50 protein-coding genes (1 of these 50 only partly in view) are annotated in these 57,429 nt (G+C 69.1%); 26 read left to right on the top strand and 24 right to left on the bottom strand.

Annotation, left to right across the window (positions count from 1 at the left end; genetic code table 11):
- Positions 1-531, bottom strand: the 5' portion of a protein-coding gene (gene poxB / locus ACT535_RS21850) for a ubiquinone-dependent pyruvate dehydrogenase (RefSeq protein WP_476366011.1). The gene continues 1,203 nt to the left of window position 1, outside the view; 531 of the gene's 1,734 nt are visible here — the first part of the coding sequence; its start codon is at positions 529-531; the stop codon falls past the left edge of the window.
- A 449-nt stretch (positions 532-980) separates the two neighbouring features.
- Between poxB and ACT535_RS21845 the strand changes: the two genes are divergently transcribed.
- The 3 genes from ACT535_RS21845 to arr all read left to right on the top strand — a co-directional run bounded on the left by ACT535_RS21845 (position 981) and on the right by arr (position 8,599).
- Positions 981-6,158 (top strand): trifunctional serine/threonine-protein kinase/ATP-binding protein/sensor histidine kinase, encoded by a 5,178-nt coding sequence (locus ACT535_RS21845; protein ID WP_476366010.1) that lies wholly within the window; start codon positions 981-983, stop codon positions 6,156-6,158.
- 142 nt (positions 6,159-6,300) lie between these two features.
- Positions 6,301-7,941, top strand: a complete 1,641-nt coding sequence (locus ACT535_RS21840; protein ID WP_476366143.1) for an FAD-dependent oxidoreductase — start codon at positions 6,301-6,303, stop codon at positions 7,939-7,941.
- A gap of 241 nt (positions 7,942-8,182) precedes the next feature.
- Positions 8,183-8,599, top strand: coding sequence for an NAD(+)--rifampin ADP-ribosyltransferase (gene arr, locus ACT535_RS21835; RefSeq protein WP_168462123.1), 417 nt, complete (start codon positions 8,183-8,185; stop codon positions 8,597-8,599).
- Positions 8,600-8,619: 20 nt separating this feature from the next.
- Here the strand turns inward: arr and ACT535_RS21830 are convergent, their stop codons facing one another.
- Complete coding sequence (locus ACT535_RS21830; protein WP_476366009.1) at positions 8,620-10,818, bottom strand: TonB-dependent siderophore receptor; 2,199 nt, start codon at positions 10,816-10,818, stop codon at positions 8,620-8,622.
- Between the two features lie 466 nt (positions 10,819-11,284).
- Between ACT535_RS21830 and ACT535_RS21825 the strand changes: the two genes are divergently transcribed.
- From ACT535_RS21825 to ACT535_RS21800, 6 genes are all read left to right on the top strand, one after another.
- On the top strand, positions 11,285-12,088 hold the full coding sequence (locus ACT535_RS21825; RefSeq protein ID WP_476366008.1) for an ABC transporter ATP-binding protein: 804 nt from the start codon (positions 11,285-11,287) through the stop codon (positions 12,086-12,088).
- Entirely contained in the window at positions 12,085-13,143 is a 1,059-nt protein-coding gene (locus tag ACT535_RS21820; RefSeq protein WP_476366007.1) for a FecCD family ABC transporter permease, read from the top strand. The genes ACT535_RS21825 and ACT535_RS21820 overlap by 4 nt, the downstream gene beginning before the upstream one ends.
- Positions 13,140-14,189, top strand: coding sequence for a FecCD family ABC transporter permease (locus ACT535_RS21815; protein WP_476366006.1), 1,050 nt, complete (start codon positions 13,140-13,142; stop codon positions 14,187-14,189). The genes ACT535_RS21820 and ACT535_RS21815 overlap by 4 nt, the downstream gene beginning before the upstream one ends.
- Before the next feature lie 13 nt (positions 14,190-14,202).
- Positions 14,203-15,174, top strand: a complete 972-nt coding sequence (locus tag ACT535_RS21810; RefSeq protein ID WP_476366005.1) for an ABC transporter substrate-binding protein — start codon at positions 14,203-14,205, stop codon at positions 15,172-15,174.
- Positions 15,175-15,290: 116 nt separating this feature from the next.
- Positions 15,291-16,178 carry a MurR/RpiR family transcriptional regulator gene (locus ACT535_RS21805; protein ID WP_476366004.1) on the top strand — a complete coding sequence of 296 codons (888 nt, stop codon included), beginning with the start codon at positions 15,291-15,293 and terminating at the stop codon, positions 16,176-16,178.
- A gap of 221 nt (positions 16,179-16,399) precedes the next feature.
- Positions 16,400-18,286: a DEAD/DEAH box helicase gene (locus ACT535_RS21800; protein WP_476366003.1), complete on the top strand. Its 1,887-nt coding sequence runs from the start codon at positions 16,400-16,402 to the stop codon at positions 18,284-18,286.
- A gap of 37 nt (positions 18,287-18,323) precedes the next feature.
- Here ACT535_RS21800 and ACT535_RS21795 read toward each other — a convergent pair whose 3' ends face one another.
- From ACT535_RS21795 to ACT535_RS21775, 5 genes are all read right to left on the bottom strand, one after another.
- Entirely contained in the window at positions 18,324-19,124 is an 801-nt protein-coding gene (locus tag ACT535_RS21795; protein WP_476366002.1) for an SDR family NAD(P)-dependent oxidoreductase, read from the bottom strand.
- Positions 19,125-19,272: 148 nt separating this feature from the next.
- Complete coding sequence (locus tag ACT535_RS21790; protein ID WP_476366001.1) at positions 19,273-20,337, bottom strand: helix-turn-helix transcriptional regulator; 1,065 nt, start codon at positions 20,335-20,337, stop codon at positions 19,273-19,275.
- A gap of 161 nt (positions 20,338-20,498) precedes the next feature.
- Positions 20,499-21,152 (bottom strand): hypothetical protein, encoded by a 654-nt coding sequence (locus ACT535_RS21785; protein WP_476366000.1) that lies wholly within the window; start codon positions 21,150-21,152, stop codon positions 20,499-20,501.
- Between the two features lie 14 nt (positions 21,153-21,166).
- A complete protein-coding gene (locus ACT535_RS21780; RefSeq protein WP_476365999.1) occupies positions 21,167-21,616 on the bottom strand; it encodes a DUF3617 domain-containing protein in 450 nt (149 codons plus the stop codon).
- A gap of 127 nt (positions 21,617-21,743) precedes the next feature.
- Positions 21,744-22,574: an IclR family transcriptional regulator gene (locus ACT535_RS21775; protein ID WP_476365998.1), complete on the bottom strand. Its 831-nt coding sequence runs from the start codon at positions 22,572-22,574 to the stop codon at positions 21,744-21,746.
- Between the two features lie 192 nt (positions 22,575-22,766).
- Between ACT535_RS21775 and ACT535_RS21770 the strand changes: the two genes are divergently transcribed.
- From ACT535_RS21770 to pta, 4 genes are all read left to right on the top strand, one after another.
- Positions 22,767-24,473, top strand: a complete 1,707-nt coding sequence (locus ACT535_RS21770; protein ID WP_168462135.1) for a GMC family oxidoreductase N-terminal domain-containing protein — start codon at positions 22,767-22,769, stop codon at positions 24,471-24,473.
- Entirely contained in the window at positions 24,437-25,777 is a 1,341-nt protein-coding gene (locus tag ACT535_RS21765) for an MFS transporter (protein WP_476365997.1), read from the top strand. The genes ACT535_RS21770 and ACT535_RS21765 overlap by 37 nt, the downstream gene beginning before the upstream one ends.
- 81 nt (positions 25,778-25,858) lie before the next feature.
- Entirely contained in the window at positions 25,859-27,634 is a 1,776-nt protein-coding gene (gene xsc / locus ACT535_RS21760; protein WP_476365996.1) for a sulfoacetaldehyde acetyltransferase, read from the top strand.
- An 80-nt stretch (positions 27,635-27,714) separates the two neighbouring features.
- Entirely contained in the window at positions 27,715-28,788 is a 1,074-nt protein-coding gene (gene pta, locus ACT535_RS21755) for a phosphate acetyltransferase (protein ID WP_476365995.1), read from the top strand.
- Between the two features lie 10 nt (positions 28,789-28,798).
- On the opposite strand, the gene ACT535_RS21750 is transcribed toward pta, so the two are convergent.
- From ACT535_RS21750 to ACT535_RS21720, 7 genes are all read right to left on the bottom strand, one after another.
- The gene (locus ACT535_RS21750; protein ID WP_476365994.1) at positions 28,799-29,011 is read right to left on the bottom strand and encodes a hypothetical protein; all 213 of its coding nucleotides are present in this window, start codon (positions 29,009-29,011) and stop codon (positions 28,799-28,801) included.
- 77 nt (positions 29,012-29,088) lie between these two features.
- Positions 29,089-29,622, bottom strand: coding sequence for a response regulator transcription factor (locus tag ACT535_RS21745; RefSeq protein WP_476365993.1), 534 nt, complete (start codon positions 29,620-29,622; stop codon positions 29,089-29,091).
- Positions 29,612-30,919 carry an ATP-binding protein gene (locus tag ACT535_RS21740; RefSeq protein ID WP_476365992.1) on the bottom strand — a complete coding sequence of 436 codons (1,308 nt, stop codon included), beginning with the start codon at positions 30,917-30,919 and terminating at the stop codon, positions 29,612-29,614. Before ACT535_RS21740 ends, ACT535_RS21745 begins: the two co-directional genes overlap by 11 nt.
- 114 nt (positions 30,920-31,033) lie before the next feature.
- A complete protein-coding gene (locus ACT535_RS21735) occupies positions 31,034-32,101 on the bottom strand; it encodes a hypothetical protein (RefSeq protein ID WP_476365991.1) in 1,068 nt (355 codons plus the stop codon).
- Positions 32,098-33,612, bottom strand: coding sequence for a c-type cytochrome (locus ACT535_RS21730; RefSeq protein WP_476365990.1), 1,515 nt, complete (start codon positions 33,610-33,612; stop codon positions 32,098-32,100). Before ACT535_RS21730 ends, ACT535_RS21735 begins: the two co-directional genes overlap by 4 nt.
- Positions 33,612-34,031, bottom strand: a complete 420-nt coding sequence (locus ACT535_RS21725) for a hypothetical protein (protein ID WP_476365989.1) — start codon at positions 34,029-34,031, stop codon at positions 33,612-33,614. The genes ACT535_RS21730 and ACT535_RS21725 overlap by 1 nt, the downstream gene beginning before the upstream one ends.
- 142 nt (positions 34,032-34,173) lie before the next feature.
- Positions 34,174-35,193 carry an AraC family transcriptional regulator gene (locus ACT535_RS21720; protein WP_168462145.1) on the bottom strand — a complete coding sequence of 340 codons (1,020 nt, stop codon included), beginning with the start codon at positions 35,191-35,193 and terminating at the stop codon, positions 34,174-34,176.
- A 116-nt stretch (positions 35,194-35,309) separates the two neighbouring features.
- On the opposite strand from ACT535_RS21720, the gene ACT535_RS21715 reads away from it, so the two are divergent.
- The 4 genes from ACT535_RS21715 to ACT535_RS21700 are packed head-to-tail and all read left to right on the top strand — an operon-like array spanning position 35,310 to position 37,809.
- Positions 35,310-35,723, top strand: a complete 414-nt coding sequence (locus tag ACT535_RS21715; RefSeq protein WP_476365988.1) for a hypothetical protein — start codon at positions 35,310-35,312, stop codon at positions 35,721-35,723.
- Positions 35,720-36,295 carry a hypothetical protein gene (locus tag ACT535_RS21710; protein ID WP_168462147.1) on the top strand — a complete coding sequence of 192 codons (576 nt, stop codon included), beginning with the start codon at positions 35,720-35,722 and terminating at the stop codon, positions 36,293-36,295. The genes ACT535_RS21715 and ACT535_RS21710 overlap by 4 nt, the downstream gene beginning before the upstream one ends.
- A gap of 51 nt (positions 36,296-36,346) precedes the next feature.
- Positions 36,347-37,267 (top strand): hypothetical protein, encoded by a 921-nt coding sequence (locus tag ACT535_RS21705; protein WP_168462148.1) that lies wholly within the window; start codon positions 36,347-36,349, stop codon positions 37,265-37,267.
- Positions 37,264-37,809: an FUSC family protein gene (locus ACT535_RS21700; RefSeq protein ID WP_476365987.1), complete on the top strand. Its 546-nt coding sequence runs from the start codon at positions 37,264-37,266 to the stop codon at positions 37,807-37,809. The genes ACT535_RS21705 and ACT535_RS21700 overlap by 4 nt, the downstream gene beginning before the upstream one ends.
- Positions 37,810-37,844: 35 nt before the next feature.
- On the opposite strand, the gene budA is transcribed toward ACT535_RS21700, so the two are convergent.
- From budA to ACT535_RS21670, 6 genes are all read right to left on the bottom strand, one after another.
- A complete protein-coding gene (gene budA, locus ACT535_RS21695) occupies positions 37,845-38,678 on the bottom strand; it encodes an acetolactate decarboxylase (protein ID WP_168462150.1) in 834 nt (277 codons plus the stop codon).
- Positions 38,679-38,750: 72 nt separating this feature from the next.
- Positions 38,751-39,452, bottom strand: a complete 702-nt coding sequence (locus tag ACT535_RS21690) for an ABC transporter ATP-binding protein (RefSeq protein ID WP_476365986.1) — start codon at positions 39,450-39,452, stop codon at positions 38,751-38,753.
- The gene (locus ACT535_RS21685) at positions 39,439-40,224 is read right to left on the bottom strand and encodes an ABC transporter ATP-binding protein (protein ID WP_168462152.1); all 786 of its coding nucleotides are present in this window, start codon (positions 40,222-40,224) and stop codon (positions 39,439-39,441) included. Before ACT535_RS21685 ends, ACT535_RS21690 begins: the two co-directional genes overlap by 14 nt.
- Complete coding sequence (locus tag ACT535_RS21680) at positions 40,221-41,177, bottom strand: branched-chain amino acid ABC transporter permease (RefSeq protein ID WP_476365985.1); 957 nt, start codon at positions 41,175-41,177, stop codon at positions 40,221-40,223. The genes ACT535_RS21685 and ACT535_RS21680 overlap by 4 nt, the downstream gene beginning before the upstream one ends.
- A gap of 2 nt (positions 41,178-41,179) precedes the next feature.
- The gene (locus ACT535_RS21675; RefSeq protein ID WP_476365984.1) at positions 41,180-42,052 is read right to left on the bottom strand and encodes a branched-chain amino acid ABC transporter permease; all 873 of its coding nucleotides are present in this window, start codon (positions 42,050-42,052) and stop codon (positions 41,180-41,182) included.
- Between the two features lie 169 nt (positions 42,053-42,221).
- Entirely contained in the window at positions 42,222-43,370 is a 1,149-nt protein-coding gene (locus ACT535_RS21670) for an ABC transporter substrate-binding protein (RefSeq protein ID WP_476365983.1), read from the bottom strand.
- 399 nt (positions 43,371-43,769) lie between these two features.
- Between ACT535_RS21670 and ACT535_RS21665 the strand changes: the two genes are divergently transcribed.
- The 6 genes from ACT535_RS21665 (at position 43,770) to ACT535_RS21640 (ending at position 48,875) form a co-directional block, all read left to right on the top strand.
- Positions 43,770-45,047 (top strand): aromatic ring-hydroxylating dioxygenase subunit alpha, encoded by a 1,278-nt coding sequence (locus ACT535_RS21665; protein ID WP_168462155.1) that lies wholly within the window; start codon positions 43,770-43,772, stop codon positions 45,045-45,047.
- Positions 45,047-45,580, top strand: a complete 534-nt coding sequence (locus ACT535_RS21660; protein ID WP_476365982.1) for an aromatic-ring-hydroxylating dioxygenase subunit beta — start codon at positions 45,047-45,049, stop codon at positions 45,578-45,580. Before ACT535_RS21665 ends, ACT535_RS21660 begins: the two co-directional genes overlap by 1 nt.
- A 241-nt stretch (positions 45,581-45,821) precedes the next feature.
- Positions 45,822-46,649: an enoyl-CoA hydratase/isomerase family protein gene (locus tag ACT535_RS21655; RefSeq protein WP_476365981.1), complete on the top strand. Its 828-nt coding sequence runs from the start codon at positions 45,822-45,824 to the stop codon at positions 46,647-46,649.
- A gap of 20 nt (positions 46,650-46,669) precedes the next feature.
- Positions 46,670-47,395: an SDR family NAD(P)-dependent oxidoreductase gene (locus ACT535_RS21650; protein WP_476365980.1), complete on the top strand. Its 726-nt coding sequence runs from the start codon at positions 46,670-46,672 to the stop codon at positions 47,393-47,395.
- Between the two features lie 35 nt (positions 47,396-47,430).
- Complete coding sequence (locus tag ACT535_RS21645; RefSeq protein ID WP_168462159.1) at positions 47,431-47,751, top strand: 2Fe-2S iron-sulfur cluster-binding protein; 321 nt, start codon at positions 47,431-47,433, stop codon at positions 47,749-47,751.
- A gap of 5 nt (positions 47,752-47,756) precedes the next feature.
- Positions 47,757-48,875: a CaiB/BaiF CoA transferase family protein gene (locus ACT535_RS21640; RefSeq protein ID WP_476365979.1), complete on the top strand. Its 1,119-nt coding sequence runs from the start codon at positions 47,757-47,759 to the stop codon at positions 48,873-48,875.
- A 283-nt stretch (positions 48,876-49,158) separates the two neighbouring features.
- Here ACT535_RS21640 and ACT535_RS21635 read toward each other — a convergent pair whose 3' ends face one another.
- Both ACT535_RS21635 and ACT535_RS21630 read right to left on the bottom strand, forming a co-directional pair.
- Complete coding sequence (locus ACT535_RS21635) at positions 49,159-50,061, bottom strand: alpha/beta hydrolase (protein ID WP_476365978.1); 903 nt, start codon at positions 50,059-50,061, stop codon at positions 49,159-49,161.
- Positions 50,062-50,068: 7 nt separating this feature from the next.
- Positions 50,069-51,394: a phenylacetate--CoA ligase family protein gene (locus tag ACT535_RS21630; RefSeq protein WP_476365977.1), complete on the bottom strand. Its 1,326-nt coding sequence runs from the start codon at positions 51,392-51,394 to the stop codon at positions 50,069-50,071.
- A 486-nt stretch (positions 51,395-51,880) separates the two neighbouring features.
- Between ACT535_RS21630 and ACT535_RS21625 the strand changes: the two genes are divergently transcribed.
- Positions 51,881-52,552 (top strand): TetR/AcrR family transcriptional regulator, encoded by a 672-nt coding sequence (locus ACT535_RS21625; protein WP_476365976.1) that lies wholly within the window; start codon positions 51,881-51,883, stop codon positions 52,550-52,552.
- 219 nt (positions 52,553-52,771) lie between these two features.
- Here the strand turns inward: ACT535_RS21625 and ACT535_RS21620 are convergent, their stop codons facing one another.
- Positions 52,772-54,007 carry an NAD(P)/FAD-dependent oxidoreductase gene (locus tag ACT535_RS21620; protein ID WP_476365975.1) on the bottom strand — a complete coding sequence of 412 codons (1,236 nt, stop codon included), beginning with the start codon at positions 54,005-54,007 and terminating at the stop codon, positions 52,772-52,774.
- 155 nt (positions 54,008-54,162) lie between these two features.
- Between ACT535_RS21620 and ACT535_RS21615 the strand changes: the two genes are divergently transcribed.
- On the top strand, positions 54,163-55,608 hold the full coding sequence (locus tag ACT535_RS21615) for a 3-oxoacyl-[acyl-carrier-protein] synthase III C-terminal domain-containing protein (RefSeq protein WP_476365974.1): 1,446 nt from the start codon (positions 54,163-54,165) through the stop codon (positions 55,606-55,608).
- Between the two features lie 15 nt (positions 55,609-55,623).
- Positions 55,624-56,817 (top strand): acetyl-CoA acetyltransferase, encoded by a 1,194-nt coding sequence (locus ACT535_RS21610; RefSeq protein WP_476365973.1) that lies wholly within the window; start codon positions 55,624-55,626, stop codon positions 56,815-56,817.
- 87 nt (positions 56,818-56,904) lie between these two features.
- Here ACT535_RS21610 and ACT535_RS21605 read toward each other — a convergent pair.
- A partial coding sequence (locus tag ACT535_RS21605) for a 3-hydroxyacyl-CoA dehydrogenase family protein (protein WP_476365972.1) occupies positions 56,905-57,429 on the bottom strand: 525 nt, incomplete at its 5' end.

Here is a 57,429-nt window from a genome sequence, read left to right as displayed (position 1 = left end):
GGCCCGCGGCGCGGGCGCGCGCTCGGGCGCCGGGCGCAGCGCGACATCCCCGGGGATCACCACCACCGCCACGCCGCGCTGCCCGACTGCCGCGCGGATCGCATTCTCAAGCACATAGGGCAGCTGGCGCGGGTCGGAGACCAGCTCGCAATAGACGCTGCATTCCGCGAACAGCGACTGCGGATGCGTCTCCTGGAAATAGCCGCCACCGATCTCCGCCGACGGGATCTGCGCGGCGATGGCCAGAACCGGCGTCCGGCTCCGCTGGGCGTCGAAGAGGCCATTGATGAGATGGAGGTTCCCAGGTCCGCAGGAGCCGGCGCAGACCGAGAGTTGGCCGGTGACCTGCGATGCCCCCGCCGCCGCGAAGGCCGCCGCCTCCTCGTGGCGCACATGGAACCAATCGATGCCGCCATGGCGCCTCAGCGCGTCGGTGATGCCGTTGAGGCTGTCGCCGACCACGCCGTAGATTCGCTCCACGCCGGCCTCGGCGAGGATGTCGACGATCAGATCCGCTACCTTTCGTGCCATCGGCAAACTCCCTGAGGTCTTGTGACAGATTGCCGGCGGGAAGGCGGCGTAGGGGCTTGGCCGCTCGCGCCGGCGTTGGCTTTCGGTCCCGCGCCACGCCCCTGATCCCTGCCCCGAAGGCATAGAACAGAAGCCCGGGAGGCGCCATGGCCCGTCCATGACGAAATCATCCAAAGCCGCAGGCATAATCGACAAGAGAGCGGCCCGGACCATTGGCAATATGGCGACGGTTGACGCTGGGCGTGGAATGCAGGCAGCTTGACTCCACCGGCCGCCGCGGTCATTTTGATCGAATGATAAATAACAGGTTCTGCGGGACTGTCCAGCCGGTTGACCGGCAGCGGCGGGAAGCAGACCGAGGGCTGGATACTGCTGCAGGACCGCATCAAATTTAGGCCCTTCATGTTTCTTGCGCTGATATTTGCAAGAACGAGGTGAAAGACTGCAAAGTGGACAGCGCGCGAGACTTCGACGGCTACAGGCCCATGCCCCGCAATGGGATAGACGCTGCATCATTCGACCGCCTCGTCCTGACGCCCGAGGGCGTCCGCGACGGATTCGAAACCTTCCTCGCCCGGGACGACCTGACGGGCGAACGCTGGCAGGTGAAGTCCGCCCTTCGTGGCAGCCCGGCGGCGGGCCTTCTCGATCGTGAGGCGGCCCTCGCGGACGGCCTGCCCGCCGACATCGCCGACCCGCCCCAGCGCCTGGAGTATCGCAACCGCGTGATCCTCCTCTACCCGGATCGCCCGGCGTCGACCCTCGGCGATCTGGCGCCGGGCACACTCGCCCTTGATGCCTTCCTCGATCTCGGCATGTCCGTCGCCGGCGCGCTCGCGCGCCTGCACGCGCTTGGGGCCGTCCATGGCGGCCTCAGGCCGCCCTGCGTGCTTCTGGAGGAGAACGGCCGGGTCCGGTTCCGGCATTTCGTCGGCCCCCACCCGGCCGCGTCCATCACCACCCAGACGCCGGGCGCGACGCAGCTCGCGGCGGCCGACGCCATCGCCTACGCCGCGCCGGAGCAGGCGCGGATCCACCTGCCGACATGCGACGCGCGCAGCGATCTCTATGCGCTGGGCGTCGTGCTCTACCGTTTGCTGGTCGGCCGGCTGCCGCTCCAGGCCACCAGCATGGCGGAGTGGCTGCACGCCCATGTGGCGGTCGCGCCCGCGCGACCGGGAGCCGCGCGCGATGACGTTCCGCCCATGGTCGACGCCATCCTGATGAAGCTCATCGACAAGGATCCGGAGCAGCGCTACCAGAGCGCGGACGCGCTCCAGATCGACCTGCGCCTCGCACGCGCCGCGCTGGCGGCCGGCGACGGCGCAGAGACGTTCGCCCTGGGCCGGGGCGAGCTTGCGCGCATGGGGATCGAGGCGCGCGGACTGTTCGGCCGGGCCACCGAACTTGCCGACCTCGTGGCGGCCCTGGGGCGCGTGTCCGCGACCGGCCGGAGCGAGCTGATCTTCCTTCGCGGCGAGGCGGGGGCCGGCAAATCCGCTCTGGTCGAGCAATGGTCGAAGGCCTGGCTGCCGGTGGGCGCCCAGTTCGCAGCAGGCAAGAGCGAGCTGCTGCAGGAGCGCATGCCCTACGCCCCGTTTGCCCAGGCGCTGCGCACCCTGGTCATGCGGGCGCTGGGCGAGAGCGCGGAAGAGCTGGACGGCATCAGGGCGCGCCTCGCGACCCATCTGGCGGGCTACAGCAGCCTGTTGATCGATCTCGTCCCCGAGGCCGAATTCATTCTCTCCGACGGCGGCGCGCTGCCGGACGTCGCCGCGAGCCTCGCGCAGGCCCGCGTGGTGCGGGTCGTGCTCCAGTCCTTGAAGGCTTTCGCGACGCCCTCCCGGCCGCTCGTCCTGTTCCTCGACGACCTGCAATGGATGGATGCGGCGAGCCTCGGCGCGCTTCAGGCCCTCTCGCGCGAAACGCCGCCGCACCTGCTGGTGATCGCCAGCTATCGCGAGGAGGAGATCGCGCGGCATCCGGAACTGGCGAGCCTGGTGGAGGACGCGCGCACCGGCCCGCTGCCGACGACCGAGATCCGCGTCGGCCCGCTCACCGACGCACAGACCCTCGAATTCGTCGCGAGCGCGCTGAACGGCGCGCCGGGCGAACTCGACGAACTCGCACGCAGCATTCACCGCAAGACGGGAGGCAACGCCTTCTACGTCCGGCAGCTTCTGCAGAAGCTCTTCGATGACAAGGTGATCGCGTTCGATCCGGAGGCGCAGCGCTGGCGTTGGGACCCGTTGCGCTTCGGCGCCTACAGCTCGGTGTCCGACTTCATGCTTCAGCGGCTCGACGCCTTGCCCCCGAGCCAGCGCGGCTTCCTGCAGCGGCTGGCGAGCGTGGGCGGGCGCCTCTCAGGGGAGAACCTCGCGCCCCTCGTCGGCCAGTCTGAGGCCGAAGTGGAGCGTCTGGCGGCCGGACTTGCGGAAGCCGGCCTGCTCCTGCGGCGGGAGGCCGACTACCTCATCGCCCATGATCGCGTTCTCGAAGCCGCCTATGCCTCGATTCCGGAGCAGGACCGCCCGGCCGAGCATCTTGCCATCGCCCGCCGCCTGATGGCCATCGGGCGCGACGGCGATGCGGACTGGGCCTTCGCCATGGCCGCGCAGATCGAGCGCGCGGACAGAACCACGCTCGACGAGGCGGAGCGACTGGCCTTCGTGAAGGCCTTGAGGACCGCCGCCCGCCGCGCCCGCAATGCCGGCGCCGCCCAACAGGCGGCAGGCCACATCGAGACCGCCCGCAGCCTGATGCCCGCCGACTGGCAGGTGAGCCACCACGCGCTGTTCGTCGAGGTGAAATGGCTTCATTGCGACAGTCTTCTCACCCTGGGGCGGACGGATGAAGCCCTGCCGGCCATCGACAGGCTGCTCGCCATCGCCGTCAATCGGGTCGACCAGGCGGACCTCTACCGCCTGAAGGCCATCGCGCGGACCCTCCGGTCGGACTACGAGGGGGCCATCGACGAGGCTCTGGCGGGGCTCGCCCTCCTCGGTGTCGAGCTTGAGCGGTCCGTGACGGACGAACAGCTCGAGCAGGCCTATCAGGCGTGCAGCGCCCGCCTCAACGCCCTCGACGTATCCCACCTGCGCGACCTGCCGGAGATCACCGATCCCGCGCTCCGGTCCGCGCTCGCCCTGCTCACCGCCTTGAGCGCGGCGTTCTTCGTGCGCGGCGGCCTGCGTGTGCTGCATCTCATCAAGATCGTCGAGCTTACCCTCGATCACGGCATGACGCCGGAGGCGGCCTACGGGTTTGCGTGGTTCGGCGTGTTCAGCGCGGAACTCTACGGCGCCTACGAGGACGGGTTGAACTACGCCATGATGGCGCAGGAGATCGTCCAGCGGGACGGCTACGAGGCGCAGCGGACGGCGACGCTGCTGGCCCTCGACCAGGTGGGGGTCTGGACGCGGCCGCTGCGCTACGCCCTCGACCGGGCGCGCGAGGCCGCGCAGATCGGCCTGACGGCCGGGGATCTCGGCTGGGCCTGCTACGCCCGCAACCACATCGCCTCCAACATGCTGATGCTGGGCGCGCCGCTCTCCGCCGTGCGGGACGACATCGCGGAGGGCCTGGCGTGGACGCGCCAGTACCGGTATCGCGACATCGAGCTTATCCTGGCGGCGCAATCCAGCCTCGTGGAAGTGCTCGCCTCCGGCGACTATGACGGCGCGAAGGCCGTTCCGGACGCGGAAGCCACCTCGCTGGCGACGCTTTTCTGGGTCCGCCATTACGCAGGCGTCACCGCCTTCCTGTTCGGCGATATCGAGCGCGCCGTCCTCGAGCTGGAGCAGGCGGCGGCGCTGAGCTGGGCGGCCCCGGCGCATATCGACACGGCGGCCTCGGCGCTCTTCCTCGCCCTCGCGCTGGCCCGGACCGGTGCGGGCGGGCTCGGCCGGAAGGCGGTGCTCGGACGGATCGGCCCCCTGCGGCAGCGCTTTGCGGATCTCGCGGCGCTCAATCCCGCCACTTTCGAGTGCAAGCACCTGCTGCTGGAGGCCGAGGCGGCCCGGCTGTCCGGCATGCCGGCGGACGCGCAGCGGCTTTATGAGCAGGCGGCGGACGCGGCCGCGGCCAGCGGCTTCGTGCATGAGCAGGCGCTGGCCTACGAACTGGCGGCCTATTGCTGCCGGGAAGCCGGGCTCGACATTCCCACCAGCGGATACATGCAGGCGGCGATCAGCCACTACCGGTACTGGGGCGCCGCGGGCAAGGCGGACCAGTTGCTGCGCAGCTTTCCGTTCCTGGCCGACGGCGGTGCCGGCGCGCGCCAGCAGCGGGCGAGCGATCCGGCGGGCGATGCAGCGGGACAGGGCGGCCTCAACCTCGAGGTCATGACGAGGGCGGCCCAGACGCTGGCCGAGACGGTCGGGCTCGATCAGGTCATCCGCACCCTCATGCGGGAGATGATCGTCCATGCCGGCGCCCAATACGGCCTCCTGATCCTCATGCGCGGCGACGAGCCGGTGATCGAGGCCTCGGCGCACATCGAGAACCAGCAGGTGGAGGTGGATGTCCACTCGGCCGTTCCCACGCCACGGGATCTGCCGCTGGCCATGCTCAATACGGTGATGCGCACGCGCAGGACGGCGGTCTACGCCGATGCCGCCAGCGAGGAACCGGGCCTGCGCCCGACCGGACACGGAGGCGCGCCCGCGCGCTCACTCCTGTTCATGCCGCTCATCAAGCGCGGCAGCCTCGTCGGCATCCTCTATCTGGAGAACAGCCTCGCGGCCGACGTGTTCACGCCGAACCGCACGGCGCTGCTGGAACTGCTGGCGACGCAGGCGGCCATCTCCCTCGATGCCGCCCGCCTCTACAACGATCTGATGGAGGAGAACACGCGGCGGGCCAGCGCGGAGTTCGACCTCCGGGAGACCCGGGCGGAGCTGGGCCGGGCCTCGCGCATGATGGCCATGGGCAATTATGCGGCCTCCATCGCCCACGAGATCAACCAGCCGCTCACCAGCATCGTCGCGAGCGCCGATGCGGCCATGCGCTGGCTGCGCCGCCCCGAGCCGGACCTCGATGAAGCCTTGCAGGGCGTCGAGCAGATCCGCGCCTCGGGCATGCGCGCGGCGGGCATCGTGAAGTCCCTGCGCGCGCTCGCCAAGCGCACCGCGCCGGTGCTGGAGCCGATCCGCCTGGAGGACCTCACCGAGGACGTGCTGCGGCTGGTGGTAAAGGACCTTCAGGCCAACGGCGTCGAACTCGTCGATCTGCTCGCGGTGGACCGGCGCGAAGTGAAGGCGGATCCGGTCCAGCTGCAGCAGGTGGTGTTCAACCTCATCACCAACGCCATTCACGCCATGGAGGCGGTCGCCCCCGGCCGGCGGCGCCTGACCATCGAGACCGTGCGGGAAGAGGGGGCGGTGCGCCTGAGCATCGCCGACACCGGGAGCGGCATGGGCGAAGACGTGCTCGCCCGCATTTTCGAGCCCTTCTTCACCACCAAGCACGCCGGCATGGGTATCGGGCTGTCCATCTGCCGCTCGATCATCGAGGCGCACGGCGGCGTGCTGCGGGCGCGCTCGACCCTGGGAGAGGGAAGCATCTTCCATTTCAGCCTGAAAGCCCTCGATGAGGCCGCCGAGACGGAACCGGACGCGCAAACCTGAGTATAGCTGACGCGGGAGGCCGGCCCGGCGATAAGGAAGGAAGGCCCGCCCCATCGCCGGCCGGCCGCCCGGGAGCCCCGCGGCAGCCGCGGCCGAGCGGGAGCGGAGCACCAACAACGCCGGACAGGAGCACATCGTGACGATGCCCAACGCGCGCGAGCCCCAGATGTATCCCGCGTTCAGCGCGCCTCAGATCGCCGTCGCCCGGCGGTTTGCGGGCGGACCGGAGCAGCGCTTTGCGCCCGGGGAAAGCCTCTACGAGATCGGCGCGGTCGGTGCGCCGGCCTGGCTGGTGATCGCGGGGACCATCGAGGTGGTCCGGCGCGACGGTCTGTCCGGCGAGGCGGCCGTGACCGTCCATCACGCGGGCCAGTTCTCCGGCGAGGTGAGCCAGCTCGACGGCCGCCCCGCCATCGCCGGAGGCCGGGCCGGTCCCGAGGGCTGCACCGCGCTTCCCTTCGACGCCGCCCATCTGCGCGCGCTCGTCATCGGCTCGGCGGAGTTGGGCGAGATCATCATGCGCGCCCTGATCCTGCGCCGCGTGAATCTCATCGCCGAGGGGGGCGCGGGCACCATCCTGATCGGCGTGCCGGACAGCCCGGAGATCCGGGACCTGCAGGTCTTCCTCAACCGCGCCGGCCTGCCGAACCTCGTCCTGGATGTCCGGAGCGACGAGGAAGGAAGGGCCCTCGTCGCCCGCACGGGCGTGCAGCCGGAGGACCTGCCGCTGGTGGTCTGCCCCGCCGGGCCGATCCTGAAGCGGCCCACCGTCGAGGAGATGGCCGCCTGCCTCGGCCTCGTTCCTGAGCTCGATCCCGAAAAGCTCTACGATGTCGCCATCGTCGGCGCCGGCCCCGCGGGCCTCGCGGCGGCGGTCTACGGCGCGTCGGAAGGCCTGTCCGTCGTCGTCCTCGATGCGCACGCCACGGGCGGCCAGGCGGGCGCCTCCGCCCGGATCGAGAACTATCTCGGCTTTCCCACCGGCATCTCCGGCCAGGCGCTGGCCGGGCGCGCCTTCAACCAGGCCCTGAAGTTCGGTGCCGAGATCGCCATCCCGGTGGCGGTGGATCGGCTGGACTGCGACGGCGGCACGCTGACGCTGGCCTGCGCCGGCGACCGCCGCATCCAGGCGCGATCGGTGGTGATCGCATCGGGCGCCCGCTATCGCCGCCCCGACGTTCCCGGCCTCGCCGCGTTCGAGGGCGCCGGCATCTCCTACTGGGTATCGGCCGTGGAGGCGCGCCTGTGCGGCGGGGAGGAGGTGGCCCTCGTCGGCGGCGGCAATTCCGCCGGCCAGGCCATCGTCTATCTCGCGCCCCACGTGAAAAAGCTGCACGTGGTCGTGCGACGGCCGCTCGCCGACACCATGTCGCGCTACCTCATCGACCGCATCGACGCGCTGCCCAACGTGGAGCTGCACGTGGGCAGCGAAGTCGCAAGCCTGGAGGGAGACCGCACCACGGGGCTCACCGCCGCCACCTTCCGCGACCGGCGCGACGGCAGCCTGCACCGGCGGGCGCTTCGGCACATGTTCCTGTTCATCGGTGCCGACCCCAACGCCGACTGGGCGGCATCCTGCGTCGAGACGGACGGGAAGGGCTTCATCACCACGGGCGCCGGGCGCCGCGCGCTGGAGACGAGCACGCCCGGCGTGTTCGCCATCGGCGACGTGCGGGCGGGTTCCGTCAAACGCGTCGCGGCGGCCGTGGGCGAAGGCGCCGCGGTGGTGGCGCAAATCCACGCCATGTTCGCCGAGCAGGCCGCCCAGGAGACGCCCCGATAAGGTGTCCCAAAAGACCACCATCCGCGCGGTGACGCTTGCGCCCGAACAGTTCCTCATAAAGGGCGCGGCGAGCCGGAGGCGCGGAACAAGGCGCCATCCCCGTGCGTTCGCCCGCACTGTGCGGTCGCCATCCGGCGATTGGCGCACGGCGATGGTTGGCCGGCGTGACGTCTTGCCGATCTTGCGGGCGCTGTCGGCCGGCTTCATCGCCCATCGTCATTCTGTCGGGAAGGGGGAAACCATGTCCGGATCGGCGACGGTTTTTTCGCAGGCGTATTTTCACGGCACGCGCGCCGATCTGCGGCCCGGAGACCTGATCGTCGTGGGCTACGCCTCGAACTTCGCCACGCCCCAGCCGCTCTCATGGGTCTACTTTTCGAGCACCCTTGATGCAGCCATCTGGGGCGCCGAGCTCGCGGCAGGCGACAAGCCCGGGCGGATCTATGTCGTCGAGCCGACCGGGCCGGTCTTCGACGACCCCAACCTCACCGACAAGAAATTCCCCGGCAATCCCACGCTCTCTTATCGGTCCCGCGACCCGCTCAGGGTCATCGCGGAAGTCACGAGGTGGGAGGGGCACCCCGCCGAGCAGGTGGAACGGATGAAGGAGGGGCTGGCGCGGCTCGCGGTGGATGGACGCCAGCCCATCATCGACTGAGTTGGACCGGACGACACGCGTCAGAACTTCATCCGGGCTGACAAAACAGCCTCGAACGGCGCCCCCACGGCGACGCCGAGGTTGTTGGTCCCGATGGACGACACGTAATAGGTCGTGTCGAACAGGTTCTTCACGTTGAGCTGGACCGTGAGCGGGGTCACCGCCCAGGGCGTCGGCCTTTCGATGGTGTAGGCGACCATGGCGTCGAACACCACGTAGCCCGGCAGCCAGAAGTCGTTGGCGGCCGAGCCCGGCGCCTCGCTCTGGCCGTGGAAGCCGCCGCCCACCTTCAGGGAGTTCTCGCCCCACACCTTGCCGAAATCATAGGTCGCGAACAGCGAGAAGGTGTGCGCGGCGACGTTCGCCGGCACGTTGCCAACGTATTGGGGATCCTCGACGATTTTCGCGTCGGTGTAGCCGTAGCTGGCGATGAGATTAATCTGGTCCGTCACCGCGCCGGAAATGTCGAACTCGAAGCCGCGCGAGCGCACCCTGCCGGCGGTGCGGGCGAAGGTCTCGCCGTTGATGACCTCGTTGTAGAGCACGTTCTCCTTCTCGATATTGAAGATCGCGACGGTGCCGGTGAGGCCCTTCATCACCTCGAACTTCATGCCGGCCTCGTAGGACACCCCGGTCTCCGGCGGCAGCGAGCCGATCTCGCTGGCGATGGAGATCTGCGGCACGAAGGATGTCGCGTAGTTCGCATAGAAGGAAAGCTTGTCGGTGGCCTTGTAGACGAGGCCCGCCCGCGGCATGAATTCGCCGCCCTCGGCGTCGGTGTTCAGGTTGAAAGGGCGGCCCTTGCCTGCGGTCTGGGTGTACCAGGCATAGCTGCCGCCGGCGACCACGATCCACTGGTCGGTCAGGTAGATCGCATCCTGCGCATAGCCGCTGTAAAGCGTCTGATTGGCTTGCTGGTCGCTGTCGGCGGCGGAGACGGTGGTGCATGCCGGAAGGGTGCCGTACACCGGGTGGTAGATGTTGAAACCCTTCTTGTTCTTGCAGCGGATCATGTCCGTGCGCAGCACGTCGTAGTCGTTCACGTTGGCACCGAACAGAAGCTCGTTCTTCAGGCCCGCGATCATCACGGTGCCGGTGAGGTCCGCGCGCAGATTGTTGTCGTGCTGGGTGGAATCCTGGGTCGCGTCCGCCCGCCGCGTGAGAATGCCGGTCGAGGGATCGTAGGCGATCACGCGGGCCTGGTTGTCCTCGTAAACGTCCTGGCTCCAGGCGTAGTTCACCTTCAGCTTCCAGGCATCGTTGAAGGCATGCTCGACACCGGCGAGCACGAGGTCCGACGTGCCATTGGTGACGTTGTAGGGCTCGTCGAAGCGGATGCGCCGGTCCACCGGCACGGCCTTGCCGGTGGTGAGGTCGAAGATGGTGCCGCGGTCGAACGGCACGGAATATTCGCGGTGGGTATAAGCGAGCGTGGCCGTGGTGTTCTCGCCGTACCAGGCCAGCGAGGGCGCGAGGATGCCCTGCTCGATATCGCCGAAATTGCGCCAGTAGTTCTGGTCCTGCCACTCGCCGATGAAGCGGAAGGCGAGGCCTGTGCCGTTGATCGGACCAGTGACGTCGAAATCGCCATATCCCCCGCCGAAGCTCGACAGTGAGCCGTTGAGATAGGCGTTGAAGGTTTCCTGAGGCTTCTTGGTGATGACGTTGATGATGCCGCCCGGCTCCTGGATGCCATAGAGGGTGGAGGCCGGCCCCTTGAGCACTTCCACCCGGTCGGTGGTGGCGTTGAAGCTGCGCGGCAGCACGGTGCGCAGGCCGTTGGTGAGGACCCCGCCGTCGCGATTGTCACCGAAGCCGCGGCGGATGAAGGCGTCCTGGGTCCCGCCGAGCGTATTGGCCACCGTCACGTTCGAGATGTTCTGCAACACCTGCTCGAGCGTGGTGGCGTTCTGGTCCTGGATGACCTCCTGCGTCACCGTGTTGATGGCCGCCGGAATGTCCAGCACGGGCATCTGGGTGAGGGTGGCGGTGGAGGTGGTGATGGCCTGGTAGCCCACCACGACGGCGTCGCTGCGCTCGGCATTCACCACGATGGTCGGAAGGTCGGCGTCGGAACCGGGGACATCCCAGGCGGGCGGCGCAACGGGCTGGGCGGGCGGCGGCGTCTGGGCCGCGGCCCGGCCGGCGCCGAGCTGAGCCAGCATAAGCAGCGAGACCGAAATGGAAAGGCGCACGCCCAATGGCAAAGGAGAAGTCATCAGTCCCGAAATCCCGGTCCGAGCTCCGCGTCGGCGTGAGCCGATCCGCGTTCGTGTCGGGCCGAGTTCTTCAAACCCAGATGTAGTAGTAAATTCTGGAACCCATCAAAGGGGCCGGAATGAAAGCTTGCGCGCATCCAAGCCGAATCCGCAGACCAATGCAAACCGCGTCAGCTTCGCGACAGAGGATCCCTGGAACGGCCCCACATCAGTGTTTGTCGCGGAGCGGACAAACTACATTCAAATTATTCCAATATAAATATGAGGAGGTCCACGCGACCACCTATTGTTGGCGAGTTCGGATTTCCTCAAATATGCGCACCCCGTGACCCTTTGACTACTACAGGAGCGCGCGGCACTCGGAAGGGGGCGACGAGGCCGGGGCTTGGTTGCCGCGGGGCCTGCGGCGATCAGCGATTGCGAGGACAGTGTGCGGAACACGGCGCGGGCGGAACATCTCACCGGCATGGACACCGTCCGCCTGCGCATCGACACGCTTAAGGCCGGCTACGGCCAGCGACTGGTGGTGGACGGGGTGAGCTTCACCGTCGCGGCCGGCCGCATGACGGCCCTCATCGGCCCCAACGGCTCCGGCAAATCCACCCTGCTCGCGACCATGGCGCGGCTGCTCCAGCCCATGGGCGGATCGGTGCTGCTCGATGGTCGCGCGGTCCACGGGCGAGCGACGCGCGCGCTGGCGCGGGAGCTGGGCCTCCTGCCCCAGAGCCCATCGGTGCCCGAGGGGCTCACCGCCTACGAGCTGGTCTCGCGCGGACGCCACCCGCACCAGGGTTTCCTGAGCCCGTGGAGCGACGCTGACGAAGCCGCCGTGGAGGAGGCCATGCGCCTCACCGGCACGTGCGAATTCGCGGCAACGCCGGTGGCGGCGCTCTCCGGCGGGCAGCGCCAGCGCTGCTGGATCGCCATGGCCATGGCGCAGCAGACCTCGGTGATCCTGCTGGACGAGCCCACCACCTATCTCGACCTGCGCTATCAGGTGGAGGTGCTGGACCTGCTCGCCCGCCTCGCACGCGATCACGGGCGCACCGTGGTGGTGGTGCTGCACGACCTCAACATGGCCCTCGCCTATGCCGACACCGTGCTCTGCCTGAAGGACGGGCGCATCCGCGCCGTCGCCGGGGAGGGCCGGAGCCTTGATGCGGCGGATGTCGCCGACATCTTCGGCGTGGCGGTGGAGGCGCTCGTCCATCCGCGCACCGGCAAGCCGGTGTTCGTTCCCCTCGGCGCGGCGCCGGGAGTGGGCGCGTGAGCCTCGCGGTGGCCGGCCATCCCCTCCCCCGGCCCCGAAGCCGGATCGCGCGCCCCATCCTCGCCGCCTCAGGCCTGGCGCTGCTGCTCGCAGCGCTGGCCGTCGCCTATCTCGGCTTCGGTGCGCGGGCCATCGCGCCGGAGGTGGTGGTGCGTGCGTTGATCGCCTTCGATGCCGACAGCTTCGACCACAACGTCATCGTCGAGCTGCGCCTGCTGCGGCTCCTCGCGGCGCTGGTGGTGGGGGCCGGGCTCGGCCTCACCGGCGCGCTCATCCAGTCCGTCACCCGCAACCCGCTGGGCGAGCCCCACGTGCTGGGCCTGAATGCCGGAGCGGCGCTGGCGGTGGTGACGACGCTCACGCTCTCCTCGGTCCTCGGGCCGCTCCTGCCGGCTCCGGTGCTCGCCGCCGCGCGGCCGTTGGTGGCGGGCTTTGGCGCGATGCTCCTGTGCGCGCTGGTGCTCGGCGCGGCCACGCTGGGGCGCACGGGCATGACGCCGCTGAAGGTGACCCTGTGCGGGGTCGCCTTTTCCGCCTTCGCCGCAGCCCTCAGCTCCGCCCAGCTGCTGCTGGACGACCAGACGCTGGCCACCGTGCGCCTGTGGCTCGCCGGAGACCTCTCCGGCCTCAGCTATGGCGCGCTGTGGGCCGCCGTGCCGCCCGCCATTGCCGGCCTCGCGCTCGCGCTGGTGCTGGCGGGTCGGCTCGATGCCCTGGCCATGGGCGATCAGGTGGCGGCGGGGCTGGGCATTCCCGTGGCGCGCACCCGTCTCCTGGCGCTCGTCGCCGCCGGGCTGCTGTGCGGGGCGGCCGTCTCGCTGGCCGGACCCATAGGCTTCGTGGGGCTGGTGGTGCCCCATGCGGTCAAGGCGCTGGGCGTGCGGGATATGAGGGCCGTTCTGCCCCTGAGCGCGCTGGCCGGCGCGGCGCTGCTGGTGGCGGCGGACCTCGCCGCGCGCAGCCTGTTCGCGCCCCGGGAACTGGCGACGGGCATCGTGACGGCGCTTGTCGGCGTTCCCGTCTTCATCGCCCTCGCGGCACGGCGGCGAGCATGAACACGGTTGCCCGCGCGGCGGGCTACCGGCGGCTCGGCACCGGCCGCCTGAGCCTGCGCCTGCGCCCCCGCGCGGCAGGGGTGGCGGCGGCGCTTGTTGCCTTGATCTGTGCCGGGGCCGCCTTTGCCCTTGCCTCGGGCAGCCTGCCCATACCCCTGCGCACCGTCATCGCCGCCCTCACGGCCGGCGACGTACCGCCGGAGGTGGCCCACGTGGTCACCGGGGTGCGGCTGCCGCGGGTGGTGCTGGCGCTGCTCGCGGGCGCCATGCTGGGCCTCTCCGGCGCCGCCTTGCAGGCCCTCACGCGCAACGGCCTCGCCGATCCCGGCCTCGTGGGGGTGAAGGAGGGGGCGAGCCTTGCCGTCCTCGTACTCATCCTCGTCTTTCCGGCCCTCGGGGCGGCGTGGCGGCTGCCGGTGGGCATGGCGGGCGGGCTCGCGGTGGCGCTCGCCGTGGTGCTGATCGCCCGCGACCTGTCGGGCGTGCGCTTCGTGCTGGTGGGCATCGGCGTATCGTGGCTGCTGGCTTCGGCGCTGCTCGTCTTCATCACCACGGCCGACATCAACGATGTGGAGACGGCCCTCGTCTGGCTCGCCGGCAGCCTTCATGCCGCCGAATGGACGCTCATCCCCGCCCTCGCCATCTGGGGCGCGCTGGGCGCGTTCGCTCTGTTCGCCACCGCCCGGGCCGCCGACGCGGCGCTGCTGGGCGATGCAGCGGCCATCGGGCTCGGCGTGCGGCTGCGGCTCACCGGCGCATTGGGGCTGGCGGCACCGGTTCTGATGACGGCGGCGGCGGTGTCCTGCGTCGGCAGCCTCGGCTTCGTCGGCCTCATCGCCCCGCACATGGCACGGCTGGTGGTGGGGGGTGGGCAGGCTGCCGTGCTCGCCGCCAGCGGGCTCCTCGGCGCGGCGCTGGTGCTGGGCGCGGACACGGCCGGCCGTCTCCTGTTCGCCCCGCTGCAGATCCCCGCCGGCATCGTGATGACGCTGGCCGGCGTGCCGCTCTTCCTGTTCCTGCTGTGGCGGCGGCGCGACCAGATATGACCGGATCCAGCCCATGACCGCCCTGCCCCGCAACCCCCTGCTCCGCCTCGCGACCCTCGCGCTCGCCTTCGCCCTCCATTCGGGGACCGCCCACGCGCAGACGCGCCCGTTCACCGACGATCTCGGCCGAACGGTGGAGGTGCCGGCGCGCCCGCAGCGCATCGTCTCCCTGCACGACCTCGACATCACATTGCCGCTGATCGAACTCGGCGTCGTGCCGGTGGCGAGCCACGGCCGGGTGCGGCCGGACGGCACGCGGTTCCTGCGGGCGGGAAAGCTGCTGACCGGCGTGAATTTCGACACCGCGCCCATCGCCTTCATCGGCGCCAACGCCATCGACATCGAGGCGGTGGCAGCGGCGAAGCCGGACCTCATCATCACCTCGCCTACCCGCGACACGCCCGTCTCGCAGCTGGAGCGCATCGCGCCCACCGTGAGCATCGAGCATCTAAGGGGAGGGCCGGACTCCATCTATGGGAAGCTCGCCGCGCTGACCGGCACCGAGGGCCGGCTCGCCACGCTCAAGGCGCGCTATGCGGCGCAGATCGCGCAGTTGCGCGGCCTCGTCGACACCGCCAGCCTCACGGTGGTCAGCTTCCAGGCGAACCAGGGCAAGATCACCGTCTTTCATACCGACCGCGCCCTCGGCCGCGTGCTGCGCGATGCCGGCTTCCGCTTTCCGAAGATCGTCGAGGGCATTCCCGAGGGGGGCCGCATGGATGTGAGCGCCGAGCGCCTGCCCGACCTCGAGGCCGACCTCGCCTTCGGCACCTTCCGCTCCGACCTTGGCCACGGGCCGGCGGCGGAAATGGCCGACATGGAGAAGGTGATGCCCGGCTGGTGCCGCCTGATGAAGGCGTGCAGGGAGGGCCGATACGTGCTGTTGCCAAGGGATGAGACCATTTCCAATACCTTTGCCGCGCTCAATCTGGTGGCGGCGGTGGTGGAGGCCGAGGTGATCCGGCTCCGGGCCGCGCGCCGCTAACACGGCCCCCTTCACTTCGGACTCGTTCCAAACATTTGCTGACGCATGGAAAACCGCGTTCGCCTGTGCCATCATCCCGGGCCTCGGGACGCAGGCGGGGCAGGGTCGGCAGGGGGATGACGGCACAGGCACGCAAGGCCAGGACGGACCGGTTCGGCGAGCGGCTCCGCAGCCGGGGGGCGAGCCTCTCGCCGCAACTCAAGGTCGTGGCCGACTACATCAACGAGAACCGCCGCACCGTGCTCGGCCAGTCGGCGCTGGAGATCGCGGCGGCGACCGGCACCTCGGACGCCACCGTCATCCGCGCCGTGCAGGCCCTCGGCTTCGATGGACTGAAGGACCTCAAGGGCACGCTCGCCGGCTTCCTGGGCGGCATCGTCTCCTCCGCCGACAAGATGACCTCCACCACCGAGCAGCTGGCCCGCGACCTGGACGCCTCCATCGATTTCGTCCGCGCCGGGCACGTGGCCGGCATCGAAGAGGTCACGCGCCCCGAGAACCGCCGGGCCATCGCCGCGGCCATCGAGCTGATGCGGGCGCGGGAGGGGATCGGCATCTTCGGGATCGGCGCCTCCGCCATCCTCGCCGACTATGTGGCCCGCCTCCTCATCCGGAACGGCCGTCATGCCTATGCGCTGAACCGCACCGGCATCGCGCTCGGCGAGCAGCTGCTCGCCATGCGGCGGGGCGACGTGCTCATCATGATGGGACAGGCGAGCGCCCATCGCGAGGGCGTGGCGGCGCTCGAGGAGGCGCGGCGGCTGGATGTGCCGATGATCCTGCTCACCGGCGCCGCCTCGCCCGCCTTCGGCAAGCAGGCGCAGGTGGTGGTGAAGGTGCCGCGGGGCAAGTCGGAGACCGTTCCGCTTCACGGAGTGGTGCTGGCCTGCCTGGAGATGATCGTGTTCGGCCTCGCCGCGGCGGAGCCGGAACGCTCGCTGCGGTCGCTGGAGCGCCTGCACGTGCTCTACGAAGACATCCGCCGCCCCCCGCGCGGCAATTGACCGGAGCGAAGGCCGAAGCCCGCGGGCATTCGGATGGCGGCAGAAGCGGGCCACCGGCACCATTATGCCGCAGCCTCACGAGAAAAGAGCCATGCGCCGGAGAAGCGCACCCTGGCGGCTGTGGCTTCCGGGCGTCCAGCCTATTAGGAAGGGGAGAACACTTCCTGTCAGACGGCTCCCCTCCGACGCCTGACGATACCGCGAGATAGGCGGACCCAGCCGTGCCCTTCCTGACCACAAATCCGGCGCTCGCCCGCGCCCTCGCCGAACGGGACTACACCAACCCGACGCCGGTGCAGAGCGCCGTGCTGGCGCCCGAGGCCTCCGGCCGTGACCTTCTGGTGTCCGCCCAGACCGGCTCCGGCAAGACCGTCGCCTATGGCCTCGCCATGGCCGAGACGCTGCTGGGGACCGCGGAGCACTTCGAGTTCGCGGGCGCGCCGCAGGCGCTGGTGGTGGCGCCGACGCGCGAGCTGGCGCTGCAGGTCCAGCGCGAGTTCGCCTGGCTCTTTGCGGCGACCGGAGCCCGCATCGTCTCCTGCGTCGGCGGCATGGATCCGCGCCAGGAACAGCGCCTTCTGGCGCGAGGCGCCCACATCGTGGTCGGCACCCCCGGCCGCCTGCGCGATCATCTGGAGCGCGGGCGGCTAGATCTCTCGGCGCTGCGCGTGGCCGTCCTCGACGAGGCCGACGAGATGCTCGACCTCGGCTTTCGCGAGGATCTCGAATTCATTCTCGACGCCACCCCGCCGGAGCGGCAGAGCCTCTTGTTCTCGGCCACCATGCCGCGCGGCATCACGGCTCTCGCCAAGCGCTACCAGCGCGACGCGCTGCGGATCGAGGTGGCAAGCGCGGAAGGCGGTCACGCCGACATCGAGTACCGCACCATGCGCGTCGCGCCGACCGAGGTCGAGCATGCGGTGGTCAACGTGCTGCGCTACTACGATACCCCCAGTGCCATCGTGTTCTGCAACACGCGCGAGACCGTGCGGCGTCTGCACGCCATGCTCCAGGAGCGGCAATTCTCCGCCGTGGCCCTCTCCGGAGAGCTGAGCCAGAACGAGCGCAACCACGCCTTGCAGGCGCTCCGGGACGGACGGGCGCGGGTCTGCGTCGCCACCGACGTCGCGGCGCGCGGCATCGACCTGCCGAACCTCGGCCTCGTCATCCATGCCGAGCTGCCGAACGATGCCGAAAGCCTGCAGCACCGCAGCGGCCGCACCGGCCGGGCGGGCCGCAAGGGCGTGAGCGTGCTGCTGGTGCCGCCGTTCCGCCGGCGCAAGACCGAGGATCTGATGCGGGGGCTGGGCATCCGGCCCGCATGGTCCGGCCCGCCGACCTCCGAGGAAATCCGCAAGCTCGACCACGAGCGCATGCTGCGCGATCCCGTGGTCACCGATGAGCCGAACGAAGAGGATGCCGGCGCCGGACTTGCGCTGCTCGCCGCGCACTCGCCGGAGCATCTGGCCGCCGCGCTGGTGCGCCTCTACCGGGCCGGCCTGCCGGCCCCGGAGGAAGTCGCCGACCCGGGGGAGCCGCGCGCCGCGCGCGACCGGGCGGCCGACCGGGATTTCGGCGGGTCGTCGGGCGCCGGCAGCGTCTGGTTCCGCCTCAATGTCGGGCGCCGCAACAATGCCGACCCCAAATGGCTGCTGCCCCTGATCTGCCGGCGCGGGAACGTGACGCGCAAGGAGATCGGCGTCATCCGCATCTTCGATGAGGAGACCGCCTTCGAGGTCAGCCTCGCCGCCGCAGAGCGCTTCAGCAAGGCTGCCCGCAGGGCGGACGGCGACGATGTGATCATCGAGCCGGCGCAGGGCCAGCCCGCGGGCCAGCCCCAGCGTCCCGCCCGCGGACGGCCATCGGGCGCCCCGCCAGCATCGGAAAAGCCGGCGCGCGGCCGGAAATTCCGCAATGGCCCCCCGCCGGGGAAAGCGGCCGAGGGCAGGGCGGAGCGCGGCAAGACCGGGGTCGAGGGGAAAGCCGCGTTCGACAAGCCGCGCGAGGCCCGTCCGCCGCGTCACGGCAAGAGCGAGCGCCCGCAGAAAGGCCCGCGCCCGAACGCAACCGAGGGACGGCCGAAGGGAAAGCCCCCACGGCGCTCCTGATGGCGCGCCCCGCCCCCGCGGCCGTCAGAGCGAACGCTCAACCGCGGCGGGCGGCGCCGCGCAGGGTTGGCAGGCCGATGCCTGCGGCATCGAAGCCGCCGTCCACGGCAAGCTCCTGTCCGGTGATGTAGCTCGCCTTGTCGCCGCACAGGAAGAGCACCGCCTCGGCCAGTTCCTCCTCCAGCCCGTAGCGGGCGAGCGGGATGGCGTCGTGATAGTCCGCACGGATCGCGGGCGAATGCACCGCCTTGGCCATGGCGGTGTCCACCGGCCCCGGCGCCACCGCGTTGACGCGGATGCCGATGCCGGCGAGTTCCACCGCGAGCTGCTTGGTGAGGTGGGCGAGCGCGGCCTTGCTGGTGCCGTAGGCCGCCCGCAGGGTCGAGGCCCTGAGCCCCGAGATGGAGGTGATGTTGACGACGGCCCCGCCGCCCTGCCGGGCGATCAGCGGCGCGGCGGCCTTGGTGCAGTGGAACGGGCCGGACAGGTTGACGTCGAGCACCCGGCTCCACTCCGCGTCCGAGGTCTCGAGGATCGGCTTGAACACGGCGACGCCGGCATTGTTGACCAGCGCGTCGAGCCGGCCGAACCGGGCGTCGATCGCCTGCACCGCGGCCGAGACCGCCGCCGCATCGGCCACGTCGCACACGAGGGCAAGGGTGCGTTCGGGTTCCGCCAAAGCGGCGACCGCCTCGTGCAGCAGCGCGGACTCGATATCGAGCAACGCCACCCGCCAGCCGTCGGCGAGGAATTTGCGGGCCACGGCAAGGCCGATGCCCCGCGCCGCACCGGTGACGAGGGCGACCTTCGGATCAGGGGAGGTGGATGTTTCGGGCATTCGCGTTTCGCTGTGCATTGATCTTGCCGACGCTCATATCGCGCCCGCCGGCGAAACGGAATGCCCCCATGGCACAGCAGGATCTCGCCACGGGGTGGGGGGCCGGGCGGAGCCCCGTCAGCGTCGCCATCCGCGCGGTGACGCTCCATCAGGGGGCGGCGTGGCGGCGGACGCGATCGGCGATGTCCTCCCAGCCGTGAAGGTCGAGCGTGGAATAGACGGCGGCGAGATGCTTCTTGAGGGCCTCCGGGCTCACCCCCAGGTCCGCCGCCGCCTCGCTCCGCCGCTGGCCGCGCGCCGCAGCGACGACGAGCTGCTTCTGGGTCGGGGAGAGCCGGGTCTCCATCACCATGTCCAGCGCCGCGCGCGACAGGGGCACCTGCTGCTCCAGGGTCACGATGAAGGCCCCCGCGCCGGCCTCCGAGGGGGCGCGCATCTCTTGCGCACACATGGCGAGCCGCCCTGCCGGCACCACGGCGAAGCCGCTGGAAGGCAGGCGCGTGTTCCGTGCGTCACGGCACAGGTCGGCGACGAAGTGCGGCGCCACGCCGGGTGTCCCGGCCAGGCGCACGCCCTGCCCCACCAGGGAGCAGTGCGACAGCATTCCGGCTCCCGCGTCATCGAGGAAGCGGAGGGTCCGGGCATCGGCATCCACCACCAGGTGCCCCTGTGGGGCCCGTGCCACCCAGCGCTCGGCCACGGCGGCCTGCGGGGCCCCTGCGAGGACGGCCTCCAGCCGCTGGAGCAGCATCGCCTCCTCCATGCCGAACGGCCGCCCGTGCTCGCGAAAGGCGAGGATGACGATGCGGGCGCGGCCCGCGATATCCACGCGCAGGTCCAGCGCATGGTGATGGCCGCTCGCTCGCACCAGCAGATTGTAGGTGTTGGAGCGATAGTAGCTCGCCGGCGGATCGATGAGATGCCCGACATTCTGCCCGCCCCTGCGCGACAGGGAGGCGACGTTGATCTCGTCCGGACCGACGAACAGCCGGTGAAACTCGTTGGCGAACAGGTCGCGCGCGTCGGCCGGGCTGTCCTCGTGGTGAAAGCCGACCGGCCGGCCCTCCTCATCCATCCAGAACAGGGCCACCGCCGCCGCCCCGACATAGCTGCGCGTGAGCCGGCACAGAAGCGGGGCGAGGGTGGCGATCTCCCCGCCGGAACGAGCGGTGACCGCGATGTCCTCGAACGCCTTGCGCGCCGCCTTCCGCATCCGTCCCCTGCCCCGCGCCGCGCGTCGGTCGCGGCCTTCCGCGTATGCGGCAAGGCTAGGACGGCGTGACCCGGCAGGCAATGCGGCGCGGCAGCTGGAGGGAAGGCCGCGGAGCCGGAGGCCGTCGTCCGTGCACCCGCCGGGCATCGGTCTGCGGGCTCTTATTTTGGCGCGTCCACCACATTGCCGTCGGCGTCGAAGACCTCTTCCTGCGCGCCCGGGCGCAGGTGGTAGCCTTGCGCGTCATAGGTGAAGCCGACCGTGATCTGGTAATGGTTCTTGCCGAGCCGGCCGAGATAAGCGCAGGCGAGGACGAGGAGGCCGTCCGGACCTGCGATGTTCAGCGATCCCATGGTCGCGCGGTCGTCATCGAACAGGCCGACCACGCCCTTGCGCGTCACGAGCGGGCCGAGGTCGCGGGCGAGGGTCTTCGCCTTCGGGCACCCGCCGCCGAGTTCCCCGACCAGCATCTCGAACCCGCGCTGGCCACGCTTGCGGCGGATGGCGAATTCGAGGAATGGCGTATCCGAAGGCAGCGGCGTCCCCTCCGCCCCGCAGTACCAGTCTTCGTGGCGCGGGTCGGAGACGCCATCTTCGGAGACGGCGGGGAAGCAGCCCTTGATGCGGGTGACTTTCGTTCCGCGATAATCGGCGCTTCGCGCCATGGCCGTGTTCACCTCGTCCTCGCCGGGCGCCGCGTCCCGCGCTTCTGCGGCGTGCGGCAGCAATAGAACCGTGAAGAGGGCGAGAACGCCCCGCCTGACCCTCGCCTTCATGTCGCCGATCTTCGTGCGTGAGGCATTGAAGCTGTCCATCGGCCACGCACCCGTCAGCGGCAGGGTCCGATACGCCTGCCCTTGGTGCGCATGGTGCGGGCGCCGCCGGGACCCTTCATGGTGATGGTGCCGTCCATGGTGTCAGCCCCGTAGCGCACATCGAAGACCTGCCCGAAATCGCCACAGGTCTGGCGGTAGGAGACGCGATCCGCCTCCACCTTCACATCGTCGAACGTGCAGTCCTTCGCCTCGGCCGCGAGGGCCGCGCGCACCTGCGCGGCGGTGCCGTTGGCCTGGGCCGCTTCCGCGTCGGAGATGCAGCGCTGCTGCGGGGCGCCCATGCCCGGCAGGCCGGTTATTCCGGGACGGGCCGGCGCCATCTCCGTCGTCACCTCCCAGAGGCCGGGCCGCATCCGCTCCTGCGCGCAGGCGGCAGACGCGAGACCGGCCAAGGCCAGAACAACCAGAAGCGCGCGGAGCGGCGCGCGCGGGGCCTGCGTCATGATGCGGGACCTTCTCGAATCGATGCCGGCGCCGGACGCCGTGGATGGCCCGGATGCTAGAGGCCGCCGCACATGGCGACCATTCCCCGCCGGGGGAGGTCCGCCCGGATCGACCGTCCGCCGCGCGTCAGGTGTCCGTGTCGTCGTCGCCGGAATCGGGAAGGGTGGCGGCCAGCCGCTCCGCTGCGTCCTTGAGGTTGGGCACCAGGGCCTTCGCCTTCTCCAGCGAAAAACGGGGCAAGGGGCCGTGGCAGGCCACCGCGGCCACCACCATTCCGCGCCGGTCCTTCACCGGGACGGCGATGGCCACCAGGCCTTCCAGAAACTCCTGGTCGTCCGTGCTGTAGCCGCGCTGCGCGATGCGCTCCAGCTCCGCCTCCAGCTCCTCGACGGTGGTGATGGTGTTCGGCGTCTGGGCCTTGAGGTGCAGGGAGTCCAGAATCCGCCGGCGCTGCACCGGACGCATGGCGGAGAGGAACAGCTTGCCGGATGCGGTGCAGTGCATGGGCACCCGCGAGCCCACCTCCAGGTGCATCCGCAGCGGCCAGGCGGCCTCCACGCGATCGAGATAGATCGCTTCGGACCCGACGCGGGTGACGAAATTGCAGGTCTCCCCCGCCACGTCCACGAGCCCTTCCAGGATGCTGCGCCGCTCCGCGCTCACCGAATTGCGCAGCATGTCGAAGCCCATGCGCAGGAAGCGCGGCCCGACCGCGAAGCGCCGGCCGTCCGGCTCGCGCAGCAGATAGGATTCGGCCTCCAGCTTCTGGCACAGGCGATGGACGGTGGGCTTGGGCAAAGACAGGCGTACGCACAGCTCGGGCACGCCGAGGGGCGTCTCGGAGCGGGCGATCTCGCCGAGGAGGTCGAGCGCCCGGAGCATGGCCGAGGCGTTGTCGCGCTCCTCTGGCCGCTCCGGCTTCTCCACGCTCTCCAGCTGCTGTTTTGCCTTGGCCATCTGAATCGCCAGCCTCTCGCTACGTGCAGCCTTAGCGGCTGGCACCCGGCTGTCAAACACAACGCAGCCGCACAGGCGCCCCTTCGCATTGCACAACATAAATCTCATTGAATGAGACGTTTCATTTCAAAATTTGGATTGACTCGTCTCATCCCTTCGTCGCATCGTCAGGTCCGCAGAGAGGAAACTGCCATGCAAGGCGAGGAAAACTTCGACTTCGTCGTCATCGGCGCCGGGTCGTCGGGTTGTGTTCTGGCCAATCGCCTGAGTGAAGACGGCAAAAGCCGCGTCGCTCTGGTGGAGGCCGGGCCGAAAGACAGCAATCCCTGGATTCACGTGCCCATGGGCTACGGGAAGACCATGTGGAACGACCGCCTCAACTGGCGCTTCCATACGGAACCCGAGCCGACCATGGGCGACCGGCGGATTTACTGGCCCCGCGGCCGCGTGCTCGGCGGCTGTTCTTCCATCAACGGCCTCATCGTCATCCGCGGCCAGAAGGAGGATTACGACGGCTGGGCGGCGCGCGGCGCCACCGGCTGGGGCTTCGACGACGTGCTGCCCTATTTCCGCAAGCTCGAGGACAACACCCGCTTCGGGGACGACCCGCTGCACGGCACCGGCGGGCCGGTGACGGTGAGTTCGATCCCGCGCAAGCACCCGCTCATCGAAGTCATCAAGGAAGCCGGCCGCACGCTGGGCGTGCCGGAGACGGCGGACTTCAACGGCGCCCGGCAGGAGGGCGTCGGCTATTACCAGCTCACCACCCGCAACGGCTTCCGCGTCAGCGCCGCCAAGGCCTATCTCAGCCCTGCCAAGGGCCGCGCCAACCTCTCCATCCTCACCGAGACGCAGGCGCGCCGCGTGCTGTTCGAGAACGGCCGCGCGGTGGGCGTGGAGGTGAGCAGCGGCGGGCAGGTGAAGGTCATCCGCGCGCGCCGCGGCGTGATCCTCTCGGCGGGCGCGGTGCAGTCGCCGCATCTCCTCATGCTCTCGGGCATCGGGCCGGCCGAGCACCTGAAGGCCAACGGCATCGGCGTCCATGTGGACAGCCCCGGCGTCGGCGGCAATCTGCAGGACCATCTCCAGCTGCGCCTGCTCTACCGCTGCACCAAGCCCATCACCACCAACGACGCGCTGAACTCCCTGTTCGGGCGCATCAAGATGGGACTCGAATATCTCGTGTTCCGGGGCGGCCCGCTTGCCATCGGCATCAACCAGGGTGGCCTGTTCACCCGCGTGCTGCCGGAATCGAAGACCCCGGACATCCAGTTCCATATCGGCACCCTCTCGGCGGACATGGCCGGCGGCAAGGTGCATGACTATTCCGGCTTCACCCTCTCGGTGTGCCAGTTGCGGCCGGAAAGCACGGGGTGGGTTCGGCTCGGCTCGGGCGATCCGCTCACGCCGCCGAAGATCACCGCCAACTATCTTGCGACCGACACCGACCGCCGCTGCGCCATCGGCGGCATGAAGTTCGCCCGCAAGCTCGCCGCCACCGAGCCGCTGAAGAGCTATGTGGCGGAAGAGAAGCTGCCCGGTCCGGGCGTCACCGACGACGAGGGCCTCCTCGCCTTCGCGCGCGAGTACGGCGCCACCATCTTCCACCCCGCCGGGACCTGCCGGATGGGCCCCGACGCCGACCGCGATGCGGTGGTGGACCCGCGCCTACGGGTCCGCGGCGTCGATGGCCTGTGGGTGGTGGATTGCTCCGTGATGCCGAGCCTCGTGTCCGGCAACACAAACATTCCCGCGATCATGATCGGAGAAAAAGCCGCCGACATGATCCGGGAGGACGTGATGAACAACGGAAACGGGCGAGACAACGCCCCAAATCAAATCAATGACGGGAGGACACAACAATGGCTGGGCAAGCAGGAGCTTCAAGTCGCGAGCTGAGGCGCGTGGTCGGCGCCAGCGTCATCGGCGCGACCATCGAGTGGTATGACTTCTTCCTGTACGGCATCGTCGCCGGCATCGTCTTCAACAAGCTGTTCTTTCCGGGCGATGATCCGGTGGTGTCCATCCTGCTCGCCTACACCACCTTCGCGGTGGGCTTCGTGGCGCGGCCGGTGGGCGGGCTCATCTTCGGCCATTTCGGCGACAAGCTGGGCCGCAAGAGCATGCTCATCATCACGCTGATGATCATGGGCGTGGCGACGGTGGCCATCGGCCTCCTGCCCACCTATGCGCAGATCGGCGTTGCCGCGCCCATCCTGCTGCTGCTGCTGCGCATCGCGCAGGGCATCGGCATCGGCGGCGAATGGGGCGGCGCGGTCCTGATGGCGTATGAATACGCGCCGGAGGACAAGCGGGGCTTCTTCGCCTCCATCCCGCAGATCGGCCTCGCGCTCGGCCTGTGCCTCGCCTCGGGCGTTACCGCCATCGTCTCCATGCTGCCGGACGAGCAGTTCATGAGCTGGGGCTGGCGCGTGGGCTTCATCGGCTCCGTCGTGCTCATCATCGTGGGCATGTACATCCGCCTGAAGGTGCACGAGACGCCGGAATTCGAGCAGGTGAAGGCCGCCAACAAGGCGGAGGCCATCCCCTTCTTCACCATGCTGCGGGAATATCCGCGCAACGTGCTGCTCGGCATGGGCGTGCGCTACATCGACGGCGTGTTCTTCAACGTCTTCGCGGTGTTCTCCATCGTCTATCTGGCGAACTACGTGAAGATCCCCCGTACGACGGCGCTCTGGCTGGTGACGCTCGCGGCGTTCGTTATGGTGTTCACCATTCCGATGTTCGGCAAGCTGTCCGACAAGTGGGGGCGCCCGCGCACCTATGCCATCGGCTCCGCCCTGCTGGCCCTGGTGGCGTTCCCGGCCTTCTGGCTGTTCTCCACCGGATCGCTGCCGCTGATCGCGCTCGGCATCGTGTTCCCGTTCGGCGTGCTCTACGCCATGTGCTACGGGCCTGAAGCCGCGCTGTTCTCGGACCTGTTCGACGCCCGGGTGCGCTACACCGGCATCTCGTTCGTCTACCAGTTCTCCGGCATCGTCGCGAGCGGCATCACCCCCATCATCGCCACCTATCTGCTCGCCCGCGGCGACGGACAGCCCTGGCAGGTGTGCGCCTACGTGGTGTTCGCGGCGCTGGTGTCCATGCTCTCGGCGCTGGCGATCAAGGTGCCGGCCCCCGGCACCCGCTTATCGCCGGCCGCGCGCCCCGCGACCGAAACGGTCCGGCAACCCGCGCGCTGACCGGCCCCCTCCGGAGGCGGCGCGCGGCCGCCGCCTCCCTCTCCCCAAAGACTTCCAAGGTTCCAAGAGGATTTTTCCGTCATGAAGATGACCACCGAAGAGGCGTTCATCAAAGTCCTGCAGGCGCACGGCATCAACGAGGCCTTCGGCATCATCGGCTCGGCCATGATGCCGGTGTCCGATCTCTTCCCCAAGGCCGGCATCCGCTTCTGGGATTGCGCCCACGAGACCAATGCGGGCCTGATCTGCGACGGCTACACCCGCGCCACCGGCCGCATGGCCATGGCCATCGCCCAGAACGGGCCGGGCGTGACGGGCTTCGTCACCGCCATGAAGACCGCCTACTGGAACCACACGCCCATGCTGCTGGTCACCCCCCAGGCGGCCAACAAGACCATCGGCCAGGGCGGCTTCCAGGAAGTCTCGCAGATGGCCATGTTCCAGGACATGGTCTGCTACCAGGAAGAGGTGCGCGATCCCTCCCGTGTGGCCGAGGTGCTCAACCGCGTCATCGAGAAGGCCTGGCGCGCCTGCGCCCCGGCGCAGATCAACGTGCCCCGTGATTTCTGGACCCAGGTGATCGACATCGAGCTGCCGCAGATCGTGCGCCTCGAGCGTCCCGCCGGCGGCCGCAACGCCATCGCCGAGGCGGCGGAAATCCTCTCGCAGGCGAAGTTCCCGGTGATCCTCAACGGCGCGGGCGTGGTCATCGGCAACGCCATCGGCGAGGCCATGGCGCTGGCCGAGCGGCTGGATGCCCCCGTCTGCGCCGGCTACCAGCACAATGACGCCGCCCCCGGCAGCCACCCGCTCGCTGTCGGCCCGCTCGGCTACAACGGCTCCAAGGCCGCCATGGAGCTGATCGCCCAGGCCGACGTGGTGCTGGCGCTGGGCACCCGCCTCAACCCCTTCTCCACTTTGCCCGGCTACGGCATCGACTACTGGCCGAAGCAGGCGAAGATCATCCAGGTGGACATCAACCCGGACCGCATCGGCCTCACCAAGAAGATCACCGTGGGCATCTGCGGCGACGCCAAGGAAGTCGCCGGCCAGTTGCTCGGCCAGCTCGCCCCCGGCGCCGGTGACGCGGGCCGCGCGGAACGCCGCGCATTGATCCACCAGACCCGCTCGCGCTGGCTCCAGCAGCTCGCCTCCATGGACCACGAGGACGACGATCCCGGCACTCGCTGGAACGAGGACGCCCGCGCCCGCGACGCCGGCCGCATGTCCCCCCGTCAGGCGTGGCGGGCGATCCAGTCGGCACTGCCGAAGGACGTCATCATGTCCACGGACATCGGCAACAACTGCGCCATCGGCAATGCCTACCCGAGCTTCGAGATCGGCCGGAAATATCTCGCGCCGGGCATGTTCGGCCCCTGCGGCTACGCCTTCCCGGCCATCATCGGCGCCAAGATCGGCTGCCCCGACGTGCCGGTGTTCGGCTTTGCCGGCGACGGCGCCTTCGGCATCTCCATCAACGAGATGACCTCCATCGGCCGCGAGGAATGGCCGCCGGTGACCATGGTGGTGTTCCGCAATTTCCAGTGGGGCGCCGAGAAGCGCAACACCACGCTCTGGTACGACAACAACTTCGTCGGCACCGAGCTGGACCCCAAGCTCTCCTACGCGAAGATCGCCGATGGCTGCGGCTTCAAGGGGGTGCGGGTGGATACGCCGGAGAGCCTGAAGGAGGCCATCCACACCGCCGCCGAGGAGCAGAAGAAGGGCATCACCACCTTCATCGAGGTGGTGCTGAACCAGGAACTCGGCGAGCCCTTCCGCCGGGATGCCATGAAGAAGCCCGTGCCGGTGGCCGGCATCGCGCGCGCCGACATGCGCGAGCAGATCGCGCGCTGACTGAGACCCGGGCGGGATGGCCCCTCCGCACGTCCCGCCCGGCCTTTTCCTGCCCCAGCTCCAGCCCCGAGATGACGGCCATGCTCGCCCTCGACCGCATCATCGACGCCGCGCGTGCCGCCCCCCGCAGCATCGTCCTGCCCGAGGGGAGCGACCCGCGCATCGCGGCCGGCGCCCGCCGCGCCGTTGAGGAAGGGATTGCCCGGCCGATCCTCCTCGGCCCCCACGAGGAGGTGATGGCGGCCCTCGATGGTGACGCGCGGGGCATCGCCATCGAGGATCCCGCCACGTCCCCGCGCCTTCAGGCCTATGCCGAGGCCCTGCACCTCTTGCGCCACGCCAAGGGCATGGACCTTGCGGCGGCGTGGCGGCGCATGCGCGAGCCCCTGGCGTTCGCCGCCATGATGGTGCGGCAGGGCGACGCCGACGGCACGGTCGGCGGCGCGGTGGCGACCACCGCGGAGACGGTGCGCGCCGCGCTCCAGATCATCGGCCTCGCACCGGGGGCGAAGATCGTCTCCAGCTTCTTCCTCATGATCCTGTGCGAGGATTACCACCAGCAGAAGGGGGCCTATGTGTTCTCCGACTGCGGGCTGGTGATCGACCCGGACGCAGCGGAGCTGGCCGACATCGCGCGCGCCGCCGCGCACTCCTACACGGCCATGACCGGCCTGATGCCGAAGGTGGCCATGCTCTCCTTCTCCACCAACGGCAGCGCGCGGCACCAGCGGGTGGACAAGGTGGTGGAGGCGGTGCGCCTGGTGCGGCAGGCGGAGCCGGATCTGGTGATCGAGGGGGAATTGCAGTTCGATGCCGCCTTCGTCGCGGCCGTGGGCGCGGCCAAGGCGCCGGGCTCGGCGATCCGCGGGGATGCGAACGTGTTCGTCTTCCCCAATCTCGACGCCGCGAACATCGGCTACAAGATCGCCCAGCGGATGGGTGGGGCGAAGGCCATCGGGCCGGTGCTTCAGGGGCTCGCCAAGCCCGCCAACGACCTCTCGCGCGGCTGCTCGGAGGACGACGTGTTCCACATGATCGCGCTCACCTGCGCCCAGGTCTCCCGGTCGCTTCCGGCCGCCGCGGCGGAGAAGGCCGGCAGCGTGTGGCAGAGCGTACGGACGTCCGGCGATCTCGGTGAGACGCGGGCGCGCTGAGGCGAAAGGATCAGTTGCCCAGCTGGAGCATGGATTCGGACGCCGCGTAAGCCTCGCCCCACTGGGCGATCGTCTTCGAGACGGCCGAGAGCGAGATCGGCTGACCGACCGCGCGCGGCGCCGCGGCCGCGAACAGCGCCGCAACGAGCACCAGCGGCATCAGGACCTTTCGCAATTCGTCTTCGGTGTTCATCTGGGTCACGAGCTTGGTTTTGAAGACCAATCATATACCCAGCGCCATCGGCAGCCAAATGCGGCGCAACATCGCGCATGCTGCATCGCACAAATATAGGACCTACCCTAGGTCACGCGGCGCTTGGCGAGCTTTCGGGCCAGGGTGCGGCGGTGCATGCCGAGGCGCCGGGCGGTCTCGGAGACGTTGAAGTCGGTCTCCGCCAGGGTTTCGTGGATGCGCTCCCATTCCAGCGTCTTGATGGAGCTGGGCCGCACGCCGAGCGGCACGTCCGGATTGCCCCCCTGCCGGGCGAAAGCGGCCTCGATGTCGTCGGCGTTGGAGGGCTTGGCGAGATAGTGGCAGGCGCCGAGCTTGATCGCCTCCACCGCCGTCGCGATGCTGGCGAAGCCGGTCAGCACCACGATCTTCATCTGCGGATCGAAGGCGTGCAGGTGCTGCACGCATTCGAGGCCCGAGGCGTCGAACAGTTTCAGGTCGACCACGGCGCGTCCGGGGCGGAATTCGCCGAGCACCTCGGGCAGGTCGCCGATGCGCCCGCAGTGGCGGACGCTGTAGCCCCTGCGCTCGAACGAGCGCTGGAGGGCGCGGGCGAAGGCCGCATCGTCCTCGATCAGGAGCAGGTTGGTGTCAGGCGACATCGGCATGGTCCACGGCAAGCGCCTCCAGCGGCACGCGCAGTTCCACGAAGGCGCCGCCGCCTTGCAGGTTGCCGGCCTCGATATCCCCGCCCAGCTTGCGCAGGACATTGATGGTGAGGAACAGGCCCAGCCCCCGCCCCGCCTCTCCCTTGCTGGACTGGAAGGGCTTGCCGAGCTGCGTCAGGGCATCGGGGGCGAAGCCCGGGCCCTTGTCGGTGACGCGGATCACGAGGTCCTCGCCCTCCTCCGCCGCGCGGATGCCGATGCCGGCGGGCGAGGCCTCGAGCGCGTTGTCGAGCACGTTGAACAGCGCCTGCTGGATCACGCCGTCGCCGGTGATGGCCGCGCCCTTCGACGTCGCGTTGGCATAATCCAGCGCGGCGGGCCGGCGGCTCTTCGCCCAGTTGTCCACCATCCCGTCCAGGAAGTCGGACAGCGGGCCGCGCTGCGCCGCTTCCGCCCGCGCCTCGCCGGCGACCATCAGGATATGGGAGACGATGCTTTTGCAGCGGCCGATCTCCGCCTGCATCTCCTGAAGCTCCCCGGCAAAGGCCGGGTCGTCGCGGAAGCGCGGCATGTGCTGCCAGTCGTTCAGGATCACCGAGAGGGTCGCCAGCGGCGTGCCGAGTTCATGGGCGGCGCCGGAGGCGAGGAGGCCGATGCGCACGATGTGCTCCTCCTCCGCCGCCCGCCGCCGGGCCTCGGCGAGGTGGGCATCGCGCCGCCGCAGATTGGAGGTGATGCGGGTCACGAACGCCACCGCGAGCACCGAGGCAAGAAGGAAGCAGAGGAACATGCCCTGCACGTGCAGGTCGAAGAACGTGCGCTCGCCATGATGATGGGCGCCGCCGTGGTTGCCGAAATCGATCGGCCGGTAGAAGTGGGTCAGCCAGATGAAGGACAGGCTGGTGACCAGCACGATGACCCAGGCCATGGGCGGCGCGAGCAGCACCGCCCCCAGGATCACCTGCAGCAGGAACAGGGAGATGAAGGGGTTGGTGGCGCCGCCGCTGAGGTAGAGCTGGAGGGTTAGCGCGGCCACGTCCAGCAGCAGCTCGATGCCGAGTTCGGTCTCGGTGACCTCCGCCGCCCCGAGCGCGCGGTGGAGGCTGACGAGGTTGAGGCCGATCAGGAACAGGACGACAAGCCCCATCTCTGCCAGCGGCAGGGCGATGCCCAGCCACAGATGGACGACGGCGATGGCCACGATCTGCCCCGCCACGGCGAGCCAGCGCAGCGAGATCAGCAGCCGCAGATTGTCGCGCGTGGCGTCGCTCTCGATGGCCGTCACGCTCATGCCAACATCACTCCCCGGTTGCGGCAGCTTGACCGCGACCACTAGCGCCCCGGCGGCCAATCCGGCAACGCGACCTTTCCGCCAAGGGGGAAGGCCGCGCCCCGGGGCCTGCGATCATCTCCCCGCCCCGGCGGTGGCTGCCGCTGCCTGCCGGCGCGCCTCCTCGGCCTTGCGCACGTAGTCGAGCGTCTTGGCGCGGACCATCTCGCGATGCTCGCTCACCGCCGCCTCGCGATAGAGATGCCGCCCGGCGCCCATCAGCACCACCACCACCAGCATCAGGGACGCGGCCAGGCCGAACATGCGGCCGATGGCGCCATCCGGCCCGCGGATTTCGCGGATCATCACCACGCACAGCGCCAGCGACACGAGGATGGAGAGGCCGAACAGGCCGAAGGCGCCGGCCTGCGGACCGCTCGTCTGCGGCAGGGTGAAGAGCGCCACCGGGCCGACGAGGAACTGGGCCATGGTGGGCCAGAACGCCCAGCGATAGCCGAGGCGGATCAGCTCGGCCCGGCTGAAGCCGGTTTCCGCGATCTCCACCTCGCTCCGCCGCCGGAACAGCCACACGAGGAACAGCCCCGCCATGGCCGGGCACGCCAGCACGAAATGGGCATAGCGCGGCAGCACGTTGGGCAAGGCGAGGGCGGAGAGGAAGCCGTGCACCTCGCCCCATTTCTCGGGGAACAGCATCAGGTTGACGTTGGCGAGGAAGATCAGCGGGATGAACAGGAAGAGCAGGCACGCCACGCCGGAAATGGCGAGGTGCAGGGCCTTCATCCGCTCCATCCGGTGCCAGAGATATTTGTGGATGTAGGTGAGCACGAAGGCGATCACCACCAGCGGGATGATGGACACCCACAGCGCGCCGGTGAGCGCATTCGCGCTGTAGAAATAGACCGTATAGAGCGTGTTGATCGCCAGCAGCGGCCCCACCCCCAGCACCACCGCGATGCTCTTGTTGGCGGTGATGGTGGAGGCGATCTCATGGGCGAGCCGATCGTAGCGCTTCTGCCTGAGCCCGCGCGCTTCATAGATGAAGGACAGCAATGCCCCGCCCACCATGAAGTTCACGAAGGCGATGTGCATGAGGAAGAAGACGATCAGCACCAGGACCAGCACCGGTTCCGGCGCCGGCATGGGCAAAGGAATGTCGTGGGGAACGGGAATGTTGGGGTTCATCGCGTGCCGGTCTCCCGCGTGGGGGGCGTTGCGGAGGCCTGGGTGAGGGGCAAGGCGCCGGTGAGGGCGGCGCGCAGCGTCGGGGTGATGACGACGACGCCCGCCTGCTGCGCGCCGGGAATGGGCGCGCTGTTGTGCTGGAGGTGCTCGAGATAGGCGCCCATCAGCTCCAGCTCCCGCCCGTTGCCGGGAAACGGCGGCATGAAGGGCTGGGCCTCGTGCATGTTCTCGATGTAGCCGGCGGTCAGCTCGCTCTTCCACGGCTGGTCGCCGAACATGCGCTGGAGATGGCCGGTGATGGAATTCACCCCGTGCCCCGTGTGACAGCGCGAGCAGGTGTTCATGAACACGTCCTTGCCCGCCTGCAGGCGCATCAGCAGCGCCGCGCGCTCCGGCTCGGCAAGGCCCTCGGGCAGGCCGGTTTTCTCAGCCGGAGTCAGCGGGTTGGAATAGGTGGCATAGGCGAGCACGCCGTCGCGCTGGAGCAGGGCGTAGTCGTCCACCCGGAAGCCGTTGGCATACATGTAGCTGCCGATGACATAGGGCTTGCGGACGAATTCGCGCACCCGCTCGAAATGCCCGGTCATCCATAGGATGGCGACGAACGGCACGACGAGGACGACGCGCGGCATCAGTTGCGGGCGGGCGATGGCCAATTGCACCACTGCCAGGATGGCGACCACGGTCACCACCGCGATCTCCAGAAACCTCTGCTGCCACTCGGCGAATTGCAGGCTGGCCAGCGCCACGCCGAAATTCTCGCGCATGGCCTGCGGCACCACCGCGTAGTACCAGAGCCCGCCCGCCAGAACGAGCGGCGCCGCCACCAGCGTCCAGACCGCGATGGCCCGGAGCGCCGTCGCCCGGAAGGGATCGTCCCGCTTCACGAAGAAGGGCACGAGGAACATGGCGATGACCCCCGCCATGGCGGCCGCGAGCGGCGTGCGGAAGGCGAGCTGCGGCAGGTAGACGGGATTGGTGAAGCCGCTCCACAGGGTGTGGTGGGAGAGCCAGTTCCCCGGGTCCATCATGAAGCCGAGGATGGAGACGATGATCGCCATCGTCACCCAGGAGAAGAAGGCGAGTGCGAAGCCGAGGCGGATGTGGCGCACCTTGGCGGCGCCCGTCGCCCAGGTCTTCCAGGTGAGCGTATAGGCGAGGATCAGGCAGACCTCGGTGATGAACACCAGCCATTCCACGAACCACGCCCAGAAGAAGACGCGGATGAGGCTGGCGATGGACGAGGGGTTCACCAGCGACACCGACAGCCAGATGCCGACGCCGGTCAGCGCCCCGACCGTGGTGGTGATGAGGAAGGCGACGAACAGGATGCGGTAGGCCAGAGCGTCCCAGCGCGCATCGCCGCGCCGGTGGCCGTACCATTCCATGGCCGCGACCAGGGGCATGAGCCCCACCGCGAGGCCGTGGTTGATGAGCACGTGGAGGATGGCGATGGTGGCGATGAGGCCGCGGTTGCCGAGGATGTCGAGGTGGAAAACGGGAAAGTCCATCACGCCCTCGCCGGACTGCCGAAGGCCGCGCCTTCGGCATCGCTCGCCGCCAGCGCGAGCAGCGCGAACTCGATGGTGAAGAGAACGAGGCCGAGCGTGTGGGCGAAGCTGCCCGGCGGATGGGAGGCGACCAGCGCGAGCGCCCCGGCGGCGAGCGCGGCGGCGATCACCGTCGGCGCCAGCAGCAGCGCCAGATCGTAGGGATGAAGGGGAAGCGGGTTCCGCGCCAGGCGCCGGAACGCGCGGGCCAGCACCGCCGCCGCGCACAGGAGGATGGCGGCGCCGCCGACAAAGCGGAACAGGTCCGCGCTGCCGAGCAGGATCAGGATGGCGGTGAGCAGCAGGGCATTCACCACCGCGAGCCGGTCGGGCCGGGCGGCAAGCCAAGCCCCCAGCCTGGAAATAGCGTGGGCGGTCATCTTTGGTCCGTCGTGCTGTGATCGCGGATGGCCCACTATGGTGAGGCGCCCGCACGGCACGATTGGACAAACGGTCCAAGCCGACGAAGCATCCCGGCGCGCCGGGCACGTGAAGCGGGATGAAAGCCGGGCCGCGCCGGCCTCACCCGGCCTGGGCCGAACGCTCGGCCGGGATGCGCGCGCGCCAGGCGGAGGGCGGCACGCCGGCGACACGGCGGAAGGCGTTGCTGAAGGCGCTGGTGTCGCTGTAGCCGAGCGCGGTGCCGATCTCCGTCACGCTGAGGCGCGTGCCTGTGAGCAGCCGCTGGGCCACCTCCACCCGGCTCTGCAGGAGAAGGTCGCGATAGGTGGTCCCCTCCTCCTTCAGCGCCCGCTCAAGAAAGCGCGGATGGATCGACAGGGCGGCGGCGATGGTCTGCACCTGGACGTCGTGGAACAGGATGCGCGAGCGCAGCAGCCGCACGACACGATCCGCCATCTTCGGCGTGTCCACCGCCCAATAGGTGCGGACGCGCTCCTCCAGCGCGGCGCGCAGGGCGGGATCGGCGGTCCTCACCTTGTGCCGGAGCACCTCGCTCGGGAACACCAGCGCCGAATGGCTGCTGTCGAACCGCACGCGCACGCCGAAGAACGCATGATAGGGGCGCGGATCGGCCGGCGCGCGGCGCGCCAGCCAGACCTCGGAGGGGCGGGCGCCGCACAGTTCGCGCATCAGGTTGAAGCCGATGGCAATGGCGCCGTCTTCCATGTGCTCGGCGCCCTCGGCGTTGCGCTGGTAGACGCAATAGCCGCTCCAGGCGACGCCCTCCCGCTCCATGACGTAGGGGACGGCACCACGCACATAGCGGCGCTGATTCTCCGCGAGGTCGAGGATGGCCCGGCCCCAGGTGGGCGCGTTGCGCATCAGCAGGCCGACGAGGCCCAGGCTCTCGCTGGCGTTCCTCTGGCCCACCAGCAGGCCGAAATGCGGGCAGCCGGAGCGCCCGGCCGCCACATGGAAGAGGCGGCTCGCCATAGTGAACGGGATCTGGCCTTCGGGATCGGCGATGGCGTCGGGCGCGAGGCCGCAGGCGTCAAGAACCTCGCCAGGCTCCACGCCGAGACCGCGCAAGACGTCGGGCACATGAACCAGCGCCCCCACCCGCTGCGATCCTTCCGGCATGTCCCGATCCCGCGAAACGCGTGCCAACGCAAGGCTGTACGAGGGCGGAACATTTCCATTTCAGTCGCAAAATCGCAAGTGAGCGCAGGCGCCTCCTGCTATATGCCCGATGGACCGTGGCTTTCCCGCGCCACATCCGCGCCGGCGGCGCGACGCGGGGGGAAAGTCTCACCCTCATCGGACGCGCAGCCATCAAGACGCCCATCGCGATGTCCATTCCTTCGTGCCGTTCCGGCGCGCTGGCCCGGCCCCGCGTCGCGCCCGCCTGCCGCGCCGGCAGCCTGCGCGGCGGCCATGTCACGGCGGGAAAGCTTGAACCTGTCCGTATTGCCTTTGCAGGCTCCTTCCCGCACATCTATGCGCCCGGCACGCAGCGCAGCATCCGGCACGCGCGCGCCGGGGCCGAGGTCGCGGAGATCGCGGGGGTGCTGAAGGTTGGCGTCGCGCCCGGCGCGTCGGCCGCGCACCGTGCCGTCCCGCACCACGGCGCGGACGTGCGGCAGGCCGGAACCGGGGGAGATCGGACATGAGCGAGGGGCGCCCTGAGGGCAATGCGACCGGAGGCGGCCGCGCCGCGGCCCTGAAGGAACTGGCCATCCGGGAGATTCGCAGCTTCCTGTTCCTGTTCCTCTATCTGTGGGTGCTGCTTGGCCTGTTCGTGCTGAACCAGGCGGTGGTGGAGCGCGCCCATGGCGGCACCATGACCTTCCAGGGCTTCGCCTTCCTCAACGCGCTGGTGCTCGCCAAGGTGATGCTGGTGATCGAGGATCTCGAAGTCGCGCGCTGGCTGAAGGGCCGGCCGCTCATCCTCGTCATCCTCTACGAGGCGGTGATCTGCACCCTGTTCTTCCTCGTCTTCCACGTCATCGAGCGGTCGGTGGTGGCGAAGTTTACCGGCCACGCCATTACCGCCAGCGAGATCGAGGTCGGCGGCGGCGGGCTGATTGGGGCACTCCTCGTTTCGGTGATCCTGTTCGTGTCGCTGCTGCCCTTCTTCGCCTTCAAGAACGTCACGCGCGCCATCGGCGCAGACCGGATGCGGCAGATCCTCTTCCACCGGCGCACCGAAGACGAGCCCACGCGCGTCGAGCCACATTTTTGACGGCGGGCGCACCGGGGGGCGCGCCTGAACTGACCAGAAGGGGGAGAAGCGATGACCAAGGCAGTTGCGGCCGTATCGAGCGGCACCGAGACCGACGCCGAGCGCCGCGTCTACAGCGACGGCAGCCCGCACGACGAGATCCACTATCTCGAGTGCAAGCTCATCCTCAAGCCCGAACGCTTCACCTCGGCCAAGGCCTTCCTGGAATACGGGAAGATCATGGCCAAGACCGCCAAGAAGTTCGGCATCGACTTCTCCGACAAGGGCATCGTGCTGAAGCCTGAAGTGCGCGAGGTTCTGTTCCTCGATACCGCCGACTTCGGGCTCTACAACAACGCCTTCATCCTGCGCCGCCGCATCCGCTACGAGAACGGCTTTCCCGCGGAAGACCCGGAGATCGTCTTCAAGTTCCGCCATCCGGACCTCAAGACGGCGGCGGAACTGGACGTGCGCCCGCTGATCGCCGGGCAGTACCGCATCAAGTTCAAGGCCGAGGCCCTGCCCCTCAAGGACCAGGTGGGCGGCTACCGGATGCTCTATTCGCACAATGTGCAGTTCGGCATCAGCCAGGCGCCGGAAGGCGACAACACCGCCATGTCCACCCTGGCGCAGGTGTTCCCCGTCCTCGGCCAGTTGAAGACCCTCGCCGACCAGCGGGTGGAGCTGGTGAACCAGACCATCGTCGAGGAGGTGCTGCAGGACCTCGGCGTGCTCGACTTCGGCAAGGGCGTCACCGCCAAGGCCAACATCGCCATCTGGCGCGAGCGCGGCACCCACCGTCCCATGTGCGGCGAATTCGCCTTCCAGGCCAAGTTCGAGCGCCGCAACGAATTGCACGACAAGGCGCTCCAGCGCTGCCGCCTGTTCTTCATCGAGCTGCAGCAGACGACCCGCGACTGGCTGTCCCTCGGCACCACCAAGACCGGCCTCGTCTATCGCCTCAAGGGCAACCCGCCCCAGGCGCACGAGTGAGCCTGAAGATGGCGAAGCGGCCGTTGCTGGAGCGGATGCGCGGGGACGAGTTCCTCGGCGTCCATCTGGCGGTGAACATCTTCGTGGGCAGCACGCTCCTGTGGCTGCTCCTGAAGGTGCTGGCGGGGCTCAACCCCATCTGGGCCATCGCCTCCATGGTGGCGGCGAGCGACCCGCAGGTGAAGCAGGCGTTCGCCAATTTCCGCGCCCGCTTCGTCAACGCCCTGCTCGGCTGCGCCGTGGGCATCCTGTTCCTGCTGTTCGGCGGCGTGGACGAATGGAAGCTGCCGTTCGCCATGGCGCTGGCGGCGCTCGCCTCGTCCTATCTGGTGCGCATTCCCACCATGTGGCGCCAGTGCCCGATCACCGCCGCGCTGGTGGTCGCCTCCGCCGTCTCCGCGCACTCCAACCTCTCGGGCATGGAGATCGGCGTGCGGCGGGTGGGCGAGATCATCCTCGGCTGCCTCGTCGGCGCGCTGGTGTCGTGGGCCATGTCCAAGGTCTGGCACGTCCCGGAAAAGCCGGCCAAGGCGAAGGCCTGAGCGGGGCGCCGAGGGTATCCCCCGTCCCGTGCTGCTCAGGCGTGCGAGCGCTCCACGCTGTTGAGGGTGGCCGCCACGTCCTGGTCGAGGTTCGCCTTCAGGAAGTGCTCGGTCTCGGGCAGGATGAGGTGGAAGTCGGTGAGGTTCTCCACCGCGATCTTCAGCGGCCCCGCCTCCACCTCCAGCACATGGCCGCCCTGGCTGCGGTCGTCGGAGAGGAAGTGGAAGTGGTAGCCCTCCACGCTGAACTCGGCGGAGTATGAGGGCGACCAGATGCCCACCAGCGTGCCGTCCACATCCTCGAAGGTGAATTCGCTCTGGGTCTTGGCCGCCTCGGCGAGCGGGGTGCCGGGCTTGGGCGGGCACACGGCGCGGGCTTTCACCTTCTTGAACCGCCCATCGAGCCGCACGGCGTGGAAGATGTTGTTGGAGGAACGGAAGCAGTCACAGGCGGCGCCGAGGCCGTCGAAGCTGGTGACGTCCCCGGTCTCCCCCACGCGGTCGGCGGAAAAGCGCGTCACCACCGCGAAGGGCGAGCCCGCGTCGGCCGGCGCCTCATGCACCTCGCCATCGGCGCGGGCCTGGAAGGCCTTGCCGTCCAGCACCACCATCTCCCCGTCGAGCCCGGCGAAGGTACCGAGGCCGAAATCGCCATGCTCCAGCAGCGTGCCGACGCTGACCTCCCGGTCATACACCCCCGCCACCAGCGCGCCGGAGGTGGAGATCTGGAACACGGTGTGGACCTCGGCCTTCAGGTGATCGGCGAGGATGGCGCGGACATGCGCGCCGAGATCCTTGCCGGCGCGGGCGGCTTCCTGCTCCAGCGCGGTCATGAGGGAGAGCGGCAGATCGATCTCGAGGCGCGGCATGGGTCCGTCTCTCCGGCGGGCTGGGAGCAACGGCCTTCCAAGAGCAGATTTGCCGCGCGGAGGCAACGCGCCTCAAATCCCCAGATACGCCTCCCGCACGCGCGGATCGGCGATCAGCTCCGCCGCCGGGCCGACCATGGTGACTCGGCCGGTCTCCATCACATAGCCCCGGTCCGCTACCGAGAGCGCCCCGAAGGCGTTCTGCTCCACCAGCAGCACGGTGACATCCAGCGCCTTCAGCCCCTTCACCACCTCGAAGATCTGCGCCACAAGGATGGGCGCAAGGCCCATGGAGGGCTCGTCCAGCAACAGGCAGGCCGGCCGGCCCATGAGGGCGCGAGCGATGGCCAGCATCTGCTGTTGCCCGCCAGAGAGACCGCCGGCGAGTTGGTTGCGCTTTTCCTTGAGTATCGGGAACATGGCGAAGGCATCCGCCATGTCGCGCTCCACCCGCTCATCCGCGAAGACGAAGGCGCCGAGGCGCAGGTTTTCCTCCACGCTGAGATTGGTGAAGATCTGCCGCCCCTCCGGCGATTGCGCCAGCCCCCGCGCCACCCGGCGATAGGCGGGCACAGCCGTCAAAGCCTCGCCGCGAAAGGTGATGGAGCCGCCCGACACCGGCTGCACGCCGGAGAGGCAGCGCAGCAGCGTGGTCTTGCCCGCGCCGTTCGCCCCCACCACGGTGACGATCTCGCCGGAGCCGACGAACAGGTCCACCCCGTGCAGCACCTCGATGCGCCCGTAGCGCGAGCGCAGCCCCTCAACCGTGAGCATGAAGCGCCTCCGTCGTGCCGGCGCCGAGATAGGCCTCGATCACCTTCGGGTCGCGGCTGACGACAGCCGGATCGCCCTCGGCGATCTTCTCGCCGTGGTCGAGCACCACGATGGTGTCGGACAGGCGCATCACCAGCTTCATGTCGTGCTCCACCAGCAGGATGGCGACGCCGGTCTTCGCCACCTCGCAGATGAGGCGGTCGATCTCCTCCGTCTCCACCGCGTTGCAGCCGGCCGCCGGCTCGTCCAGCAGCAGCACGCGGGGGCGGGCGGCGAGCGCCCGGGCGATTTCCAGCCGCTTCAGCGCGCCGTAGGAGAGGGCGCCGGCCTCGCGCTCGGCCGCCCGCTCCAGCCCCACCCGCTCCAGCAGAACCCGCGCGCCTTCCGCCGCCGCGCGCGCCCGCTTGCGCGAGCCCGGCAGGCCGAAGAGATCGGCGAGCACCGGCCCGCGCTCGTGCATGTGGAAGCCGACGATGACGTTCTCCAGCACGCTCATCTCGTGGAAGATCTGAAGGTTCTGGAAGGTCCGCGACATGCCCCGCCCCGCCAGTAGGTCCGGGCGAAGGCCGGTGACGTCCGCGCCGTCGAGGCGCACCCGGCCGGATTTCGGCAGGTAGACGCCGGAGATCATGTTGAAGAGCGTGGTCTTGCCCGCCCCGTTGGGGCCTATGACCGAGACGATCTTGCCCTGGTCCAGCGCGAAGGACACGTCGTTGACCGCCGTGACGCCGCCGAAGGAGATGCCGAGGCCTTCCACTTGCAAGAGGCTCATTCCCCCCTCCCCCGCAGCAGGCGCCGGGCGCTGGGGATGAGCCCCGCCGGCAGGAAGATCATCACCAGCATCATCACGAGGCCGAGCACGACGTGCTCATAGTCCTGCAGCACGGTGAGCACCTGCGGCAGCAAGGTGAGCAGCGCCGCGCCGAAGATGCCGCCCAGCACCGAGCCCGCCCCGCCCAAGACCGCCATGGTGACAAGCTCGATGGAGTGCATGAAGCCCGCCACATCCGGCGTGATGAGCCGGTTCTGCAAGGCCAGCAAGGAGCCGGCGACGGAGGCGTAGACGGCGGAGATGACGAAGGCGTTCAGCTTCGCCTTCGCCACATCGATGCCCGCCGTGCGCGCCGCCACCTCCGAGCCGTGCAGCGCCCGCAGTGCCCGGCCGGTGGGGCTGTCGTGGAGATTCAGCGCGAGCCAGGCGCCGATGAACAGCACGAGGCCGCAGAGGGCGTACCAGAATTGCGGGTTGGTAAGCTCGATGCCCACCTGTTCCAGCAGCGCACGCAGGCCGGGGTCCGGCACCTTGATGCCGTCCGGCCCGCCCGTCAGCCAGCCTTCGTTGGCGAGCACCATGGACACCAGCACGCCGAAGCCGAGCGTCGCCACCGCGAGATAATAGCCCTTCAGCTTCAGGATCGGCCGTCCCACCACATAGGCGATGGCGCCCGAAAGCGCCGCGCCGGCCACCACCGCGAGCGCCGGCGGCAGGCCGAAATGCGCCGGCAGCAGGGCGCAGGCATAGCCGCCGATGCCAAGGAACCCCGCATGGCCGAGGCTGATCTGCCCCGCATAGCCGGTGAGGATGACGATGCCCACCACCGCGATGGCATTGACGAAGACCAGCGAGCCGACGCGGTAATAATAGTTCGACGGAAAGAAGAAGGGACTGGCGATGATGAGCACCGCCAGCACCAGCAGGGTGGACTGCTTGGAGGAGAGCCGCATGGTCACACGCGCTCCACCGGATTGCTGCCATAGAGGCCGCGCGGGAAGGCGAACAGCACGGCGAGAATGACGAAGAAGGCCACCGCATCCTTGTAGTGGGAGGAGATGTAGCCCGCCGTCAGCGCCTCCATGAGGCCGAGCAGCAGCCCGCCCGCCAGCGCCCCCTTGGGGTTGCCCATGCCGCCCAGCATGGCGGCGGCAAAGCCCTTCAGCGCCAGCGAGATGCCGATCTCGAAGCTGGTGGGCAGGATGGGGGTGATGAGCACGCCCGCCAGCGCGCCGATGGCGGCGGAGAGGGCGAAGGACAGCGTCATCACGAAGCGCGTGTTGATGCCCACGAGCTGCGCCGCGAGGCGATTATTGGAGGTGGCGAGCACCGCGCGCCCGGTGAGCGTGCGGGTGAAGAACAGCCACAGCGCCACGAAGATGCCCACCGCCCCCGCCACCACCCACAGGCTCTGCGGCAGCACGGTGGCGCCCAGCACGTGGATGGGATCGTCGCCGGAGAAGGACGGCAGGCGGTGGGTGCCCTTGTCGAGCACGATCTGGGTGACACCGCGGATGAAGATGGAGGCGCCGATGGTGATGATGATGAGCGACACCACGGGCGCCCCGCGCGCCGGCTCGATGGCGAAGGTGTTCAGCGCCACGCCGATGGCCGCCGTGAGCGCGATGGCGATGAGCGCAGCCAGCGGCAGCGGCAGCCCGGCCGCGACGCCGGCAACCGAGATCATGCCGCCCAGCATCACGAACTCGCCCTGGGCGAAGTTCACCACGTCGGAGGCGTTGTAGATGATGGTGAAGCCGAGGGCGACGAGGGCATAGACCGCGCCCACCGTGACCCCGGACACCAGGAATTGCAGCAGATCGGACATACGCTCGCTCCCCGCGGGCGGTTCGAGGCGGCGGGCCGGATGGGCCGGCAGGCCGCGTCACGCTGTGTGGAAGGGGTGCCGCGCATTGCCGCCGGGCGCGAAGCCCGGCGGGGGCGGCTTTATGGTCCGCCGCGACCCGCGCGGCGGAAGATGTTCAGTAAAAGGGTGGCTACTTCACCAGCTTCCAGCCGCCGCTGCTGATTTCCAGCATGCGGAAGGCGGAAAGATCGAGGCCGAGATGATCGGTCTTCGAGTAATTATAGGTGCCGGTGGTGCCGACGAGGCCAGTGGTGCCCTCTATGGCGTCGCGGATGGCGGCGGGCTTGGCGGACGGCGCCTTCGCCAGCGCCTCGGTGAGGATGCGCATGGCGTCATGGGCATAGCCGCCGAAGGTGGAGACCGGCGCGCCGCCGGCCGCCTTCTCGAAGCTCGCCTTGTAGGCCAGCACCACGTTCTTCTGCGGGTCTTTCGGATCGAGCAGTTCGCCCACCAGCAGCGCGGTGCCGGGCAGGCGCACGCCCTCGGCATTCTTGGCGCCGGAGAGTTCGATGAAGGCGTTGGAGGCGACGCCGTGGGACTGGTAGAGCGGCAGGGCAATGCCCAGCTGCGCATAGTTCCGCGTGATGGTGGCCGGCCCCTGCCCGAAGCCGGTGTTGAGCACCGCCTGGATGCCCGGCTTGTTGCGGATGTTGGTGAGCTGCGGGGTCATGTCCGCATCCTTCGGCCCATAGGTCTCGTCCGCGACGATCTCGATGCCGGAGGTCTTGGCCACCGCGATGCACTGGGCGCGCATGGAGGCGCCGAAGCCGTCGGTGCCGGAGATGAGGCCGATCTTCGTGAGGCCGCGGGCCTTCATGTCGTCGAAGATCTTCTGGCACGCCATGCGGTCGGTGTGCGGGGTCTTGAAGGTATAGGGCTTCACCGGATCGATGATCTCAATGGCGCCGGCGAGCGAGATGAAGGGCACCTTGCTCTCCTCCGCCACGGCCAGAATGGCGAGCGACGTGCCGGTGGTGGTGCCGCCGACCATGGCGACCACGCCGTCGTCTTCCACGAGGCGGGTGGCGAAGGTCTTGGCCTTGGAGGGATCGCCGCCGTCGTCATAGAGGACGAGCTTCGCCTTCTCGCCCTTGATGCCGCCCTTGGCGTTCAGCTCCTCGACCATCATGCGGATGGTCTTGGCCTCGGGATCGCCGAGCGAAGAGGCTGGCCCCGTCTCGGAAACCACGGCGCCGATCTTGATGTCGGCAAGGGCGGGGGCAGTGGCGGCGGTGGCGAGCAGAGCCAGCGCGAGGGCGCCCGTGACAATCCTCTTCATGTGTCCTCCCCAGGATTGATGGCTGACGCCGCCGCGCCGTCGCCACCGCCGGCAAGCCTGAGGAGGCAAGCCTGCGGGGATAAGCGAGGGGGCATCACGCTTCGATCTATTATCGTTAGATCGTTCGGTCTTTTTAATTCAGATCCATTCGCATTGCCACCAGAATCTGCAGCGCTTGAACGCAGCGTCAGCCGGGCCAATTTTTCGTCGGCCTTCAGGGAGGTAGCCGGTACGTTTCCACGCCCCTTCGCTCTCCCGCCTCGACGAATTTGCGCCGGAAGGCCGCAGGGCGCCGCTTGACATGGCTCAAGGAACGCGAGAATAGTTAGATCGATCGTTCGATGAATTATCCGACAATCCAACGCCGCCGATTCAACGCCACATCAGGGGTGGACCGCCATGCCGCACGCCGCCGTGTCCGAGGCCGCACAGGCCCGCGACTATCGCGCGCTCATCGAGCCCGCGCGCATCAACAGCCGTCTTTACTATGATCCGGCCATCTTCCAGGAAGAGCTGGAGAAGATCTGGTACAAGACCTGGGTCTATGTGGGCCACACCAGCGAAATTCCCAACAAGAACGACTACGTCACCAAGTCCATCGGCCCCATGCCGGTGCTTATGGTGCGGGACCGGGAAGGCGAGGTCCGCCTCCTCCTCAACAAGTGCCCCCATCGCGGCAACCAGCTGTGCGCCTACCAGAAGGGCAACCGCACGTCCTTCACCTGCCCCTATCACTCCTGGACCTTCTCCAACACCGGCGACCTCATGGGCTATGCCCTGCCGGAGGGCTACGAGGGCCAGAGCAAGGCCGGGCTGAACCTCGGCAAGGTGCCGCGCATCGCCATCTATCGCGGCTTCGTCTTCGGCTCCATGGCGGCCGAGGGCATCTCGCTGGAAGAGCATCTCGGCGGCGCCAAGGCGGCCCTCGACCAGCTGCTCGACAACTCGCCCACCGGCGAACTGGAGCTGACCGCGGGCTTCCTGCAGCACCGCACCAAGGCCAACTGGAAGTTCATGCTGGAGAACGAGACGGACGGCTACCACCCCGGCTTCGTCCACGGCTCCGTCTTCCAGGTGACGAACTCCGGCATCGGCAGCCTTTACGGCGCGGATTCCACCGCGCTGACCCGCGACTATGGCAACGGCCACACCGAATTCGACCTGCGCCCCGAATGGCGCAAGAACGACAAGCCGCTGCAGTGGTTCGGCACCACGCCGGAGCGCCTGCCCGAGTACGTGAAGAGCATGAACGCGGCCTATGGCGAGGAGCGCGCCCGCGAGATCATGATCGACGGCTCGCCCCACGTCATGATCTTCCCGAACCTCTTCATCGCCGAGATCCAGATCTTCGTGCTCCAGCCGGTGGCGGTGGACGAGACCATCCAGCATGTCACCGCCGTGCAGTTCAAGGGCGCGCCGGACATCAACCGGCGCCTGCGCCAGCAGACCATGGGCTCGGTGGGCCCCGCCGGCCTGCTGCTCGCCGACGACACCGAGATGTACGAGCGCAACCATCGCGGCGCGCAGATCCTCGATCCCGAATGGTTGGTGCTTTCGCGCGGCCTGCACCGCGAGCGCCTCGATGAGAACGGCTTCCGCATCGCCCATTCCACCGACGAGACGCCCCAGCGCGGCATCTGGCGCCACTATCTGAACCTGATGACGGAGGCCCGCTGATGACCGCCCTCGCCCATTCCTTCGCGGACGCCTCCGCTCCCGACCTCGCCAAGCTGGAGCCGGCGACGCTGCACCATCAGGTAGCGCAGTTCCTCTATCTGGAGGCCCGCCTCGCCGACACCCACGATTACGACGGGTGGGAGGCGCTGTGGACCGATGATGCCATCTACTGGGTCCCCGCCAATGGCGACGACACCGACCCCGAGAAGGAAATGTCGGTGCTCTACGACAACCGCTCGCGCATCGGCGTGCGCATCCGCCAGCTCAAGACCGGCCGTCGCCATACCCAGACGCCGCGTTCGGAGCTGGCCCGCGTGATCTCCAACATCGAGATCGCCGAGGTGCGCGGCCCCGAGGTGAACGTGCGCGCCAACGTCCTCATCTACGAGGACAATCTGCGCGGCGACACCCTCTGGGCGGCGCGCAACACCTATCGCCTGCGCATGACGGAGCAGGGCTTCCGTCTGGTGCGCAAGAAGATCTGCCTCGTGAACAACAACAAGCCGATCTTCACGCTGTCGTTTCTGGTGTGAGGGCGGGTATTCCGCCCCTCTTCCCGCTGTCATGGCCGGGCTTGTCCCAGAAGTCGGCTGTTGCCGACTTCCGACCCTGAGAACGGAACCCGCAAACATGCGGGTTCCGGCCATCCACGTGGTAAGGCCGGGAACGCTCCTCCGACCACCGCGCCAGCGGCCCGACGTGGATGCCCGGCACAAGGCCGGGCATGACGGCCGCTCAAGCAGCGCCCTCCCCTCCCGCCCCCAGAGGCACCCCATGACACACAGCACCACACACAGCACCCCCTCCGAAAGCTGGATCTCCGAAGGCCCCGTCCTGCTCGATTACGCCGATGGCGTCGCCACCCTCACGCTCAACCGTCCCGGCTCGGCCAACGGCATGAACATCGAGCTGATGCAGGCGCTCTACAAGGCCATCATGGTGGTGCATCGCGCCCCCGATGTGCGGGTGGTTCACCTGCGCGGCGCTGGCGCGAATTTCTGTGCCGGCGGCGACGTGCGCGAGTTCGCCTCCAAGGGTGAGGCGCTGGGCGATTTCCTGCGCGAGGTGACGGCCTATCTCCAGGTCGCCATCGGCGCGCTCATCCGCCTCAAGGCCATCGTCGTCACCGAGGTGCACGGCTATGCAGCGGGCGGCGGCGGGCTCGGCCTCGTGTGCGCGTCGGACATCGTGATTGCCGGCGCGGGCGCGAAATTCATGGCCGGCGCGACGCGCGTTGGCATGGCGCCGGATGCCGGCGCTTCCGTCATCCTGCCCCACCTCGTCGGCTTCCGCCGCGCGGCGGAAATCATGCTCTCCAACCGCGTCGTCACCGCCGAGGAGGCGCAGGCCATCGGCCTCATCACCAAGTGCGTGCCGGACGAGGCGCTGGTTGAGGAAGCCGGCAAGGCCGCGCGCTTCTATGCCGCCGGCGCGCCCCTCGCCATGGCCGCCACCAAGCGCCTGCTGTGGAACGCGCTGGATGTGGAGCGCGCCTTGCCGGAGGAGGCGCGCACCGTCTCCGAACTCTCCTTCACCGCCGACAGCCGGGAAGGCCTCGCGGCGGTGATCGAGAAGCGCAAGCCCGTCTTCACCGGCCGATGACCGCCCCCGCGAAGCCGCCCTTGCCCCCGCGCCGCGCGCTCGTGACCGGAGGCGGCGCCGGCATCGGCGCCGCCATCGTCCGCAAGCTGGGCGCGGACGGGATGGCCGTGACCTTCTGCGATCGCGATGCCACGGCCGGCAGCGCGCTCGCGGCGGAAACCGGGGCCACCTTCGTCCACATGGACGGGACGGACGCGGCAGCCGCGCAGGCGCTGTTCGCCACGCACGGCGGGTTCGACGTGCTGGTGAACAATATCGGCGCCGACCAGCACGCCTTCTTCACCGACACCACGGTGGACGACTGGCGCTTCCTGCTCTCGGTGAATCTGGAAACCGCCTTTCTCTTCACCCGCCTCGCTTTGCCCGCCATGCAGGCGGCGCGCTACGGGCGGCTGGTGAACGTGGCCTCGGAAGCGGGGCGGCTGGGCTCCAAGGGTGGGGCGGTCTATGCCGCCGCCAAGGCCGGGCTCATCGGCTTCACCCGTTCCATCGCCCGCGAGAATGCCCGCTACGGCATCACCGCCAACGCCGTCGCCCCCGGCCCCATCCGCACCCCCATGGTGGAGCGGGCGGTGGCGGAGGTCGGCGAGAAGATCCTCGCCGACATGGCCGCCCTCACCCTCCTGCGCCGTATGGGCGAGCCGGAGGAAGTGGCCGCGGCGGTGGCCTTCCTCGCGTCGCCGGGCGCCTCCTTCGTCACCGGCGAGGTGCTGGGCGTCTCCGGCGGCATGGGCTGCGGCGCCTGATTGTTCAAGCAAGACCAATAGACTGGAAGCCCCCGATGACCCGCATCGTCTTCGTCACGCCCGCCGCCGAGCGCATCGAGATCGATGCCGATGATGGGCTCTCCGTCATGGAATGCGCCCGCCGCGCCAATGTGCCCGGCATCGTCGCCGAGTGCGGCGGCGCCTGTTCCTGCGCCACCTGCCACGTGCATGTGGACCCCGCCTGGTCCGCGCAGGTGGGCGAAGCCTCCGGCATGGAGCGCGACATGCTCGAATTCGCCGAGGACGTGCGCGACACCTCCCGCCTCTCCTGCCAGGTGAAGGTGGCGCCGGCGCTGGACGGCCTCGTCGTCCATCTGCCCGCCGGCCAGGGCTGAGGGCGATGCCGGGTCCGCTTTCGGGACTGCGCATCGTCGAGATGGTGGGCCTCGGCCCCGCCCCCTTCGCCGCCATGATGCTCGCGGATGCGGGAGCGGAGGTCATCCGCATCCACCAGAAGGGCGCGCGGGCGGACATCCCGCTCATGAACACGCGCTTCGACGTGCTGGCGCGCGGCCGCCGCTCGCTGGCCCTCGACCTGAAAGACGCGCGCGACCTCGGCATCATGCGCGATCTGATCGCCCGCGCTGACGGCCTCATCGAGGGATTCCGGCCCGGCGTCATGGAGCGCCTCGGCCTCGGGCCGGAGCCGTGCCTTGCCGCCCATCCGCGCCTCGTCTACGGCCGCATGACCGGCTGGGGGCAGGAGGGGCCCTTGAGGGATGCGGCCGGGCACGACCTCAACTATCTGGGCATGACCGGGGCGCTCGCCGCCATGGGCCCGGCCGATGCGCCGCCGCCCGTGCCGCTGAACCTCGTGGCCGATTTCGGCGGCGGCGGGATGCTGATGGCGTTCGGCATGGTGGCGGCGCTGCTGGCGGCGAAGACCACCGGGCAGGGCCAGGTGGTGGATGCGGCCATGACGGACGGCGCGTCGCTGCTGGCCGCCATGTTCTGGGGCTTCCGCGCCGGCGGGATATGGAGCGATGCGCGCGGGGCGAATTTGCTCGATGGCGGGGCCTATTTCTACGGCACCTATGCCTGCGCGGACGGGAAGTTCCTCGCCGTGGCGCCGGTGGAGGGCCGCTTTCACCGCATCCTCATCGAGCGGCTGGGGCTCGACGCCGCCGACTTCACTCACGCCGCCGATCCCGCCTCTTGGGGCGCACTGCGGGCGCGCCTCGCGGCGGTGTTCCTCACCGAGCCGCGCGACCATTGGGCGGCGCTGTTCGACGGCACGGACGCCTGCGTCACCCCCATCCTCGACTGGGACGAAGCCGCCGCCCACCCCCATGCGCAGGCGCGCGGGGCTTTCGTGGAGGTGGACGGCGTGACCCAGCCCGCCCCCGCCCCCCGCTTCTCCGCGACCCCCTCCGAGGTGACCCACGGCCCTTCGGCGCCGGGCGCGGACGGGCGGGCCATCCTCTCCGACTGGGGGCTCGATCCGGCGCGGCTGGGGTGAGCTGAATGGGGTGAGGCGGAGAGCTGACGCGCCCCCCAGCCGTCATGCCCGGGCTCGTCCCGGGCATCCGCGTGGAACGGCCGGGGATCAATTCTCGGACTGTAGCTCGATCGGCCCGACGTGGATGGCCGGGACACGCCCGGCCATGACGCCGTATTGTAGGATAGAGGCCGCAAGTAAACGGGGCAGCCCACGAAAAAACCGGCCTCCCGGCGGTGGCGGGAGGCCGGAGAGTGGGCCCGGCACATGCGACGTCGAAAGGCGTCGGGAGGAGGGCCGGGTTTCAGAGCCCGCGCAAAAAGTCCCCGATGCGGGAGAGCGACGCAGCCGCCTCGGGCAATTCCTCGAACACCTGGAAATGGTGGCACATGCCGGGGAACACCTCGACCTCCACCCGCCCGCCCTGCTCCGCGGCGCGGCGGGCGAGGAGGTGGCTGTCGTCGAGCGTGATGTCGTGCCCGCCCGCATGCACCAGCACCGGCGGCAGGCCCGAAAGATCGCCCAGCACCGGCGAGGCGGCGGGATCGTCCGGCGCGTGGGTCCGGCCGAGATAGGTGCGCGCCATGGCCTTCAGCTGCTCGGGGCGGGAGAAGATGTCCTTCTCCGCCAGCGCCACATAGCTCTCCCCGCCCATGGTGAGATCGAGCCAGGGCGAGAGCAGCACCAGCGCCTTCGGCAGCGCCAGACCCGCGTCCCGCGCCCGCTGGACGGTGCCCAGCGCCAGCGCCCCACCGGCGGAATCCCCCACGAGCGCGAGCGGCGCCCCGCCCGCCTCCACCAGCGCGCGATAGGCGGCGAAGGCGTCGTCGTGCGCCGCCGGAAAGCGGTGTTCGGGGGCGAGGCGATAATCGAAGCCGATCACCCGCATTCCGCTCGCGAGCGCAATCCGCGCCATCAGCCCCGCATGGGAGCGCACGGAGCCGATCTGGAAGCCGCCGCCATGGCAATAGAGCAGCACGCGGGTGGCATCGCCGCCCGTGGCATCGAAGGCGCAGGCGGGAAGGCCGCCGAGCGTGAGGGGCGTGCGCGACACCTCCGGCGCGCCCTCGCCCGCCCCGAGGAAGGTCTCGAAGCTGTTGCGGATCTCGGCCAGCGTCATGCCCGCCGCCCAGGCGGAGGTCGCTGCGGCGATGCGCGCGCGCACCCGCTCGAAGGCGGGTGCGTCGGAGGAAAGAGCCTCTGCCAAGGCCGCCTCAGTGGGTCGCTTCGGGCCGGTGCAGCACGCGCGTGGCCTTGGCCTCGTAGCGCGGCAGCTCCCCTTCAGGGTGGCACTCCACGTTCACGTTGATGCCGAGGCGGGCCTTGATCTCGCGCCGCACGTCGGCCGCCGCATCCTCGCCTGGACGCTGCGAGGCGGCCACCGCCTCCACCGCCACGGTCATCTTGCCGATGGTGGTGGCTTCCTTGTCCACATAGATCTGCCAGGCTTCCTTGGCGAGGCCGGGAATGCCGGCGATCACGTCCTCGATCTGCGACGGGAAGACGATGACGCCCTTGAACTTGATCATGTCGTCGGTGCGCCCGATGATCCGGCCGATCTTGCGCATGCCGCGCCGGCCCGAGGGGCAGTCATAGGGGCGCGGGGAAAGGCGCACGAGATCGCGCGTGCGCCAGCGGACCACCGGGGAGGCTTCCTTGCGCAGGGTGGTGATGACGATCTCACCCACCTCGCCCTCGGAGACCGGCTTCATGGTCTTGGGATCGAGGATCTCGACGATCACCGTATCCTCGTTGAGGAGCTGCAATTCGTCGTCGGCGTGGGTGAAGGGCGTGGAGATGGCGAGGATGGGCCCGCCGGCTTCCGTGGTGCCGTAGATGTTGTGGCTCATGAAGCCCTCGGGCATCTCGGCTTCCAGCTGCGCGCGGAACTCGGCCGAGACCGACTGGCCACCGAGGATGGCGACCTTCAGCGTCCAGTCGTTGCGCGGGTTGATGCCCTGGTGCTTGGCCGCCTGCACGAGAGTCATCAGCCACAGGGGTGACATGGAGGCGACGTCATAGGCGTGGTCGCGCAGCCAGCGGGCGGCGAGCTCGCCGCGGCCGGGGCCGATGGGGAAATTGGTGCAGCCCACGGCGGAGAAGCCGGCATCCAGCGCCGGGCCGCCGATCCACAGGCCATAGCCATAGCCCTGATAGGCGCGGAAGCCGGGCTTCACGCCCGCCGCGGTGAGCAGGCGCGCCATCTGGGACGGCAGCAGGCTGTGCAGATCGTTCTTCGTCATGCCGAAGGTCACCGGCAGGCCGGTGGTGCCGGAGGTGGCGACGAAGCGCTCCACCTTGTCCATGGGGACGGTGAGGAAGGGGAAGGGATAAAGGTCGCGCAGCAGCGACTTGTCCATGAAGGGCGCGTTGGCGAGGCCATCCGCGCTGGCGAGGTCCTCCGGCTTCATGCCGGCCTGCGCGAAATGCGCCTTCCAGGTGTCGCACTGCGCCAGACGCGCACCGAGGCTGGCAAGGCCCTCGCGCTGGAGCTTCAGAATACCGTCGCGATCGAGCGACTCCACCTCAGGATGCTGCATGTGGCTCCTCCCCCATCCGACCGTTGAAACACGCGGCTCTTGTGGCCGCTCCCGGTTGGCGAATTAATAGACCGAACGACTGGTCTATGTAAACGGCGATTTTGATCTGCATCAACGTTGGTGGCGCGATGACGGGGCGAGGCTACCATGGGGAAGGCAGCGAAGGCACGCGCGGCGGGTTTGGCGCAGGGTAACAACGCCGAAACTGCACAAGCGGGCGCGCACGTGCCCCAACCGTCATAGCCGGGCTTGTCCCGGCCATCCACGTCGGCCGATTTCACAACTCCATCAATACTTTTCCCGGCCGAACCACGTGGATGCCCGGGACAAGCCCGGGCATGACGACTGGACATGATGAGCCACATTCCGCCCTTCAGCTTCTTCAAACAACTCCAAGGACACGCCAATGCGCCCGCCGCCCTTGGCACCGCCGCCCCATGCGCCTATAGACCGAATGATCGGAACATTCTTGCAGGTGTGGCCGCCGTGGCGAGAACGCGCTCAGCCGAATACGACAATATCCACGACACCATCCTGGAACGGGCGGCGTCGGTGTTCGCGCAGCGCGGCTATGCGGCCACCTCCATCGGCGACATCGCCGAGGCGTGCGAGTGCTCCAAGTCGCGGCTCTATCACTATTTCACCTCCAAGGAGGCGATCCTTTCCGACCTGCTGACCTCGCATGTGGAAAGCCTCCTCATGAAGTGCCGGCAGACCCTTTACGGCTATCAGGACCCGGAGGAGCGCTTCCGCCAGCTCACCCGCCTGTTCCTCGATGTCTATAGCGTCTCGCGCGACCAGCACGTGGCGCTGCTCACCTGCGCGGAATTCCTCGCCCCCGAGACGCGCAAGGTGCTGGTGGCGAAGCAGCGCGAGCTGATCGCCTATGTCAGGGACATCCTCTTGCAATTGCGGCCGGATCTCGCCCATTCCAGCACGGCCCACGTGGACACCATGCTGTTCTTCGGCATGATCAACTGGACCTACACGTGGTACCACGCCGACGGTGCCGTGACGCCCAACGAGCTGGCCGACCGCACGGTGGACCTCTTCGTGAAAGGCTACGCCAGCGCCCCCGCGCCCGCGAGCGGCACGCCCCACGCCAAGCCGGACGGTCGGCATGCCGGCCGGCATGAGGGGCGCAGCGGGAAGGAGTAGAGGGGCGGCTGAAGGGGCCGACGCAGCGGCCGGTAGAGGGTTTGACCCGCATTGTCCGCCGTCATCCCCCGGCTTGTCCGGGGGATCCACTTTGCGGCTGGGCTGGCCTTTGGCGATCGAGCACCGAGCCCGCGGTCGGGTGGATGCCCCGGACAAGCCGGGGCATGACAGCGCTCTAAATCATCGTCCTCCCCAACAGCCAGACCGCAGCCGCCCCCCTCACGCCGCCGACCGCTTCATCCGCGCCACCGGGTCGAACCCCTCCGCCGCCACCTCATCGAGCGTCAGCACAGCCCCCGCCTCCAGCAGCTTCTTTGCCGCCATATAGGTCCGCGCATCATTCAGCGCGTCCACCGCGATCATCCGGCCATCGCGGAAATACCAGAGCGATTCGCCCCGTTCGGATCGCCGGCGCAGCACCGCGTCGTAACCGCGATTGAGGCCGACGATTTGCAGTTTCATGTCGTACTGATCGGACCAGAACCACGGCACCGGGGCGTAGTCTCGCGTGTGGCCGAGCATGTCGTCCGCGGCGCATTCCGCCTGATCCACCGCATTCTGCACGCTCTCCAGCCGGGTCGGCAGGCCCTGGAAGGGGAAGGACGCGCAATCGCCCGCCGCCCAGATGCCGGGCGCCGAGGTGCGGCCGTGCGCGTCCACCACGATGCCGTTCTCGCAGGTGATGCCGGCCGCGCGGGCGAGTTCGTCGCGGGGCAGGACACCGATGCCCACCAGCACCGCATCGACCTCCAGGCGCGTGCCGTCGTCCAGAGCCACCGCCGCCACGGCGCCGTCCTGTGCCTCGACCCCGACGACGCTGCGGCCTTCCACGATGCGCACGCCGTGGCCCGCATGGAGCGCCCGGATGGCGTCGGAGGTCTCGGCGCAGGCGACGCGCTCCAGAATGCGCGCGGCCCGCTCCACCACGGTGACGGCGAGCCCGGCCTTCGCCGCCACCGCCGCCGTCTCAAGCCCCACATAGCCGCCGCCGAGCACGAGCAGCCGCCGGCCGGGACGGATCTCGCCCGCCAGCCGGTCCGCGTCGGCAAGGCTGCGCAGCTCGTAGACGCCTGAGAGACCTGCAAATTCCGGGGGGAGCGGACGCGGGCGGGTGCCGGTGGCGAGCGCCAGCTTGGTCCAAGCCACGCTACGTCCACCCACCTCCAGCGTGCGGGCAACCGGATCGAGCACGGTGACGGGCGCGTCCGTCACCACATCGACGCCGAGGCCGCTCCAGAACTCGGCGGGGCGCAGATAAAGCCGGTCCACCGTCCACTCCCGCTTGAGATAGGCCTTGGAGAGCGGCGGACGCTGATAGGGCGGGTGCGGCTCGTCGCCATAGATCGTCAGCGCACCCGAATATCCGCCATGCCGCAGGCGCAGCGCGAGGGAAGCAGCCGCCTGCCCGGCTCCGACGATGGCGATGTGCTCCTGATCCGTCCCCACGTCTTCCATGGCGTCCCCCGTTTGGATATTTATTGACCGAACGTTCTGATTATTATACTGCCGAAATGCGGGCGGCAATCGGCTTTCCCGCGCGCCGTCGGCCCCGACGTTCGGCGCGTGGCAGGCGATGAGGCCCCTCCCCCGGCCGCACAGACGGGCACCACATGACGGGCATCACAGCACTCGCGATCCACCTGCCGCGCCTGCGCCTCCAGCGCGCCGCCATGACCGCCGCCATGGGCTGGCTCTGCCCCCGAGGCGAGGCCCGCGGCGCCCGCACTTTGGCCTATTGGGACGAAGACCCCATCACCATGGGCGTCGCCGCCGCCCGGGCGTGTCTGGAACAGGTCCCCGAGGCCCGCACGACCGTCCGCGCCCTCACCTTCGCCACCACGACGCCGGTGTTCGCCGAGCCGCAGCAGGCGTCCCTCATCCATGCCGCCCTGCGTCTGCCCGAAGCGACCCGGACGCAGGATGTCGGTGGTACCATGAGGTGCGGGCTACTCGCGCTGCATGCCGCTCTTGAATCGTCCGACCCGGCATTGCTGATTGCTGCCGAATTGCCACTGAACACCCCGGGTGGAACCGCTGAAATGCGCTATTCGGACGGGGGTGTCAGTGCGCTCATTGGGTGCGGGGCTGACCTCCTCGCCTATCGCGGCGGCGCCAGCCTCTCCGCCCCCTTCATCGAGCGCTATCGCGCCCCCGACCGCTCGCTCGCCACCGATTGGGAAGAGCGCTGGGTGCGGGAGGAAGGCTTCCTCGACCTCGTGCCCCGCGCCATCGCGGAAGCCCTTGGAAAGACCGGGCTTTCCGCGTCAGAGATCGACCATTTCGTCCTGCCGTGCGTCATTCCCGGAGCGGCAAAGGCGGCGGCGCAGGCAGCCGGTCTCTCTCGCGCAAAACTGGCGCAACCCCTTGATCTGGAATGCGGAGACACCGGCTCCGCCCACGCCCTCGTGATGCTGGCGCGGGCCATGGAAGACATGCGCCCCGGCGAGCGGGTGCTGGTCGCCCAGTTCGGCCAGGGCGCCACCGCATTGGTACTGGAGGCGACCGACGCCATCTCCCGGTTTCCGGCCGCCGCCTCGGCCGTTCTGGCGGATGGCATCTCCGAGGCCAACTATCTGAAACTCCCCATCTTTCGCGGCCTCATGCCGTGGGAACGCGGCCTGCGGGGCCGCTTCCCCGTGAACGAGGCGCTGACCACCGCGTACCGTAATTCCGAGGCTCTGCTGGGCTTCGTCGGCAGCCGCAGCCCCGAGACCGGCCAGGTGCAGTTTCCCCCCTCCCGCCTTGCCGTCGCGGAGGCCGGATTGTTCGCGGAAACCCAGCAACCATGCCCCCTTGCGGACCTCGGCGGCACGGTCGCGACCGCCACCGCAGACCGCCTCGCCTTCTCCCGCAGCCCGCCCAATTGCTACGGCCTCATCGACATCCCCGGCGGCGGCCGCCTGATGATGGACTTCACCGACCCCGACGCCGAGCGCCTCTCGACCGGCGATGCGGTGCGTTTCGTGTTCCGCATCAAGGACATGGACGAGCGCACCGGCTTCCGCCGCTATTTCTGGAAGGCGGTCGCGGCCCCCGCGCCGTTCGCCGCAGCCTGACCGGAGGGCGACAAAATGGCCAACGGAATCAAGGACAAGGTCGCCATCCTCGCCATGGGCTGCTCGCGCTTCGGCGAGCGCTGGGACTTGGGCCAGGAAGAGCTGATGGCGGAGGCCTATCTGGAGGCGCTGGGTCACGCCGGCATCGCCCCCGAACAGATTGGCGCGGCTTGGTATTCCTCGCATTATGACGACATCGGCGCCGGCAAGGCCGGCACCCCCATGGCGCAGGCTTTGCGGCTGCCCAACATCGGCGTCACCCGCGTAGAGAACTTCTGCGCCGGCGGCACGGAAGCCTTTCGCGGCGCCGTCTATGCGGTGGCCTCAGGGGCGGTGGACATCGCTCTGGCGGTGGGCGTCGAGAAGCTGAAGGACACCGGCTTTGCCGGCCTGCCCCCGGCCTCGCGCGGCACCTTCGCGCCCATGTATCTGCCAACACATACGAATCCCGGAAATTTTGCGCAGCTCGCGCGAGCTTATGGCACCCGCCACAACATCTCCGCCGGCGACCTCAAGCGGGCCATGGGGCACACCTCCATGAAGAGCCATGCCAATGCCGTGAGGAACAAAAACGCCCACCTGCGCAAGGCGATAACCGTCGAGCAGGCGGTGAATGCGCCGCTGGTGGCCGACCCGCTGGGCCTGTTCGATTGCTGCCCGGTGTCCGACGGCGCCGCCTGCGCCATCGTCACCACGCCGGAAATCGCCCAAAGCCTTGGAAAGACGCCGGTTCTGGTCAAGGCCATCCAGCTCGTCGCCTCCAACGGCTGGGAGGTGCAGAGCAGCGGCTGGAACGGTGCCTATGTCCACACCGCCCGCATCGCCGCCCGCCGCGCCTATGCGGAGGCGGGCATCGCCGATCCGCGCGCGCAACTGAGCTTCACCGAGCTGCACGATTGCTTCTCCATCACCGAGCTGGTGACGCTGGAGGATATCGGCCTCGCCGACGAGGGCACCGCCTGGAAACGCATGCTGGACGGGGCTTTCGACGCGGATGGCGCCATGCCCAGCCAGGTGGACGGCGGGCTGAAATGCTTCGGCCACCCCGTCGGCGCTTCGGGCCTGCGCATGCTCTACGAATGCTGGCTGCAGCTGACCGGGCAGGCCGGCGAGCGCCAGCTCGCGAGCCCCAGCCTCGCCCTCACCCACAATCTGGGCGGCGCGCCGGCGCAGAACGTGTGCTCCATCACCATTGTCGGTGCCGCCTGATCCGACCGTGGCGGCCCGCTGACTGCCCCGCCGCCCGGCTCGCGCCGGCGGCGGGGTTTTTTATTGGGAGCGAGGGAGTTAGCCCCTCTACCAGTCTGCGAATGTCTTCCCCTCGGCCGCGAGCTGGGCGAGGAGCGGTGCGGGTTCGGAGCCGGCGCCGCCGGTGGCGTGGGCGGCTTCGACTTCGGTGAGGATGGTGGGAAGGCCAAGGGCGTCGGCGGCGTGCATCGGGCCGCCCTTCAGGCGCGGGAAGCCGTAGCCGTTGACGAAGGCGAGGTCGATGTCGGACGGGCGCAGCGCGATGCCCTCGGCGAGTTCCCTCGCGCCTTCGTTGGCCATCACAGCGAGCAGCCGGAGCTGGATCTCTTCCGGGGTGAAGGATCGCGGCACGATGCCCTTGGCCGTGCGGGCTTGCGCGATGATCTGCTTGACGATCGGGTCCGGCGTGCGGTTGCCATTTGCGTCGTAGGCGTACCAGCCGCCATTGGTCTTGCGCCCCAGCCGCCCCGCCTCCACCAGAGTATCGGCGATGGCGACGTAGCGCTCGTTCGGGTCCCGCGTCGCCGCCCGGCGCTTCCGCATGGCGTAGGCGATGTCGAGGCCGGACATGTC

It is taken from the genome of Xanthobacter sp. DMC12, assembly GCF_056314105.1.
The sequence above is the reverse complement of the archived record's forward strand: the minus strand, read 5'-3'. Positions and strand labels throughout refer to the sequence as shown.

Bases quoted from the DNA above. Each gene is read 5' to 3' on its own strand.
- ACT535_RS21745 (WP_476365993.1), bottom strand. From the start codon at position 29,622: ATGTCGCCTGACACCAACCTGCTCCTGATCGAGGACGATGCGGCCTTC.
- ACT535_RS21740 (WP_476365992.1), bottom strand. From the start codon at position 30,919: ATGAGCGTGACGGCCATCGAGAGCGACGCCACGCGCGACAATCTGCGG.
- ACT535_RS21620 (WP_476365975.1), bottom strand. From the start codon at position 54,007: ATGGAAGACGTGGGGACGGATCAGGAGCACATCGCCATCGTCGGAGCC.
- ACT535_RS21725 (WP_476365989.1), bottom strand. From the start codon at position 34,031: ATGACCGCCCACGCTATTTCCAGGCTGGGGGCTTGGCTTGCCGCCCGG.
- ACT535_RS21675 (WP_476365984.1), bottom strand. From the start codon at position 42,052: ATGTCCGATCTGCTGCAATTCCTGGTGTCCGGGGTCACGGTGGGCGCG.
- ACT535_RS21735 (WP_476365991.1), bottom strand. From the start codon at position 32,101: ATGAACCCCAACATTCCCGTTCCCCACGACATTCCTTTGCCCATGCCG.
- ACT535_RS21645 (WP_168462159.1), top strand. From the start codon at position 47,431: ATGACCCGCATCGTCTTCGTCACGCCCGCCGCCGAGCGCATCGAGATC.
- ACT535_RS21775 (WP_476365998.1), bottom strand. From the start codon at position 22,574: ATGGCCAAGGCAAAACAGCAGCTGGAGAGCGTGGAGAAGCCGGAGCGG.
- ACT535_RS21810 (WP_476366005.1), top strand. From the start codon at position 14,203: ATGACCGCCCTGCCCCGCAACCCCCTGCTCCGCCTCGCGACCCTCGCG.
- ACT535_RS21840 (WP_476366143.1), top strand. From the start codon at position 6,301: ATGCCCAACGCGCGCGAGCCCCAGATGTATCCCGCGTTCAGCGCGCCT.
- ACT535_RS21805 (WP_476366004.1), top strand. From the start codon at position 15,291: ATGACGGCACAGGCACGCAAGGCCAGGACGGACCGGTTCGGCGAGCGG.
- ACT535_RS21615 (WP_476365974.1), top strand. From the start codon at position 54,163: ATGACGGGCATCACAGCACTCGCGATCCACCTGCCGCGCCTGCGCCTC.
- ACT535_RS21730 (WP_476365990.1), bottom strand. From the start codon at position 33,612: ATGGACTTTCCCGTTTTCCACCTCGACATCCTCGGCAACCGCGGCCTC.
- ACT535_RS21610 (WP_476365973.1), top strand. From the start codon at position 55,624: ATGGCCAACGGAATCAAGGACAAGGTCGCCATCCTCGCCATGGGCTGC.
- ACT535_RS21680 (WP_476365985.1), bottom strand. From the start codon at position 41,177: ATGCGGCTCTCCTCCAAGCAGTCCACCCTGCTGGTGCTGGCGGTGCTC.
- ACT535_RS21830 (WP_476366009.1), bottom strand. From the start codon at position 10,818: ATGACTTCTCCTTTGCCATTGGGCGTGCGCCTTTCCATTTCGGTCTCG.
- ACT535_RS21630 (WP_476365977.1), bottom strand. From the start codon at position 51,394: ATGCAGCATCCTGAGGTGGAGTCGCTCGATCGCGACGGTATTCTGAAG.
- ACT535_RS21705 (WP_168462148.1), top strand. From the start codon at position 36,347: ATGACCAAGGCAGTTGCGGCCGTATCGAGCGGCACCGAGACCGACGCC.
- ACT535_RS21790 (WP_476366001.1), bottom strand. From the start codon at position 20,337: ATGCGGAAGGCGGCGCGCAAGGCGTTCGAGGACATCGCGGTCACCGCT.
- ACT535_RS21690 (WP_476365986.1), bottom strand. From the start codon at position 39,452: ATGCTCACGGTTGAGGGGCTGCGCTCGCGCTACGGGCGCATCGAGGTG.
- arr (WP_168462123.1), top strand. From the start codon at position 8,183: ATGTCCGGATCGGCGACGGTTTTTTCGCAGGCGTATTTTCACGGCACG.
- ACT535_RS21795 (WP_476366002.1), bottom strand. From the start codon at position 19,124: ATGCCCGAAACATCCACCTCCCCTGATCCGAAGGTCGCCCTCGTCACC.
- ACT535_RS21710 (WP_168462147.1), top strand. From the start codon at position 35,720: ATGAGCGAGGGGCGCCCTGAGGGCAATGCGACCGGAGGCGGCCGCGCC.
- ACT535_RS21765 (WP_476365997.1), top strand. From the start codon at position 24,437: ATGGCTGGGCAAGCAGGAGCTTCAAGTCGCGAGCTGAGGCGCGTGGTC.
- xsc (WP_476365996.1), top strand. From the start codon at position 25,859: ATGAAGATGACCACCGAAGAGGCGTTCATCAAAGTCCTGCAGGCGCAC.
- ACT535_RS21720 (WP_168462145.1), bottom strand. From the start codon at position 35,193: ATGCCGGAAGGATCGCAGCGGGTGGGGGCGCTGGTTCATGTGCCCGAC.
- pta (WP_476365995.1), top strand. From the start codon at position 27,715: ATGCTCGCCCTCGACCGCATCATCGACGCCGCGCGTGCCGCCCCCCGC.
- ACT535_RS21785 (WP_476366000.1), bottom strand. From the start codon at position 21,152: ATGGACAGCTTCAATGCCTCACGCACGAAGATCGGCGACATGAAGGCG.
- ACT535_RS21685 (WP_168462152.1), bottom strand. From the start codon at position 40,224: ATGAGCCTCTTGCAAGTGGAAGGCCTCGGCATCTCCTTCGGCGGCGTC.
- ACT535_RS21655 (WP_476365981.1), top strand. From the start codon at position 45,822: ATGACACACAGCACCACACACAGCACCCCCTCCGAAAGCTGGATCTCC.
- ACT535_RS21780 (WP_476365999.1), bottom strand. From the start codon at position 21,616: ATGACGCAGGCCCCGCGCGCGCCGCTCCGCGCGCTTCTGGTTGTTCTG.
- budA (WP_168462150.1), bottom strand. From the start codon at position 38,678: ATGCCGCGCCTCGAGATCGATCTGCCGCTCTCCCTCATGACCGCGCTG.
- ACT535_RS21770 (WP_168462135.1), top strand. From the start codon at position 22,767: ATGCAAGGCGAGGAAAACTTCGACTTCGTCGTCATCGGCGCCGGGTCG.
- ACT535_RS21660 (WP_476365982.1), top strand. From the start codon at position 45,047: ATGACCGCCCTCGCCCATTCCTTCGCGGACGCCTCCGCTCCCGACCTC.
- ACT535_RS21825 (WP_476366008.1), top strand. From the start codon at position 11,285: ATGGACACCGTCCGCCTGCGCATCGACACGCTTAAGGCCGGCTACGGC.
- ACT535_RS21640 (WP_476365979.1), top strand. From the start codon at position 47,757: ATGCCGGGTCCGCTTTCGGGACTGCGCATCGTCGAGATGGTGGGCCTC.
- ACT535_RS21665 (WP_168462155.1), top strand. From the start codon at position 43,770: ATGCCGCACGCCGCCGTGTCCGAGGCCGCACAGGCCCGCGACTATCGC.
- ACT535_RS21815 (WP_476366006.1), top strand. From the start codon at position 13,140: ATGAACACGGTTGCCCGCGCGGCGGGCTACCGGCGGCTCGGCACCGGC.
- ACT535_RS21670 (WP_476365983.1), bottom strand. From the start codon at position 43,370: ATGAAGAGGATTGTCACGGGCGCCCTCGCGCTGGCTCTGCTCGCCACC.